This window comes from Veillonella intestinalis, from assembly GCF_943193155.1.
Lineage (GTDB): Bacteria > Bacillota > Negativicutes > Veillonellales > Veillonellaceae > Veillonella_A > Veillonella_A intestinalis.
Genome location: NZ_CALPDB010000002.1, coordinates 230,686 through 288,356, shown reverse-complemented (window position 1 = coordinate 288,356; position 57,671 = coordinate 230,686). Strand labels below are relative to the sequence as shown.

Annotated in this window: 55 protein-coding genes, 1 other RNA gene and 1 other annotated feature (2 of these 57 only partly in view); of the genes, 55 read left to right on the top strand and 1 reads right to left on the bottom strand. The window is 39.7% G+C overall.

Going from position 1 to position 57,671, the window contains the following annotated elements; all coding sequences use genetic code 11:
- The 25 genes from lon to pyrR all read left to right on the top strand — a co-directional run.
- Positions 1 to 553: the end of an endopeptidase La gene (gene lon, locus NFR44_RS03740; RefSeq protein WP_251441306.1), read on the top strand. Its footprint begins 1,760 nt before the window's first position; only the last 553 of its 2,313 coding nucleotides appear in the window; its start codon lies off the left edge, out of view; it ends in the stop codon at positions 551 to 553.
- Positions 553 to 1,245: a ribosome biogenesis GTP-binding protein YihA/YsxC gene (gene yihA, locus NFR44_RS03735; protein WP_251441374.1), complete on the top strand. Its 693-nt coding sequence runs from the start codon at positions 553 to 555 to the stop codon at positions 1,243 to 1,245. Before lon ends, yihA begins: the two co-directional genes overlap by 1 nt.
- Positions 1,242 to 2,213 (top strand): polyprenyl synthetase family protein, encoded by a 972-nt coding sequence (locus tag NFR44_RS03730; RefSeq protein WP_251441304.1) that lies wholly within the window; start codon positions 1,242 to 1,244, stop codon positions 2,211 to 2,213. The genes yihA and NFR44_RS03730 overlap by 4 nt, the downstream gene beginning before the upstream one ends.
- Before the next feature lie 3 nt (positions 2,214 to 2,216).
- Positions 2,217 to 3,122 carry a twin-arginine translocase subunit TatC gene (gene tatC / locus NFR44_RS03725; protein ID WP_251441302.1) on the top strand — a complete coding sequence of 302 codons (906 nt, stop codon included), beginning with the start codon at positions 2,217 to 2,219 and terminating at the stop codon, positions 3,120 to 3,122.
- Between the two features lie 122 nt (positions 3,123 to 3,244).
- Positions 3,245 to 3,512: a binding site (T-box leader), on the top strand.
- 42 nt (positions 3,513 to 3,554) lie between these two features.
- Positions 3,555 to 6,212, top strand: coding sequence for a valine--tRNA ligase (locus NFR44_RS03720; protein ID WP_251441300.1), 2,658 nt, complete (start codon positions 3,555 to 3,557; stop codon positions 6,210 to 6,212).
- A gap of 9 nt (positions 6,213 to 6,221) precedes the next feature.
- Positions 6,222 to 7,505, top strand: a complete 1,284-nt coding sequence (locus tag NFR44_RS03715) for a bifunctional folylpolyglutamate synthase/dihydrofolate synthase (RefSeq protein WP_251441298.1) — start codon at positions 6,222 to 6,224, stop codon at positions 7,503 to 7,505.
- Positions 7,506 to 7,517: 12 nt separating this feature from the next.
- Positions 7,518 to 8,750, top strand: a complete 1,233-nt coding sequence (locus tag NFR44_RS03710) for an O-antigen ligase family protein (protein WP_251441296.1) — start codon at positions 7,518 to 7,520, stop codon at positions 8,748 to 8,750.
- A gap of 384 nt (positions 8,751 to 9,134) precedes the next feature.
- Positions 9,135 to 10,637 (top strand): succinyl-CoA:acetate CoA-transferase ScpC, encoded by a 1,503-nt coding sequence (gene scpC, locus NFR44_RS03705; protein ID WP_251441295.1) that lies wholly within the window; start codon positions 9,135 to 9,137, stop codon positions 10,635 to 10,637.
- A 27-nt stretch (positions 10,638 to 10,664) separates the two neighbouring features.
- Positions 10,665 to 12,311, top strand: a complete 1,647-nt coding sequence (locus NFR44_RS03700; RefSeq protein WP_251441373.1) for an acyl-CoA mutase large subunit family protein — start codon at positions 10,665 to 10,667, stop codon at positions 12,309 to 12,311.
- 51 nt (positions 12,312 to 12,362) lie between these two features.
- A complete protein-coding gene (locus NFR44_RS03695; RefSeq protein ID WP_251441292.1) occupies positions 12,363 to 12,758 on the top strand; it encodes a cobalamin B12-binding domain-containing protein in 396 nt (131 codons plus the stop codon).
- A 71-nt stretch (positions 12,759 to 12,829) separates the two neighbouring features.
- Positions 12,830 to 13,771 (top strand): methylmalonyl Co-A mutase-associated GTPase MeaB, encoded by a 942-nt coding sequence (meaB, locus tag NFR44_RS03690; protein ID WP_251441290.1) that lies wholly within the window; start codon positions 12,830 to 12,832, stop codon positions 13,769 to 13,771.
- 50 nt (positions 13,772 to 13,821) lie between these two features.
- A complete protein-coding gene (gene mce / locus NFR44_RS03685; protein WP_251441288.1) occupies positions 13,822 to 14,244 on the top strand; it encodes a methylmalonyl-CoA epimerase in 423 nt (140 codons plus the stop codon).
- 48 nt (positions 14,245 to 14,292) lie between these two features.
- A complete protein-coding gene (mmdA, locus tag NFR44_RS03680) occupies positions 14,293 to 15,822 on the top strand; it encodes a methylmalonyl-CoA decarboxylase subunit alpha (protein WP_251441286.1) in 1,530 nt (509 codons plus the stop codon).
- An 81-nt stretch (positions 15,823 to 15,903) separates the two neighbouring features.
- Entirely contained in the window at positions 15,904 to 16,239 is a 336-nt protein-coding gene (gene mmdD, locus NFR44_RS03675) for a methylmalonyl-CoA decarboxylase subunit delta (RefSeq protein ID WP_251441284.1), read from the top strand.
- 21 nt (positions 16,240 to 16,260) lie between these two features.
- Entirely contained in the window at positions 16,261 to 16,434 is a 174-nt protein-coding gene (mmdE, locus tag NFR44_RS03670; protein ID WP_202922143.1) for a methylmalonyl-CoA decarboxylase subunit epsilon, read from the top strand.
- A 60-nt stretch (positions 16,435 to 16,494) separates the two neighbouring features.
- Positions 16,495 to 16,887 carry a methylmalonyl-CoA decarboxylase subunit gamma gene (gene mmdC / locus NFR44_RS03665; protein WP_251441282.1) on the top strand — a complete coding sequence of 131 codons (393 nt, stop codon included), beginning with the start codon at positions 16,495 to 16,497 and terminating at the stop codon, positions 16,885 to 16,887.
- Positions 16,888 to 16,953: 66 nt separating this feature from the next.
- A complete protein-coding gene (gene mmdB, locus NFR44_RS03660) occupies positions 16,954 to 18,075 on the top strand; it encodes a methylmalonyl-CoA decarboxylase subunit beta (protein WP_251441280.1) in 1,122 nt (373 codons plus the stop codon).
- A gap of 218 nt (positions 18,076 to 18,293) precedes the next feature.
- Positions 18,294 to 18,527, top strand: a complete 234-nt coding sequence (locus NFR44_RS03655) for a hypothetical protein (RefSeq protein WP_251441279.1) — start codon at positions 18,294 to 18,296, stop codon at positions 18,525 to 18,527.
- Positions 18,528 to 18,635: 108 nt separating this feature from the next.
- Positions 18,636 to 19,937 (top strand): SLC13 family permease, encoded by a 1,302-nt coding sequence (locus tag NFR44_RS03650; RefSeq protein ID WP_251441277.1) that lies wholly within the window; start codon positions 18,636 to 18,638, stop codon positions 19,935 to 19,937.
- A 182-nt stretch (positions 19,938 to 20,119) separates the two neighbouring features.
- The gene (locus tag NFR44_RS03645) at positions 20,120 to 20,737 is read left to right on the top strand and encodes a hypothetical protein (RefSeq protein ID WP_251441275.1); all 618 of its coding nucleotides are present in this window, start codon (positions 20,120 to 20,122) and stop codon (positions 20,735 to 20,737) included.
- A 2-nt stretch (positions 20,738 to 20,739) separates the two neighbouring features.
- Entirely contained in the window at positions 20,740 to 21,138 is a 399-nt protein-coding gene (locus tag NFR44_RS03640; protein WP_251441274.1) for a hypothetical protein, read from the top strand.
- Between the two features lie 379 nt (positions 21,139 to 21,517).
- Positions 21,518 to 21,685: a 4Fe-4S ferredoxin gene (gene fdxA, locus NFR44_RS03635; RefSeq protein WP_006555144.1), complete on the top strand. Its 168-nt coding sequence runs from the start codon at positions 21,518 to 21,520 to the stop codon at positions 21,683 to 21,685.
- Positions 21,686 to 21,803: 118 nt separating this feature from the next.
- A complete protein-coding gene (gene lspA / locus NFR44_RS03630; protein WP_251441372.1) occupies positions 21,804 to 22,253 on the top strand; it encodes a signal peptidase II in 450 nt (149 codons plus the stop codon).
- A complete protein-coding gene (locus NFR44_RS03625; protein ID WP_251441272.1) occupies positions 22,246 to 23,202 on the top strand; it encodes an RluA family pseudouridine synthase in 957 nt (318 codons plus the stop codon). The genes lspA and NFR44_RS03625 overlap by 8 nt, the downstream gene beginning before the upstream one ends.
- 10 nt (positions 23,203 to 23,212) lie before the next feature.
- Positions 23,213 to 23,731, top strand: coding sequence for a bifunctional pyr operon transcriptional regulator/uracil phosphoribosyltransferase PyrR (gene pyrR, locus NFR44_RS03620; protein ID WP_251441270.1), 519 nt, complete (start codon positions 23,213 to 23,215; stop codon positions 23,729 to 23,731).
- Between the two features lie 64 nt (positions 23,732 to 23,795).
- Here pyrR and NFR44_RS03615 read toward each other — a convergent pair whose 3' ends face one another.
- Positions 23,796 to 25,049, bottom strand: a complete 1,254-nt coding sequence (locus NFR44_RS03615; RefSeq protein ID WP_251441268.1) for a tRNA(Met) cytidine acetate ligase — start codon at positions 25,047 to 25,049, stop codon at positions 23,796 to 23,798.
- 272 nt (positions 25,050 to 25,321) lie between these two features.
- Between NFR44_RS03615 and NFR44_RS03610 the strand changes: the two genes are divergently transcribed.
- From NFR44_RS03610 to NFR44_RS03465, 30 genes are all read left to right on the top strand, one after another.
- A complete protein-coding gene (locus tag NFR44_RS03610; protein WP_251441266.1) occupies positions 25,322 to 25,882 on the top strand; it encodes a hypothetical protein in 561 nt (186 codons plus the stop codon).
- Positions 25,883 to 25,885: 3 nt separating this feature from the next.
- Positions 25,886 to 27,100: an acetate/propionate family kinase gene (locus NFR44_RS03605; RefSeq protein ID WP_251441264.1), complete on the top strand. Its 1,215-nt coding sequence runs from the start codon at positions 25,886 to 25,888 to the stop codon at positions 27,098 to 27,100.
- A gap of 95 nt (positions 27,101 to 27,195) precedes the next feature.
- Positions 27,196 to 27,780, top strand: a complete 585-nt coding sequence (locus NFR44_RS03600) for a Maf family protein (RefSeq protein WP_251441370.1) — start codon at positions 27,196 to 27,198, stop codon at positions 27,778 to 27,780.
- A 39-nt stretch (positions 27,781 to 27,819) separates the two neighbouring features.
- Positions 27,820 to 28,518: a RadC family protein gene (gene radC, locus NFR44_RS03595; protein ID WP_277612550.1), complete on the top strand. Its 699-nt coding sequence runs from the start codon at positions 27,820 to 27,822 to the stop codon at positions 28,516 to 28,518.
- A gap of 85 nt (positions 28,519 to 28,603) precedes the next feature.
- A complete protein-coding gene (locus tag NFR44_RS03590; RefSeq protein ID WP_251441262.1) occupies positions 28,604 to 29,641 on the top strand; it encodes a rod shape-determining protein in 1,038 nt (345 codons plus the stop codon).
- Positions 29,641 to 30,558 carry a rod shape-determining protein MreC gene (gene mreC / locus NFR44_RS03585; RefSeq protein WP_251441261.1) on the top strand — a complete coding sequence of 306 codons (918 nt, stop codon included), beginning with the start codon at positions 29,641 to 29,643 and terminating at the stop codon, positions 30,556 to 30,558. The genes NFR44_RS03590 and mreC overlap by 1 nt, the downstream gene beginning before the upstream one ends.
- Complete coding sequence (gene mreD, locus NFR44_RS03580) at positions 30,555 to 31,046, top strand: rod shape-determining protein MreD (protein WP_251441259.1); 492 nt, start codon at positions 30,555 to 30,557, stop codon at positions 31,044 to 31,046. Before mreC ends, mreD begins: the two co-directional genes overlap by 4 nt.
- A 36-nt stretch (positions 31,047 to 31,082) precedes the next feature.
- Entirely contained in the window at positions 31,083 to 33,053 is a 1,971-nt protein-coding gene (gene mrdA / locus NFR44_RS03575) for a penicillin-binding protein 2 (protein ID WP_251441257.1), read from the top strand.
- A gap of 33 nt (positions 33,054 to 33,086) precedes the next feature.
- The gene (locus NFR44_RS03570; protein WP_251441253.1) at positions 33,087 to 34,214 is read left to right on the top strand and encodes a P-loop NTPase; all 1,128 of its coding nucleotides are present in this window, start codon (positions 33,087 to 33,089) and stop codon (positions 34,212 to 34,214) included.
- Between the two features lie 9 nt (positions 34,215 to 34,223).
- Positions 34,224 to 35,327 (top strand): rod shape-determining protein RodA, encoded by a 1,104-nt coding sequence (gene rodA / locus NFR44_RS03565; protein WP_251441251.1) that lies wholly within the window; start codon positions 34,224 to 34,226, stop codon positions 35,325 to 35,327.
- A 105-nt stretch (positions 35,328 to 35,432) separates the two neighbouring features.
- Complete coding sequence (locus tag NFR44_RS03560) at positions 35,433 to 37,316, top strand: TIGR03960 family B12-binding radical SAM protein (protein WP_251441249.1); 1,884 nt, start codon at positions 35,433 to 35,435, stop codon at positions 37,314 to 37,316.
- Complete coding sequence (locus NFR44_RS03555) at positions 37,288 to 37,980, top strand: TIGR03936 family radical SAM-associated protein (protein WP_308795284.1); 693 nt, start codon at positions 37,288 to 37,290, stop codon at positions 37,978 to 37,980. The genes NFR44_RS03560 and NFR44_RS03555 overlap by 29 nt, the downstream gene beginning before the upstream one ends.
- A gap of 216 nt (positions 37,981 to 38,196) precedes the next feature.
- Complete coding sequence (locus tag NFR44_RS03550) at positions 38,197 to 39,627, top strand: Rne/Rng family ribonuclease (protein ID WP_251441245.1); 1,431 nt, start codon at positions 38,197 to 38,199, stop codon at positions 39,625 to 39,627.
- 196 nt (positions 39,628 to 39,823) lie between these two features.
- Entirely contained in the window at positions 39,824 to 40,396 is a 573-nt protein-coding gene (locus NFR44_RS03545) for a manganese efflux pump MntP (RefSeq protein WP_251441244.1), read from the top strand.
- A gap of 222 nt (positions 40,397 to 40,618) precedes the next feature.
- Complete coding sequence (rplU, locus tag NFR44_RS03540) at positions 40,619 to 40,930, top strand: 50S ribosomal protein L21 (RefSeq protein ID WP_115311015.1); 312 nt, start codon at positions 40,619 to 40,621, stop codon at positions 40,928 to 40,930.
- Positions 40,931 to 40,933: 3 nt separating this feature from the next.
- Positions 40,934 to 41,248, top strand: coding sequence for a ribosomal-processing cysteine protease Prp (locus tag NFR44_RS03535; protein ID WP_251441242.1), 315 nt, complete (start codon positions 40,934 to 40,936; stop codon positions 41,246 to 41,248).
- Positions 41,249 to 41,260: 12 nt separating this feature from the next.
- Positions 41,261 to 41,545: a 50S ribosomal protein L27 gene (gene rpmA / locus NFR44_RS03530; RefSeq protein WP_006555123.1), complete on the top strand. Its 285-nt coding sequence runs from the start codon at positions 41,261 to 41,263 to the stop codon at positions 41,543 to 41,545.
- Positions 41,546 to 41,995: 450 nt separating this feature from the next.
- The gene (hydG, locus tag NFR44_RS03525; RefSeq protein ID WP_251441240.1) at positions 41,996 to 43,414 is read left to right on the top strand and encodes a [FeFe] hydrogenase H-cluster radical SAM maturase HydG; all 1,419 of its coding nucleotides are present in this window, start codon (positions 41,996 to 41,998) and stop codon (positions 43,412 to 43,414) included.
- A 244-nt stretch (positions 43,415 to 43,658) separates the two neighbouring features.
- Positions 43,659 to 45,650 carry a single-stranded-DNA-specific exonuclease RecJ gene (recJ, locus tag NFR44_RS03520; protein ID WP_251441238.1) on the top strand — a complete coding sequence of 664 codons (1,992 nt, stop codon included), beginning with the start codon at positions 43,659 to 43,661 and terminating at the stop codon, positions 45,648 to 45,650.
- A 12-nt stretch (positions 45,651 to 45,662) separates the two neighbouring features.
- Positions 45,663 to 47,897 (top strand): RelA/SpoT family protein, encoded by a 2,235-nt coding sequence (locus NFR44_RS03515; protein WP_251441236.1) that lies wholly within the window; start codon positions 45,663 to 45,665, stop codon positions 47,895 to 47,897.
- On the top strand, positions 47,897 to 48,346 hold the full coding sequence (gene dtd, locus NFR44_RS03510) for a D-aminoacyl-tRNA deacylase (RefSeq protein WP_251441234.1): 450 nt from the start codon (positions 47,897 to 47,899) through the stop codon (positions 48,344 to 48,346). The genes NFR44_RS03515 and dtd overlap by 1 nt, the downstream gene beginning before the upstream one ends.
- A 69-nt stretch (positions 48,347 to 48,415) precedes the next feature.
- On the top strand, positions 48,416 to 49,036 hold the full coding sequence (locus tag NFR44_RS03505; RefSeq protein ID WP_251441232.1) for an MBL fold metallo-hydrolase: 621 nt from the start codon (positions 48,416 to 48,418) through the stop codon (positions 49,034 to 49,036).
- Between the two features lie 12 nt (positions 49,037 to 49,048).
- Positions 49,049 to 50,113: an AI-2E family transporter gene (locus tag NFR44_RS03500; RefSeq protein WP_251441230.1), complete on the top strand. Its 1,065-nt coding sequence runs from the start codon at positions 49,049 to 49,051 to the stop codon at positions 50,111 to 50,113.
- A complete protein-coding gene (locus NFR44_RS03495; RefSeq protein WP_115311026.1) occupies positions 50,110 to 50,592 on the top strand; it encodes a Fur family transcriptional regulator in 483 nt (160 codons plus the stop codon). The genes NFR44_RS03500 and NFR44_RS03495 overlap by 4 nt, the downstream gene beginning before the upstream one ends.
- Complete coding sequence (hemZ, locus tag NFR44_RS03490) at positions 50,585 to 52,036, top strand: coproporphyrinogen dehydrogenase HemZ (protein WP_251441228.1); 1,452 nt, start codon at positions 50,585 to 50,587, stop codon at positions 52,034 to 52,036. The genes NFR44_RS03495 and hemZ overlap by 8 nt, the downstream gene beginning before the upstream one ends.
- Before the next feature lie 2 nt (positions 52,037 to 52,038).
- Positions 52,039 to 53,310, top strand: a complete 1,272-nt coding sequence (hisS, locus tag NFR44_RS03485; protein ID WP_251441226.1) for a histidine--tRNA ligase — start codon at positions 52,039 to 52,041, stop codon at positions 53,308 to 53,310.
- Between the two features lie 5 nt (positions 53,311 to 53,315).
- Complete coding sequence (aspS, locus tag NFR44_RS03480) at positions 53,316 to 55,112, top strand: aspartate--tRNA ligase (protein WP_251441224.1); 1,797 nt, start codon at positions 53,316 to 53,318, stop codon at positions 55,110 to 55,112.
- Positions 55,113 to 55,273: 161 nt separating this feature from the next.
- A non-coding RNA gene (ssrS, locus tag NFR44_RS03475) (6S RNA) lies at positions 55,274 to 55,446 on the top strand.
- Positions 55,447 to 55,573: 127 nt separating this feature from the next.
- On the top strand, positions 55,574 to 56,890 hold the full coding sequence (locus NFR44_RS03470) for a replication-associated recombination protein A (RefSeq protein ID WP_251441222.1): 1,317 nt from the start codon (positions 55,574 to 55,576) through the stop codon (positions 56,888 to 56,890).
- Between the two features lie 77 nt (positions 56,891 to 56,967).
- A protein-coding gene (locus tag NFR44_RS03465; protein WP_251441219.1) for an FtsK/SpoIIIE family DNA translocase crosses the window boundary here: on the top strand, positions 56,968 to 57,671 show its 5' portion. The gene runs 1,981 nt beyond the window's last position; only the first 704 of its 2,685 coding nucleotides appear in the window; its start codon is at positions 56,968 to 56,970; its stop codon lies off the right edge, out of view.

Sequence of the window (57,671 nt, the reverse complement as noted above, 5' to 3'; positions counted from 1 at the left end):
AAAAACAGCACAAGTAGGTCTTGTATGTGGTCTTGCTTGGACGTCTGTGGGCGGGGTAGTATTGCCTTGTGAAGCGACGACTATGGTGGGAACAGGTAAATTATCCTTAACTGGTAGCTTAGGTAAAGTAATGCAAGAATCTGGTCAAGCGGCTTTATCGTACATTCGTCATAATGCTAAGGCGTTAAAAATTCCAGAAGACTTCCATAAAACAATGGATTTACATGTGCATTTACCAGAAGGGGCTACGCCTAAAGATGGCCCGTCAGCTGGTATTACCATGACTTTGGCTATTGTATCTGCATTAACAGGACGCAAAGTTCGTTCCGATTTGGCTATGACTGGTGAAATTACCTTGCGTGGCCGTGTGTTACCAATTGGTGGCTTGAAAGAAAAGTTGTTGGCAGCCTTGCGCTATGGTATTAAAGAAGTGTTAATTCCTCATGGTAATATTAAAGACCTTGAAGAAATGCCAACTTCTGTAATTGAAGGCTTAACAATTACCCCAGTTAAAACAATGGATGAAGTGTTAGCAAGAGCATTTGTGAAATGATGAAACAGAAGAAGAAATCGATTAAAAAACCACAACCTGTATATACACGCAAAGAAGCAAAAGGGCCTCGCATTATTGCCTCTAACTATGTGGCATCGGCTGTGCGCCCGGACCAATATCCTGAAGGGGATACTGTAGAAGTTGCTTTTTTGGGACGCTCTAATGTAGGGAAATCTTCTCTTATTAACTCCCTATGCAATCATCGTGGCTTGGCTTTAGTTAGTGGTCAACCAGGTAAAACTAAGACGATTAACTTTTTTACGATTACCTCGAAAGAGGATATTAGTGAAACCGAAGAACGTCGTTATGAATGGTTTTTAGTGGATTTACCAGGCTATGGTTATGCTAAAACGGATAAAAGTAATCGCAATATTTGGTCTTCCTTTATTGCTGATTATATTTTAAATTCAGAGCGTTTAATGTTGCTCTGCCTATTGGTAGATGGACGTCATCCGGAGCTACCGATTGACCAAGAAGCTTTTAATTGGTTGCGCCAAGCAGGTGTGCCATTGCAGATTGTAGTGACTAAAATTGATAAATTAAACAGTAAAGAACGGCAGCAGAATTTACGTTTTATTAAGGAGAATTTTCCTTGTGAAACGCCAGCTATTCCTTATAGCTCTTTAAAGCATACAGGGCGTGAGCTGTTGCTAAGCCGTATTAATCAAGTGATTGTAGGGGGCGAAGAATGAGTTTGATGAGAGAGATGGCGTTAATTGAACAAGTAAAAGCTGACCTCATTAAGGTAGAAGCGTATTTAGCTGATTCCTTACAAACGGGCTCAGAAGATTTTAATCAATTGATTCGCCCCATATCAGCCGCTGGTGGCAAGCGTTTGCGCGCTCGCTTATGTTTGCTTATTGCTGGTGCTGGCAATGCACCTGAAGCAAAGCGCATTCCTATTGCCGCTGCTGTGGAAATGTTGCATTTAGCAACTTTAATTCATGATGATGTATTGGATCAGGCCGCCGTGCGTCGCGGTGCGCCTGCCATTCACTGTACTAAAGGTAATAAAGTAGCTATTTTAAGCGGTGACTACTTATTTGCTAAAGCCTTTGATGTAGTCGCTCAAATTGAGTCTGTTGAATGTTTACGCGTGTTTTCCTTTATCATTTCAGCCCTTGTAGAAGGGGAATTTATGCAAATGGAAGATGTATGTTGCATTAATCAAGGCATTGAGCGGTATTTAACTAAAACTCAGAAGAAAACAGCTGATTTTATTGAAGCTTGTTTAGAGTTGGGTGGTATCTTAGGAGATTGGACCAAAGAGCAGACTGCTTTATTAAAGCAATATGGTCATGGTCTAGGTATGGCCTTCCAGATTACTGATGATATTATGGACTACAGCGCTACTTCTGAAACAACTGGAAAGCCAGTTGGTAAAGACTTGCGGGAAGGATTGATTACTTATCCTTTATTGTCTATCGTAACGAAAGAGAATGAACAATATATTACTGAAGCTGTACAAGCGATTGCGAAGGGGCAAAGTGTAGATGAACTTCTTGCGTATGTAACGACTCAAGGGGGCGTGACTAAAGCGGAAGAATTAGAAGCGTCTTATCGTGAGCAAGCTCATTCGGCCTTAGAGGCTCTACCAGACTTTGCTGGCAAATCAGTATTATATGAAGTATTAGATTCGTTGGCTCATAGAAAGGTGTAAATTATGGAATCGTTTCAGGTACGAGAATTTAATGACCCGAAACGAAAGCCTTCCTTGAATAGTGTGTTGGCGCAAAAGGAACGCCTAAAAGCAGCAGAGCGAATTCGTCGTGGTGAAATCGTGGAACCAACTGCAGCTAGTGAAGAGATAGCTAATGTAGATTTAGAAACGCTGGAGCCACAGTATACCCCTTTGGAAGCTCAGCTTATGGCCGAAAATAAAGATATGTCTTTAGTCGGACATTTAGGTGAACTTAGGAAGCGAATTATTATTTCTGCTATCGCTATTTTGGTGGGCTTTTGTGTAGCCTATTATTATGTAGACGATTTATTGAGCATTATTATTGCTCCGGCGGGGAAGCTCTATTATATGCGCCCTACGGAAGCCTTCTTTACCTATATGAAAGTAGCCTTCGTAGCGGGGATTATTGCGGCATCACCAATTTGGCTATACGAGGTATGGGCCTTTATTATTCCTGCCTTAACTAGACAGGAAAAACAATTAACGAATTGGTTTTTACCTTTTGCTATTATTTTATTTATTATAGGAATTTTATTTTCCTATGCCTTAGTATTGCCCGTAGCAATTCAGTTTTTTATCGGCTTTGCTACCGATGAGTTACAACCTTTGTTTTCGATTGGTCAATATATAGACTTTGTGATTGCCTTTGTATTGCCTTTTGGCTTGATTTTTGAATTGCCTATTGTCATGATTATTATGGCAAAGTTAAATTTGATTACCTCGGCCTTCTTGCGATCAAAGCGGAAGCTATTTATATTTTTGTCCTTTGTTATAGGTGGTTTGATTTCGCCGACACCGGACATGTTTTCACAGACCATGATTGCTATGCCAATGATTTTGTTGTATGAAATAAGTTTATGGCTGGTTGCTAAGGTGATGAAAAAATAAACAAAGTCTATGAAAAATAAATAATTGAACACTTCGTGAAAGTCTGTCTAGTTGCTTTTGAAAAGTAAATTGACAGACTTTCATTTTTTAGTTATTATGAGTAATAGATATACTCTTATAAAGAGCAAGCGTTGATGAGGAAAAATCTTCTCCTAGCGTAGCAGAGAGCGTTGGTAAGGTGCGAGCAACGTACGTGAATAGAAGAGGGTAGCCTTGGAGCTGACGAGATGAAGTTATTGAGCATATAGCAAGTATCTCTGTGGAGAAGCTAGTTGATTATATACTTAGTAATGGGTAGTTTTGTCCGGATAACCCCGTTAACGGTAATGAGTGATTGCTATGGCAATAATCTAGGTGGTACCGCGGAAGTTAAGCCCTTTCGTCCTAATGGACGAGAGGGCTTTTTTATATACGATGTAGGAGGAATTTGAGATGAGTGAGTTCAAAAATTTAACGACTTACAATCCTGGAGAGATTGAACACAATTGGTATGAATTCTGGGAAAAACAAGGGTACTTTCATGAAGAAGTAGATACAAGTAAAAAGCCTTATAGTATTGTATTGCCACCACCTAATGTAACGGGGCAATTACACATGGGTCATGCTCTTGATAATACCTTGCAAGATATTTTGATTCGCTTCAAACGCATGCAAGGTTACAATGTACTTTGGATGCCTGGTACTGACCATGCAGGGATTGCTACTCAAGTAAAAGTAGAACAGAACCTTATGAAAGAAGAAGGCAAAAGTCGTTATGACTTAGGCCGTGAAGAATTTGTAAAACGCGTATGGGATTGGAAAAAAGAATATGGTAGCACCATCGTTAAACAAATTCGTAGCTTAGGCGCATCCTGCGACTGGAGTCGTGAGCGCTTTACCTTAGACGAAGGCTATTATCGTGCGGTTCGTGAAGTATTTGTAAGTTTATATGAAAAAGGCTTAATCTACCAAGGGGAACGCATTACCAATTGGTGTCCAAGTTGTCATACAGCGCTTAGCGATATTGAAGTAGAACACAGTGATGAAGCTGGTCATTTCTGGTATGTAAACTGCCCAGTAGTAGGCGAAGAAGGCCGTTATGTAACTGTAGCAACTACTCGTCCTGAAACCATGTTTGGTGACGTGGCAGTGGCTGTTAATCCAGAAGATGATCGTTACAAAGATATTATTGGCAAAACTTTATTATTGCCATTTGTTAATCGTGAAATTCCAGTTATTGCTGATGATTATGTAGATCCTAGCTTTGGTACGGGCTGTGTAAAAATTACGCCAGCTCATGATCCTAATGACTTTGAAATGGGTCAACGTCATGATTTACAGACGATTATTGTTATGAACCTTGACGGCACTATGAACAGTGAAGCTGGTCATTTTGAAGGCTTAACTCGAGAAGCAGCTCGTAAGCAAGTGGTGGCAGAATTAAAAGAGTTAGGTTTATTAACTAAGATTGAAGAACATGATCATAGCGTAGGTCATTGTTCCCGTTGTAATACCATTGTAGAGCCATTAGTGTCTAAACAATGGTTTGTAAAAATGGGACCAATTGCAGAACCAGCACTTAAAGTAGTACAAGATAAAAACATTGAATTCGTCCCAGAACGTTTTACTAAGACATATACAAACTGGCTTGATGGTATTCGTGATTGGTGTATTTCTCGTCAATTATGGTGGGGTCATCGCATTCCTGCTTGGTATTGTGACGATTGTGGTGAAATCACTGTATCTCGTGAAGATATTGATGTATGTCCTAAATGTGGTGGCCATGTACATCAAGATGAAGATGTATTGGATACTTGGTTTAGTTCCGCTATGTGGCCATTTGCTACTATGGGCTGGCCTGAAGAAACTAAGGAATTGGAACATTGGTATCCAACTAGCGTATTAGTAACTGGTTACGATATTATCTTCTTCTGGGTAGCTCGTATGATTTTTATGGGCCTTGAATTTAAAAAAGAAATTCCATTTAAACATGTATTTATTCATGGTCTAGTGCGTGATAGCCAAGGGCGTAAAATGAGTAAATCTTTGGGCAATGGTATCAATCCATTAGATGTAATTAATGAATACGGTGCTGATGCGTTGCGTTTCACCTTGGTAACGGGTAATACGCCAGGCAATGATATGCGTTTCTATATGGAACGAGTAGAAGCCAATCGCAACTTCGCTAATAAGATTTGGAACGCGTCTAAATTTGTTCTTATGAATTTAGATAATTATGATCCTAACTTTGTGCCACAAGAAGAAGACTTGACTTTAGCCGATCGTTGGATTATTGATACCTATAATAAAGCGGTAGCATCTATTACAGCTAACCTTGATAAATTTGAATTAGGTGAAGCGGCTTCTGCTGTATATGATTTTATTTGGAATAGCTATTGTGACTGGTTCATCGAATTGGCAAAACCTCGTCTTTACAATAAAGAAGGCGGCCGTGACCGTGCCGTAGTACAATACTTATTGGTTACGATTTTACGTCATATGCTTGAATTGTTACATCCATTTATGCCATTCGTTACTGAGCATATTTGGCAGCACTTACCACATGAAGGTGAAAGCATTGTAGTAGCTCCATGGCCAAGTGCTTTACCATTTGGAGACCAAAGTACTAGCGCGGCGCAGATGAACGTTATGATGGATGCTATTAAAGGGATTCGTAATATGCGTGCTGAAATGAATGTGCCAATGGGTAAACGTAGTGCCGTAATTTTAGCGCTTACTGATGAAAGTTTACGGGATGTAGTAAATCATCACCAAGATTACTTTAAAACCCTTGGTTGGGCTGAAACAGTCACTGTATTAGGCGCTGATGAGGCAAAACCTGAAAATGCCACTGTTACAGTTGTTAATGGTCTTGAAGTATACTTGTTACTTAAAGATTTAATTGATGTAACGAAAGAACGTGAACGTTTAACGAAAGAAAAAGAAACCTTGAAAAAGGAAATTGCTCGTTTAGAAGGCAAATTAGGCAATCCTGGTTTCGTAGCCAAAGCGCCTGCTGATGTAGTAGCCAAAGAAGAAGCTAAATTAGCTGAATATAAACAAAAACAGCAAGCTGTAATGGAACGCGAAGAATTTCTTAAGACCTTATAGGAGGACAGCATGACATATGCAGAGGCAGTAGCCTATTTAGATAGTTGTGTACCCTTTGGAATTAAACCTGGCTTAGAGCGCATTAAAGCGCTCTTACAGGCCATGGACAATCCGGAAACCGCATATAAAACAATTCATATTACAGGAACTAATGGCAAGGGGTCAGTAACGGCTTTGGTAGACTCGGTATTAACTTATAGTGGTCGCCGTGTAGGTCGTTTTACGTCACCTCATTTGATTAGTTATACAGAACGGATTTGTGTTAATGGTCGCTCTATTACCGAAGCGGCATTTGGTGAATTAATTGCTAATGTTGCTAAGGTAGTTACGAAGTTGGTTGATGAGGGTTTAGAGCCTCCAACGCAATTTGAAGTGTTGACGGCAGCGGCTTTCTTATTCTTCCGTGAACAAGGGGTAGATTATGCTGTTATTGAAGTGGGCCTTGGCGGTCTATTAGACTCTACTAATGTGGTAGTACCAGAAGTATCGGTAATTACCAATGTTACGATTGATCATCAAGCATATTGTGGTAATACTGTAGAAGAAATTGCTACTCATAAAGCGGGTATTATTAAACCTAAAGTGCCTGTTGTTACCGCGGCTCAAAGTAGTGCTTTAGAAGTGATTCGTACAAAGGCTAAGGAATTAAAATCGCCAATATTTGTATTTAACGAAGACTTTTCAATTAAGAGCCGCAGTGCTATGCCAGAAGGTCAGATGATTACCTTAGAGGATACAGCGGGGCATAAAGATATGCTCTTTACCACATTAGCTGGGGTTCATCAGGCTGTTAATTTAGCCTGTGCTACGGCAGCTTTGCGCGTTCTTATGAAAAAAGACAAGTCTATTAGTGAAGAAACTTTGCGCGAAGGCTTAGCTCGGGCTAAATGGGCTGGTCGTTTTGAGATTGTAAAACGTTTGGACCGTATTTTTATCTTTGATGGAGCCCATAATGCGAATGGAGCTGAAGCGTTTCAGTTGACCTATAAAGAATTATTTAAAGATACACCAAAGACGATGGTATTAGCCGTTTTAGCAGATAAAGAAGTACAAGCCGTTGTGGATGAATTGGTGGCGCCAAAGGATACAGTAATTGCTGTGCCAGCCCCAACACCACGGTCTTGCACGCCAGAAGAATTAGCGAGTTATATTAGCAGTGCCGTTACAACGGCTAGCTCAGTGACAGCTGGGTTAGACCAAGCTATGAAAACTACAAAATCTGGGGATATTATTGTAGTAGCTGGTTCCTTGTATATTTTAGGGGAAGCTGAGCAATGGTTAGCCGCTCAGTAAGGGTGTTATAATATGCCTGAAGCGATTAGCCTCAGTAGAGGTCACGATTTAAAACAGTATATTACAAGGCTCTTATATGCCATTATTTTAGTAATGCCGTTACATCCGCTCTTAGGTGATATTTTAGTTGTCTTAGCGCTAGTGCTTAGCATTTGGGATACCGTAAAATATCGGCCTTTATCTAAACCGGCCTCTTGGTTACAGTGGTGCGTTTTGGGGTTTATGGGGTGGAGTTTACTCTCGTCCTTAGCCTCTAGTCGACCTGAGTTTACCTTTTATAGTTGGCTATATAATGTAGGGATGTATGGGGCCATTTATTTCCTTACTTATCGCTATTTGCGCGAGCCAGAGCAATGGCGGACGTTCTTGCGTATTTTTGTATGGTCAGCCTTTATTGTTTGCCTTGTGGCGGTATATCAGTATATGACCATGTCTATGGATTTGTTGCAAGAGTGGGTTGATGCCAAGCATTTTCCTCTTTTGAAACGTCGTATGTTTGGTACTTTGCAAAATCCAAATCTATTTGGTGAGTACCTATTAATCGTGTTATCCATAGCGGGAACTGGTATTTTTCAAGGTTTAAAAGAAAAACGGTGGCGCTTATTGGCTTGGATGGTGCCCTTAGCTTTATTTTTCCTCATATGTATGACTTTAACCTATTCGCGGGCTATTTGGATTAGTTTTGCCTGTGTTGTGGTATATTGGGGGATTGTAATAGATCGGCGATTATTATTGAGTTTATTGGCTATTCCTGCTATTTTGTTTTTCTATCATGGTGAAGTAGCTTCTAGGCTGTGGTCACTCTTTGATGGCAATGACACATCGGCTGTATTGCGTTGGGCTTTGTGGGATAGTACGACTTATATGATTGTAGAATATCCAATTCTTGGCATTGGTTGGGATGCTTTTTGGTTTGTATATCCTGATTACAACTATTATATACAGGCGCCTGACGTGATAATTTATCATGCCCATAACATGTTTTTAAATGTGTTAGCTGAAATAGGGATTCCGGGAGCGCTATTTTACTTTAGTGCTATATATGGTCATGCTGCCTATGCCCTACGCTTACCTAAAGCGACAATCAGTAATATTGTGAAATATGGCATGGGTGCCGTAGTAGTAGGGGTTACCATAAGTGGCTTATTTGATCATGATTTATTTAGTCACCAAGTATCCGTTATTTTTTGGCAACTTTTAGGTTGGGCATCGGCCGTATTATATACATATAAGAAAAATAGTTAGTCATATATTAAAATGTGATGAAGTAGATATTTGAAAACCTTTTACGAAACGTGAAAGTTAACAAATGAACATGAAAAAAGGTAGGTATCATGAGATTAATTCATGATACCTATTTTCTTTGCGTATGAAATACCGTTTATGCATATTGGTTGACAAAGGAATATAATTCTTCTAATATTAGCCATAGTTTGAAGTATAACTTTCTAGACAATATCTAAATATGTCGATAAAAGAGAAGTTTTTCGATACAGTAAATTGTTGGTAAAAATAAAAAAATATTCACAAAAAAAGAGGATATTTTAATCTTTTGTCGAATATATATAAGTGTTGGAATGCGGAAGTACAATTTAATGTCATTCAAACTTTAAAAAGGAGATGGTAGCGATGATTAACATCCTGGATCGAGTACAAGGTAGTGCTCTTCAAGCAAAGATTAAGACTGCAGAAGAAGCCGCTTTGTTGATCAACCCTGGTGACCATGTGGGTATCAGTGGATTTACCCCTTCTGGTTATCCAAAAGCAGTTCCTTTAGCTTTGGCAAAACGAATGGAAAGCGATCCATTCAAAATCGACTTATGGACAGGTGCTTCAGTAGGTGATGAAGCGGACGGTGCACTTGCTCGTGTCGATGGTATTGGCCGCCGATTCCCATATCAAACAAATGGGGATATGCGTAAAGCTCTTAACGCTGGTAAAGTTCGTTATAGCGATATGCATCTTAGCCAAACTGCTCAAAATGTTCGCTATGGATTCTATGGCGACTGTGATGTAGCAATTGTTGAAGCTGTATGCATCCGTGAAGATGGTGGTATTATTCCATCCACTTCCGTTGGTAATACACCAACATTTGTAAACAAAGCTAAAAAAGTTATCGTTGAAGTCAATGTATCTCAACCTATGAGCCTAGTAGGTATGCATGACATCTACGAACCTTTGGATCCACCATATCGCCAAGCATTACCAATTACTGGTGCTGGCAACCGTGTAGGGACTCCATACATCCCTTGTGATCCTGAAAAAATTGTAGCAATTGTTCCATGTGACATTACTGACAAAACTCGCCCATTAGCACCAATCGATGATGATGCTAAAGCAATGAGCCAACATTTAATTGAATTCTTCCAGAATGAAATTAAACATGGTCGTTTGCCTAAGAATTTATTACCATTACAATCTGGTGTAGGTTCTGTAGCAAATGCAGTAATCACTGGTCTAGCTCAAGGCCCATTCACTAATTTATCTATCTTTACTGAAGTAATTCAAGATGGTATGTTTGACCTTATTGATGCTGGTAAAGTAGAAGTTTGCTCAGGGACCGCTCTATCGCCTTCTCCTGATGGCTTAAAACGTTTTTATGACAACGTTGATTTGTACTCGAAGAAAATTATTCTTCGTCCGCAAGAAATTTCGAACAGTCCTGAATTAGCACGCCGTCTTGGTGTTATTGCTATGAATACAGCGATTGAATTTGATATCTTTGGTAATGTAAACTCCACTCACATTATGGGTACTAAGATGATGAATGGTATCGGTGGTTCTGGTGACTTCGCTAGAAACGCATATATCTCCATTTTCTGTACAAATTCTGTGGCCAAAGATGGTGCTATTAGCTCTGTTGTTCCAATGTGTTCTCACATTGACCATACAGAACATGATGTAATGATATTCTGTACTGAACAAGGCATTGCTGATTGCCGTGGTTTAGCTCCGGAAGAACGCGCACGTTTGATTATTAAAAACTGTGCTAATCCAGAATATAAACCAATGTTAGAAGACTACCTCGAAAGAGCCTTGGTGGCAACTAAGCACGCCCATACACCAATGTTGCTTGATGAAGCTCTTTCTTGGCATAAACGTTTCCTAGACACAGGAAGCATGAAGAAATAAGGTATTTTTAGGAGGATGATGAAAACTATGGCTAACGAAGCTCTAAAAGCTAATCTTGCCAAATATGAGGCAGAAGTTAATGAAAAAATTGCGAAATTCCCAGAACGCAAAAACTTACAGTACAACCGTTTATATACTCCAATCGATATTGAAGGTTTCGACTATGAAAGAGATTTAGGGTTCCCTGGTGAATTCCCTTATACTCGTGGTGTACAACCTACAATGTACCGTGGTCGTTTCTGGACAATGCGTATGTACGCTGGTTTCGCTACTGCTGAAGAATCCAACAAACGTTATCGTTACCTTATCGAATCTGGTGCAACTGGTCTTAGCTGTGCATTCGACTTACCAACTCAGATTGGTTATGACTCCGACGATGCTATGGCAGAAGGCGAAGTTGGTAAAGTAGGGGTAGCTATTGACTCCTTGAAAGATATGGAAATTCTTTTCGACGGCATCGACCTTGGTAAAGTTTCCACTTCCATGACAATCAATGCTCCTGCATCTGTACTTCTTGCTATGTACATTGCAGTTGCTGAAAAACAAGGCGTACCTGCTTCCGCATTGATGGGTACTATCCAGAACGATATTCTTAAAGAATATGCTGCTCGTGGGACTTACATTTTCCCTCCAAAACCATCCATGCGTTTGATCACTAATATTTTCGAATATTGCTCTCAGAACGTACCAAAATGGAATACAATCTCCATTTCCGGTTACCATATCCGTGAAGCTGGTTCCACAGCTGCTCAGGAAATCGCATTTACAATTGCTGACGGTATCGCATACGTAGAAGCTGCTTTAAAAGCTGGCTTAGACGTTGACGCATTCGCAGGTCGTTTATCCTTCTTCTGGAACGCTCACAACAACGTACTTGAAGAAGTTGCTAAATTCCGTGCATCCCGTCGTTTATGGGCTACTATCATGAAAGAACGCTTTGGTGCTAAAAAAGCTAAATCCATGATGCTTCGTGTACATACTCAAACAGCTGGTTCCATGCTTACTGCACAACAAGTTGACAACAACATCGTTCGTGTAGCATTGCAAACTGCTGCTGCTGTAATGGGTGGTACTCAGTCCTTACATACTAACTCCCGTGACGAAGCGTTAGCACTTCCTACAGAAGCTTCCGTACAGGTTGCTCTTCGTACACAACAAATCGTTGCTTACGAATCCGGTTTAGCTGACGTAATCGACCCATTGGGCGGTTCCTACTATGTAGAAGCTATGACTAATGCTATTTATGATGAAGCTGCTGAATACATTCGCAAAATCGACGAAATGGGCGGCGCTGTAGTAGCTATTGAAAAAGGTTACATTCAGAAAGAAATTCAAGAATCTGCATACAAATGGCAGATGGAAGTTGAATCTGGTCTCCGTACAATCGTAGGGGTTAACAAATTCCAGGTTGAAGAAAAACCAGTTGAAGGTCTTCTTCGTGTAGATGCTTCCGTAGGTGTTAACCAAGCTAAGAAAACTCAGAAAGTTCGCGAAGAACGCGATAACGCTGCAGTAGAAAAAGCATTGGCAGCACTTAAAGAAGGGGCACAAGATGAAAATGTTAACCTTATGCCATTAATTCTTGATGCAGTTCGTACTTATGCAACATTGGGTGAAATTTGTAACGTATTACGTGAAGTATTTGGTGAATACCAAGCTCATTCCACGTTATAATTTCTAGATAAAGATAAGATAGCGTAACGATTAGTTCGGAGGTAATATATCATGGCAGAAAAACGTATTCGTGTATTAGTAGCAAAACCAGGTCTTGATGGTCATGACCGTGGTGCCAAAGTAGTAGCTCGCGCACTTCGCGATGCAGGTTTTGAAGTAATTTATACTGGTCTTCGTCAGACTCCAGAACAAATTGTTGAAGCTGCTTTGTCTGAAGACGTTAATGTAGTTGCATTAAGCCTTCTCTCTGGCGCTCACAATACATTGTTCCCTAAAATTGTTAACATGTTAAAAGAAAAAGGTATGGGCGACGTACTTGTTGTTGGCGGCGGCGTAATTCCTGATGCTGATATCCCAGGCCTTAAAGAAGCTGGCGTAGCAGCTGTATTTACACCAGGCACTCCAACAGGCGATGTTGTAGAATTTATTAAAGCTAACGTAAAATAATAACTTTTAGGAGCAGGCTCGGATTATCTAAAGTCTGAGCCTGCCACTATACTAAGAAGGCGGTGAACCCCATGGATTTAGTCCAAGAACTTTTAAATGGTTCCCGACTGGCCTTGGCGCGAGCCATAACTGCAGTCGAAAGCGAATATGATAACGCAATTGACATTATGAGAGCGATTTATCCTAAAACGGGCCGAGCTCGTATTTTAGGGATTACTGGTGCCCCTGGTGCTGGTAAAAGTACCTTGACTGATAAAGTTGTTAAACAATATTTACAGCAAGGTAAAAAAATCGGTATCGTTGCGGTGGATCCGACCAGTCCGTTTTCAGGTGGTGCCATCTTGGGTGACCGTATTCGAATGAATGACTTAACTCTTAATGAAAATGTATTTATTCGTAGTATGGGTACTCGTGGCAGCTTAGGTGGTTTATCTAAGAAAACCTCTGATGTTGTCAAATTGATGGATGCATTTGGCATGGATTTAGTTATTATTGAGACTGTAGGGGTAGGGCAATCTGAAGTTGATATTGTAAAAAATGCAGATAGCACTTTAGTTGTACTCGTTCCTGGTCTTGGTGATGATATTCAGGCTATTAAGGCTGGTATTTTAGAAATTGGCGATGTATTCGCAATTAATAAAGCTGACCGTGATGGCTGCGATAAGTTAAACGTAGAAATTGAAATGATGCTAGATTTAGACTCTCGTGAGTTACAATGGCGTCCTCCAATTAAACGAACTATCGCAAGTAAAGACGTTGGTGTTGATGAATTAGTAGAAGCTTTAGATGAACATTTTGAGTTCCTTGAAGATAGCGAAGAATTAGCTGTTCGTCGTAAAGACAGAACTCGTGATGAAATTATAGCGATGATTAATGAACAAATCGGCCGACGTGTAGCTGATGTCGTTGTTGCTAGTGACGACTTTACAGCCCAAGTAAACGCTGTTAATCAGCGTGAAAATGATCCATATACAGTGGTGAATAAAGTATTGGGCGATGTATTAAAAATTTAATTGATTAAGAGCGTAATGGCCTATCAGTTGAAAAAAAGGAGATTTTTATTATGGCATTCAAAGTATTAAATGTTGATCACATCGGTATTGGTGTTACTGATTTAGCATCTACAAAAGAATTTTACAAAAATGCACTAGGTATGGAACATCTTCCTGAAGATGAAATTGTTGAAGAACAAAAAGTAAAAGTAAGCTTCTTCCCATGTGGCGATGCTGAATTAGAATTCTTAGAATCTACAACTCCAGATGGTCCTATCGGCAAATTCATTGAAAAAAATGGCGGCCGTAATGGTATTCAACACGTTGCACTTCGTGTAGATAACATTGAAAACGCAATTGCTGATTTAATGGCTAAAGGCATTCGCATGATCGACGAAAAACCTCGTTACGGTGCTGGCGGATCTGCTATTGCTTTCATTCATCCTAAAGCAACTGGCGGTGTTCTTCTTGAACTTTGTCAGAGAATGAAGTAATATAAGATATATAATTAATTTATATAAAAACTTTATGGAGGTGTAGTAATGGCAACAGTCCAAGAAAAGATTGAGTTGTTACACAAGAAGTTAGAAGTTGTAAAACTCGGCGGTGGCGAAAAACGTATTGCTTCGCAACATAGCAAAGGCAAAATGACAGCTCGCGAACGTATCGCTAAGTTATTTGACGAAAATAGTTTCGTTGAATTAGATCAATTTGTTAAACATCGTTGTGTAAACTTCGGCCAGGATAAAAAAGAACTTCCTGGTGAAGGTGTAGTAACTGGTTTTGGTACTATCGATGGCCGTTTAGTGTATGCATTCGCTCAGGACTTCACTGTAGAAGGTGGTTCCCTTGGTGAAATGCACGCTGCAAAAATCGTAAAAGTACAACGCCTAGCAATGAAAATGGGTGCTCCTATCATCGGTATCAATGATTCCGGCGGGGCTCGTATTCAGGAAGCTGTTGATGCATTAGCAGGCTATGGTAAAATCTTCTTTGAAAATACCAATGCTTCTGGTGTAATTCCTCAGATTTCTGTTATCATGGGACCTTGTGCTGGTGGTGCAGTTTATTCCCCTGCATTAACAGACTTTATCTACATGGTAAAAAATACTTCCCAGATGTTCATTACTGGTCCTGCAGTAATCAAATCTGTAACAGCAGAAGATGTTACAGCTGAAGCTCTTGGTGGTGCAATGGCTCACAACAGTGTATCTGGTGTAGCTCACTTTGCTGCTGAAGACGAAGATGATTGCTTGCAACAAATTCGTTACTTATTAAGCTTCTTACCAAGCAACAACATGGAAGATGTTCCTCTTGTTGACACTGGTGATGACCCTGCTCGTGAAGCAGATCAGCTTAATACTTTATTACCAGATAACAGCAACATGCCTTATGACATGTTAGAAGTTATCGCTGCTGTTGTAGATAATGGTGAATACTATGAAGTACAACCATTCTATGCAACAAACATCATCACTTGCTTCGCACGTTTTGATGGTCAAAGCGTTGGTATTATTGCTAACCAACCAAAAGTTATGGCTGGTTGTCTTGATATTAATGCATCCGATAAATCATCCCGTTTTATCCGTTTCTGTGATGCATTCAATATCCCAATCGTTAACTTTGTTGACGTTCCTGGCTTCTTGCCTGGTACTAACCAAGAATGGGGCGGCATCATTCGTCATGGTGCTAAAATGCTATATGCGTACTCTGAAGCAACAGTGCCTAAGATTACGGTTATTACTCGTAAAGCATACGGTGGTTCTTATCTCGCTATGTGTTCTCAAGACCTCGGTGCTGACCAAGTATATGCATGGCCAACTTCTGAAATCGCAGTAATGGGCCCAGCAGGGGCTGCTAACATCATCTTCAAAAAAGACGAAGATAAAGATGAAAAAACTGCAAAATATGTAGAAGAATTTGCTACACCATACAAAGCAGCAGAACGTGGTTTCGTTGATGCTGTTATCGAACCAAAAGCTACTCGCCCAGCAGTAATCAATGCACTCGCTATGCTTGCAAGCAAACGTGAAGCTCGGGCACCTAAAAAACATGGTAATATTCCATTATAATTGTTAGTAGGTAAAACTTAGTTTTTGATTTGGAGTATCACAATTCTTATTCTTTGTATTAATTAGAAAGAGGAATTTATTATGGGAGGAAACGAAGGTACTATTAGCCCTTGGCTATTTATGGCAATCAATATGACTGTTGTATTTGCTGTATTGGCTGCGTTAGGTTTATTGATGGTAATTATCCATAAATTAGACCCTACAAAAAAAAAGCCTAAAGAGCCAGTGAACGTAGCACCAGCCGCTGCTCCTGTGACTGCAGCAGCGCCAGTGGTAGCCAATGATGAACCTGTAGTAGCAGCTATTACAGGAGCCATCGTAGCTATGGGTTACTCATCAGATCAAATTGCATCAATTCGTCCAAGCGAAACAAGTCGCAATTGGAGACTAGATGGCAGACTAAGTGGTAGAATTTAGTCAAATCTAGGAGGTGTAAACATGAGCAAGGCAGAGAAGAACGCCGGTAACAGTAAACTAAATGATGAGTTAGTTGCTGTTATTGCCAGTGCCATTAGCGCTATGGGCTACTCGGTTGATCAGATCGCTAGTATTCGTCCAAGTATTAATAATCATAACTGGAAATTGGACGGTCGTTTGCGCATGAGTCGTTAATTGTAATATGCTAAGAAGAAGGAACATATTGCATTAAATTTTAGTTTGGAGGATTATAAAATGAAAAAATTTAACGTTACTGTAAATGGTACTGTATATGATGTTGAAGTTAATGAAGTAAAAGCAACTGGTGCAGCGGCAGCTCCAGCACCTGCAGCAGCTCCTGCTCCTAAAGCAGCTCCAGCTCCAGCACCTGCAGCAGCTCCAGCACCTAAAGCAGCAGCTCCAGTAGCAGCTGGCGCAATTACTGTTAAAGCTCCAATGCCAGGTAAAATCTTATCTGTAAACGTTTCTGCTGGTCAAGCAGTTAAAAAAGGCGAAACTTTATTAGTTCTTGAAGCTATGAAAATGCAGAACGAAATCGCTGCTCCACAAGATGGTACTATCGCTGAAGTACGTGTATCTGCTAACCAAACAGTATCCACTGGCGAAGACATGGTTGTATTTGGCTAATAGTTAATTTGTAGTGAAATATTGATTGAATCATTATTTTTGTTCTCGATATGAAAGGGGATCCACATGGATGCATTTATCGTAGCGGTCTCTTCGGTTTGGACAGATAGTGGGTTTGTAAACTTTAATACTGGTAATGCAATTATGATTTTAGTAGGCTTACTATTATTGTACATGGCATTTGTTAAAGAGTTCGAACCATTACTACTTTCTCCAATCGCATTTGGCTGTATTCTTGCTAATATCCCTCGCAATGGTTTTGAAGAAGGGGTTATGGCTCTTATCAGCGCCGGGGTTTCTCATGAAATCTTCCCTCCACTTATTTTCTTAGGTGTTGGTGCAATGACTGACTTCGGTCCATTGATTGCAAACCCTAAAACATTGTTCTTAGGGGCTGCAGCTCAAATTGGTGTATTTATTGCCTTAGCTGGTGCAATGATGATTGGCTTTACAGCTCCACAAGCAGCAGCAATTGGTATTATTGGTGGTGCCGATGGTCCTACATCAATTTACCTTGCGACTAAATTAGCGCCTGAATTATTAGGTGCTATTGCCGTAGCGGCCTATTCTTACATGTCCTTGGTACCATTGATTCAACCTCCAATTATGAAATTGTTCACGACTCAAAAAGAACGTGAAATCGTAATGGAACAGCTTCGTGAAGTAACACGTTTTGAAAAAATCGTGTTCCCAATTGTTGCAACTATTTTCATTTCTTTATTGTTACCATCCATCACTTCCTTATTAGGTATGTTAATGTTAGGTAACTTATTCCGTGAATCTGGTGTAACAGATCGTTTATCCGATACTTCTCAGAATGCATTGATCAATATCGTTACTATTTTCTTAGCAACTGGTACTGGTCTTACAATGAATGCTGAACACTTCTTAACTTTTGATACAATTAAAATTATTGCTCTCGGTTTAGTTGCGTTCATCGCAGGTACTGCTGGTGGCGTATTGTTCGGCAAACTTATGTCTAAACTTGATGGTGGTAAAACAAATCCACTTATCGGTTCCGCTGGTGTATCTGCCGTTCCAATGGCAGCGCGTGTATCTCAGGTTGTAGGGGCTAAAGCTAACCCTGCTAACTTCTTGTTGATGCATGCTATGGGTCCAAACGTTGCGGGCGTTATTGGTACAGCTGTAGCAGCTGGTACTATGCTTGCTATGATGGCAACTCGTTAAAATTTAATAATCTTTAGTAGCTATAGTGGGGGCTAGTAGCCCCCAGTTATAGCCTATACTTGTCGATTTACAGTAATTGTGAAGTATACTTTGACAATAAGGTTCTGCTCGAAGTATTCTTTGGGGATATAGCAAAACTTATATCGATAAATCGTATTGCATTTATATATTGTTAATGTAGAGGTGATTTTGATTTGTTCTCCATAGAATTGAAAATTTTGATTAGTTTCGTGTGGGCTCTTATTGTTTTTTTTGTTACTGCGTTGATTATAGGGAATGAACGTAAAGCTCGTTGGTTTCGTAGGCGAACAAAATATTCATTTTTTAATCGGCGTGGTTTTATCAGTGAACTTTTATTTTATGGGTATCCTTGTACTAAGGAAGGAATTTATGTAACAATTGCAATGGCAATTTCAATTTTAATTGTTATTGGTATTTTATATTATTTATGATGCGTTAGTGTAAGGGTATATTATATAGCTAGTATGCTATGTACATAAAATAAGAAATCCTATTAATTTCAATACTTTTTATTGAAGTATTAAAAGGAGATGACTAATATGGATGTTGCAGTACAAACTTTGATCGTGCTCGCTGTTATGGCGATTTTCTTTGTTACTGAAATTATTCCACTAGCAATCACCTCTATTGGTGGGGCCATTACATTATGTTTAATGGGGATTATTAGTAGTAAAGAAGCTTTTTCAGGTTTATCTGATAGTACCGTAGTATTATTTGCTGGTATGTTCGTAGTTGGTGGGGCCATGTTCTACACAGGGCTTGCTCAAAAAATTGGTGAAACAGTAGTATCTAAAGCAGGTACTAGTGAAAATGGTTTAATGTTTGCTATTATGACAGTAACTGCAGTTATGTCTGCATTCTTATCTAACACTGGTACAGCAGCTGCTTTATTGCCAGTAGTTGTTGGTATTTGTTCTGTTGCTAATATTCCTGCAAGCCGTCAGTTAATGCCATTAGCATTTGCTGCTGGTATCGGTGGTATCATCACAATGGTTGGTACACCTCCAAACATTATCGTTAATGGTGCTTTAGCTAAAGCGGGCATTCCTCAATTCGGCTTCTTTGAATTTGCTTGGATTGGTGTTCCTTTAACAGTTGCTACTATTGCTTTCATGATGTTTATTGGTAAATATTTCTTACCTAAACATGAAATTACTGGTGATGTTGAAGTAGAACAAGAAGTATCTGCTGATGAAGTATCTAATGATCCTAAGAAACAATTATACTCCGGTTTAATTCTTGGTGCAGTTATCTTGTTAATGATTTTAGGCGATCCTTTAAAAACATACTTTGGTATTAACTTACCATTGAGCTTAGTAGCTGTTATGGGTGCTATTGCTTGTGTATTAACTGGTTGCTTAAAAGAAAAACAAGCTTATACTTCTATTGACTGGGTAACAATCTTCTTATTCGCAGGTATGATGCCTGTAGCTGGTGCTATGGATAAATCCGGTGCTGGTCAATTAATTGCTAATGCCGTTCTTGGCGTTATGGGTTCTGACCCTAGCCCTTACTTTGCGACAGGTGTTTTATTCTTATTATCTTGTATTATGACTCAATTTATGTCTAACACTGCATCTTGTGCATTGTTAGCACCAATTGGTATCGCTATTGCAAGAGGTATGGGTGCTGACCCTCATGCCGTATTAATGGCTATCGGTGTTGCTGCATCTTGTGCATTCGGTACACCTGTAGGTACACCTCCAAATACATTAGTACTTGGTCCTGGTCAATACAAATTCATGGACTACGTAAAAGCTGGGGTACCATTGATTATTGTGTGTTTCATTGTAAGCCTTATTGTAATTCCAATGGTATGGCCTTTCTTCCCAGGTCAATAAGAATAAATTAAAATATTTAGTGAAGTCAATTTATTAAATATTTATGAATGAATATTGGGGTAGTGCAATAAGTACTGCTCCAATATTTTTTTAGTTTTATTTGATTTTTAATTTGTTTTACATTGTCTCTTATATGAGGGGAGAAAAAGTATCCTTATGTCAGTTTGACAGGAGTTTTTATAATGAAAGTAATTTATCAAGAAAGTTCAAAACGAAGTAATAAAGCAACATTTGTTGTCAGTTTATTTGTTATAGCTTTATTAGTTGCCATAGGATGGACAACTAGCCGCAGCATGGCTAAAGGAGTTATTATATTAGATGAATATTTTGTTGAGTTGGTAGCTTTATTTGTTATTTTAAAAACTGCAATAGCTCAATATACATATAAATTATTAGATGATAAACTCGTGATTATAGAGAAGTTTTTATTTAGTACAAAAAAAATGGAAATTCCATATACTATGATTGATGGTGTATTTTTACATAAAACAGAATTCATTAGTAAATTTAAATTAAGGTACAAATATCGTAAATGTTCAAGTTCAGATAATAGACCAGCATGGGCATTAATTTATTCTATTGTTAATGGAAAAAAAGTTAAAAATGGACGAGTTATTATGAAAGCAGACAAAGCTTTTTTTGATGCTTTAAGTCAATTTGTTCCTAATAGAATTTGTGTGCCACAAGAAGATGTTATATTGTATTCATACATACGGAGAGACGCTATTATGCATGGTGAATCAGTGGATGAGTACTTCCAAGAAATTATTAGTCAGACTGAGGAAAAGGAAAATGATTAGTTATGAATAAAAAAGATTTAATTAATCGAAGGAGCGAATTAATTGAACAGCGCGCCGTTTGTGTAAAAGAATGGCAGACGTTAGCTAAATTACCACAGAATCCGTCTACTACATCGCTCTTGAGCGCCTTTGTTTTAATTGGTGCCGCTACGGTTTTATCCTTTCTTACCGAAACACCTACTATTTACGACCCACAGTTTTTAATTGCTGTCGTATTAATGTTAGCTGGCGTAGGCGTATTCTTTAATAGTAAGGTTACAGTTGATAATCGCCGCAAAAAGATTAATAAATTACAAGATTTGGTATGGGAGATTAACGACGAACTAAAAGAAGTATCCCAAGAATTGGGCTTACCATTTCCTAAAATTAAATTACCTAAAGCGCCTAAAGGCAAAAAATAATCGCATAATAAACTATGATTACCGTAACCTTATCTTATAGATGTATGGTTGGCATACGAAAAACATTTATAAAAATGAGAATAAAATTCATTTGTTGTTTTATGCTATTTTGAACTTAAATGAGAATGCAAGTATTGAGTAGGTTTACTCTTTTATCAATAAAAAATGTATTGAAAATATTTATCAAATACTTAAAGAATAGCGTATTTACTATGTAAAATAGTCATTTAAACTTGCATAAAAATAATAAGAAATCATTATCCATAAGTTTGACAAGATGGAAAAATCGTGCCATAATGAGAATATAAAGTTAAGGTAAGTTCCTTAAGGAATTGATAATCAAGAAATTATCTAGTATATTTTGCGGAGGTGTCCAATAATGAGAGTTATCGGTGACGAATGTATTAAATGTGGTTCTTGTGCTTCTGTATGCCCAGTAGGCGCTATTAGCGAAGGCGAACTTAAATACGAAATTAACGAAACTTGCATCGACTGCGGTTCTTGCGAATCTGTATGCCCAGTAGGTACTATTCATCCAGCTGAATAATCAACGGATGCCAAAGCCCTCTAGTAGAGGGCTTTTTTTATTTGCCTTGTTTCCCTATTTAGCCGTATAATAAAGAGTAATAAACTATTAAAAAGGAAGAGAATAATCAATGGCAATTATATATGTAATTATTGGACTTGTTTGGTTAGTAATTGATCAAGTAACAAAAAGTTGGGTGCAAGAGAGTATGACATTGGGACAATCGATACCTTTGATTCCGAATGTATTTCATTTGACCTATATTTTAAATAAGGGCGCTGCATTTGGCATACTAGCTAATCAACGGCTGTTTTTTTTATGTATAGTTCTTATCTTGCTTGTTGTACTTTGGTATTTCAGACAATATATTCGTACTGGTGGTGTGTTGACACAATTAGGAACGGCCTTGTTAGTTAGTGGTGCTTTAGGCAATGCTTGGGATCGATATCATATAGGGGCTGTTGTGGATTTTTTTGATTTTAGAATTTGGCCGATTTTTAATGTAGCGGATATTGGTATTTGTGTTGGCGTTGCTTTATTGGCTATACATATTTGGCGTTCACCTCAGGGAGGAAATCATAATGGATAATGAATTAGTAACGAATGTTCACTTCGAACCAGGTAAGACTATTACTGTAGTAGTACCGGCGGATAAAGAAGGGGAACGATTAGATATATTTTTAACATCTCTCATGGAAGGCTCTCGTAGTTATGTACAACAATTAATTAAATCGGGGGCTGTTACGGTTAATAATAAAGTGGGCAAGAGTAATTTAAAATTAGCTAGTGAAGCTCTTATTACGGTTGTAGTACCGAAGCCTCAGTCTGTAGAAGTGAAACCAGAAGATATTCCGTTGGATATATTGTTTGAGGACCATGATATTATCATCGTAAATAAACCTCGTGGTATGGTGGTGCATCCTGCCGTAGGAAATTATACAGGCACTTTAGTTAATGCATTGCTATTTCATTGCAAGGACTTATCCGGCATTAATGGTGAAATTCGTCCTGGTATTGTCCATCGCTTAGATAAAGATACATCTGGTGTTATGATGGCGGCTAAAAATGACTTAGCTCATATTGGCTTAGCTGAACAGGTAAAAGCTCATTCAGCAACACGCACCTATTATGCCTTGGTACAAGGCAATATTGTAGAAGAGCGGGGGACCATTAAAGCACCTATTGGACGTCATCCAAAGGACCGTATGAAAATGGCCGTAGTATTTGAAAATAGTAAAGAAGCCATTACTCATTTCAAAGTATTAGAACGGTATGGGCAACATACTTTAGTGGAATGTGTTCTTGAAACAGGACGAACTCATCAGATTCGTGTGCATTTTGCTCACATTGGTCATCCTGTAGTTAATGATCCATTTTACGGGTATCGGAAAATGGATTTCCCTATTGAAGGGCAAGCCTTACATTCCTATAGTTTAGATGTGAAGCATCCTATTACTGGCAAGGAACTTCATTTTGAAGCCCCATTGCCTGAGGACTTTTTAGCTTGTCTTGAGTATGCCAAAACTCATAATGTATAAGGAGCTAGCTATGGAAGATAAACGAGTTCTTATGGATGAGCAGGCTATGATGCGTGCTGTTCGTCGAATTAGTCATGAAATTTTAGAACGCAATAAAGGCTTAGATAATGCTTTGATTTTAGGGATTGAGCGCCGTGGCATATATTTAGCGCAACGTTTACAAGCTCAGATTGAAGCGATTGAAGGCGTTCATATTGAAGTAGCCACTATTAATGTAGCGATGTATCGGGATGATCGCACTACAACGGGCAAAGAAGGGCCACCGTTTACCTTAGACACAACTGGTAAGTTAGTTATTTTGGTAGATGATGTGCTGTATACAGGGCGAACGATTCGGTCTGCCTTGAATGCACTTATGGAAGTGGGGCGGCCTCGAGCTATTCAATTAGCTGTATTAGTCGATAGAGGGCATAGAGAATTGCCAATTCGCGCTGATTATGTAGGGAAAAATATTCCTACCTCTCACATGGAAACGGTGCGAGTTAATGTAAAAGAACAAGATGGCGAGGACAGTGTAACAATTTCATAAAAAATAGGCTGAATCTACAGGATAATATAGATACTGTAGGTTCAGCCTTTTTTGTCATGGTTTGTCATGGAGTATTTATTATATACCAAGGGGTAAAGGTGTAATCAGTGCCACCCGACCGCTTGGCGGGGTGTTTAAAACAAAGGGCTTGTAGGTCTGTGGCCCGTTGATCTAGTTGGGCTAGCTGGGCAGTCAGCCCTTGCGCTTCCTTTAGGAAAGGGGCCCATTTTTGTACTACTGGAATAGTGAAGTTCTTGGCCTGTAACCAAGGGCGGGCTTCTTTGGTAAAGCCTAATAGACGAGCATAGGTAGGGCCTTGCTGATGAGCGTCATCTTGGAGCTGTTGGGCAATTTGCAGCATTGTATATGCCGACATTCGGTTTAAACGGGCATAGGAATAGCGTTTTGATTTTAAAAGCTCTCGAGCTGCGTTCCAAGTAGTGGCCTGACTTGCTTTTGGCCAACGATTTTCTAAGCCTTCTTTAAAATCACAAAGTTGTTGTAAGTCCTCAGCAGTGCGTTGGCGACTTTCATAGAGTAAGAAATCTTCATACCGTGAGAGATCGAGCAATTCGCCTTGTAATACTAATTCCGTATAGTCCTTTTGTATATTAGTGGGTACAAAGTCTGTTAGCTTATGTAAGAAATTCATATCTGTACCTTCATGGTTAGCTTCTCTTGTAGTCTGAGCGGTATATAAGTGGTGTCGTAAGGCAGAACCTGAAGGCCAAGGGGACGTTAGACTGGCATTATGATGGGCACCTTCTCGTTGCACTAGATAGACGTCTAAGTCTAATTGATAGGTTTTTAAGGCCTTTAAATATTCAATGCCTAATAGAGCATTGGGGTGTTGTAAGATTGGTTCTGCTTTAGGGGCTACTGTAGCGATAGCATCGCGTAAGGCGGCCCCATAGAAATAGCCTTCTTGCAGGCGTTGCTGGCAATGTGCTTGCACTTCAGGGGTGTGACTGAGGTTGGCAATTTGTTGTAATGCAGTTAAATCAGTCGTTTCAGAACCAAAGGATAAAGCAGTGGCTCCGACTGATGCAAGTAACCGAACTGCACCAGCCGCAAAGCGTTCGGCATTGGCCGTTGCATAAATAGTTGGCAGTTCTAGTACTGCATTAGCGCCATTTAATAAGGCCCAACGAGCGCGTATAAATTTATTGAAAATAGCAGGTTCACCACGTTGTACAAAGGAGCCACTCATAGCTATGATGATTAGGGCATCTGGATGTGCTTGGCGTAGTTGTTGTAATTGATGGGCATGGCCGATGTGAAACGGATTATATTCCGCTACAATGCCAATACATTTCATAGGTGTCTCCTTTCGCGTTTCACTTGCAAAGTATTGTGTAGTTGGTTACTATGGTATGCTTATTATAGCATAGAATGCTATGCTTATGGGCTTTTATAGGAATAGATACTATAATTGTTAGGGACTATAACTAAACGTTATGAATAACAGTGTTTGTATGTAAAAAACTAATAGTGAATATGTGTAAAAAGAGAGGTGCAAGGATTAAGAAAGAATGGTATAATTTAACCGTACGTGATTATTTGTACAGACAAACTGAATCGAGGGATAATATGAAGAAATGGTTCACTGTATGTCTTATGGCTCTTATGGTCCTCGTTATGAGTGGCTGTGGCAGTGATAATGCATTAGATTCCTATAGTTTTGGTCACAAAGTGATTAAGGCGGGGGCTTCAGAAATTACCGTTGCCTTACCTTATGATATTGGCGTACAACCTAATACTTCGCAGAATGCATTAGGGTATCCAGTGACTACGTATTTAGGAGCGGATAAGAATTTTCTAGTATCCATTGAGGCTATTACGCCAAAAGTGGGGCAACCATTACCAACAGCGCAAGCTTATGGTATGGAAGCAAAGCAATTTTATGATAAAAGTTTTGGCAAAAACTTAACTTGGTCAGAGGCTATGAAGTCTGTTGATGGTGTAACGGCGTTTACTGCTGATGCGACTTTGAAGTCTGACAAAGCAAAAATTCGTTTCTTTCAATACACGTTTGTAGATAAGGGTGTATTGTGGAATATAACCTATCAGTACCCAATTGATAGCACGATGGGTGCTCAGATTTCTGATTTTGTGGTAGGCAAAATTCAAATTACTAAGAAAGAGGGATAAGTAATGAATGTTTTAGTAGTAAACTGTGGTAGTTCTTCCTTAAAATACCAGCTTATTGACATGGACAAAGAAGCGGTATTAGCTAAAGGACAATTTGAAAAGATTGGTGCTGATGATGCAATCTTTACTCACAAACGTCCAGACGCTGAAAAGTTAGAACGCGTAGAACCTATTTTGGACCACAAACAAGCACTTAAAATTTTGCTTGATATTTTAATTGATGCAGAATACGGCGTAATCGCATCTATGGATGAAATTGATGCTGTTGGCCATCGTGTGGTTCATGGTGCTGAAAAGTTTGCTGACTCCGTGTTAATTACACCTGCTGTTATGGAAGCATTACAGGAATGTGCTAAAATTGCACCTCTTCATAACCCACCAAATATTCAAGGTATCGAAGCATGCGAAGCAATTATGCCAAGCGTGCCACAAGTTGCTGTTTTTGATACAGCATTCCATCAGACAATGCCTGCAGAAGCATTCCTTTATGGTTTGCCTTATGAAGCATACACTGAATTAGGTGTTCGTCGTTATGGTTTCCATGGTACTAGCCATAAATATGTATCCCAACGTGTAGCTGAATTAATGGGTAAACACATGAGTGATTTACGTATTATTTCTTGTCACCTTGGCAATGGTTCCAGTGTGGCGGCCATCAAAGCTGGTCGTTCTATCGACACTTCCATGGGCTTCACTCCATTATCTGGTTTAATCATGGGTACTCGTTGTGGTGATATTGACCCAGCTATCGTACCATTCTTGATGGATAAATGGGATATGACATACCATGAAATCGACGCTATTATGAATAAAAAATCTGGCGTATTCGGTATTTCTGGTGTATCCAATGACTTCCGTGTTATTGAAGAAGCTGCTGAAGAAGGCAACAAACGTGCTCAATTAGCTCTTGATATGTTCCATTACAAAGTTCGTTCCACTATTGGTGCGTACGCAGCTGTTATGGGCGGTGTAGATGCTATCGTATTTACTGCTGGTATCGGTGAAAATGGTATCGGTAACCGCGATGCTATCTGTAATGGTCTTGAATACCTTGGCACTCGTCTTGACCGTGAACGCAACAATGTTCGTGGTAAAGAAACTGAAATTAGCGTAGAAGGCTCCAAAGTAAAAATCTTCGTAGTACCTACTAACGAAGAAATTATGATTGCTCGTGATACAAAACGTATTACAGCTAGCCTTGTAATGAAAAACTGGTAATTACATATTCGTGTGAACGAAATATAACACAGGCGCGCAGTACCTTTGTAGGTACTGCGCGTTGTAGTTTACAAGCTAATAGGGGGTAAAGATAACTGATGAAATTATATTTAGCATCTGGCTCACCACGGCGCCGTGAATTATTAGACCAAGTAGGGATTCCCTTTACGGTCGTTAAGAGTACTTATGAAGAGCATAATGAACAATATGAGTCGCCCTATGAATTAGTGGAACAACAGGCTCTAGGGAAGGCATTAGCTGCTGTTATACCAGCAGTTACTAGTAATGAAGGTTATGTTGTATTAGGGGCAGATACGATTGTGGTTCATAAGCAACATAAATTGGGGAAGCCCGTTGATTCTGCTGAGGCCACCGCTATGTTAGAAGAATTGTCTGGTGATTTTCATGAGGTGGTTACGGGCGTTGCTCTTTGCAAGTATGATCATGTTGGGCAGTTGGTGTCACAAGCAATCTTTCATGTGCGAACGAAGGTGTATTTCTTTGAATTAACCAAGTCAGAGATTGCAGCTTATGTTGCTACTGGAGAACCCCTTGATAAAGCGGGGGCGTATGGTATTCAAGGTCAAGGGGCATACTTGGTAAAAAGTATTGAAGGATCATATACGAATGTGGTAGGCTTGCCTGTTGAAGTGGTGGCTAGAAAGTTAAACGAATTATAGGCATAGGGATTAAATCGTTTATTAGGGAGATGGTATACGGTGAGTGGCGTAATAACTGGTTGTGTACGGGAGTGGCAACCTTGGCAACAACCGAGAGAAAAGTTTTTAAAAATGGGGCCTCATAATGTAAGTATAGAGGAATTATTGGCTATTTTATTGCGTACAGGACGACGGGGGACTTCGGTGCTTGAATTAGCCAAAGAGGTTTTGAATACAGTTCAGCATGGTGCTTACGGCCTTAATGAAATTACTGTAGAAGGGCTTCAAACGATTAAAGGCATAGGTTGTGATAAGGCCGTTACAGTGTGTGCCGCTATTGAATTGGGACGGCGTTTAGGACAATTAAAAGTAAAACAAACGTATGAAGATTTTAGTAATCCTAAAGCGGTAGCTATGTATGTAATGGAACGCTTGCGTTACGAAAAAGAAGAGCATGTGTGTGCGGCGTTTTTGAATTGTAAAAATAAGTTAATTACGCTTGCTACCATTTCTATAGGTGGTTTAACTGGGAGTTTGGCGGAGCAGCGCACGGTGTTTCGCCAAGCTTTGCAGGCTAATGCGGCAAGTTTGATATTAATTCACAATCATCCGTCAGGAGAGGCAACACCTAGTGCGGATGATGTAGCGATTACCAAAGTATTTATTGAAGCCGGTTTAGTAATGGGAATTCCTGTATTGGATCATATAATTATTGGTGATGGCATCTATACAAGCTTGTGTGAAAAAGAACTATTATAAGGGAAGAACTCCGTGGTCGTCGGTTGATTTATCCTTACGGGCAATAGTATAATTAAGAGATGAGTTAAGTAAGGAGACTAAGCAGATGATTCGTATATTTTCGTCATTAGGACGAGACTTAGGTATAGATATAGGCACAGTGAATACGCATATCCATGTACAGGGGCGTGGTGTCGTTTTATCGGAGCCATCCTTAGTGGCTACCGATACTAAGCAAGAAGGTATTGTAGCCGTAGGGGCTGATGCAGAACGCTTGTTATTGCGCACCCCTGATATGCTTGATGAAATGAGACCTTTGCGAGATGGCTTCATCGTTGACTATCGTGTTATGTTGACTATGTTGCGTCATTTTATGAATAAAGCATCTCGTACTGTAGGGCGGACGCGCGTTATTATGGCCGTTCCCTGTGGTATTACCGATGTGGAAAAACGGGCTATGACGGATGCTATTATTCAAGCAGGAGCTCGTGAAGCATATTTGTTAGAAGCGCCTGTGGCCGCTGCTTTGGGCTGTCATTTGCCTGTGTTTGAGGCTTGTGGTAGTATGGCTGTTGATATTGGTGGGGGTACGACGGATATTGGCGTTATGGCCTTGGGTGGTAAGGTAATTGCTCATTCTGCCCGTATTGGTGGTCATGATTTTAATGAAAGTATTTTACAATATATTAAAAATACCTTTTCTGTTATGGTGGCTGTGGAAACGGTAGAAGAAATTAAATTAGAGTTAGGTACAGCCTTGCCACCACAGGAAGAGGCTGAGCTGTCCTTTTTAGGACGAGATATTGCTAATGGTCTTATGAAGCGGATTATAATTCGCAAGTCAGAAGTATATCAAGTGATGCAGGAAACGTTACAACGTATTGTAGATGAGATTAAGTCTGTAGTGGAACAAACGCCTCCAGAATTGGCGGCAGATATTATGGAACGAGGTATGATTTTAACTGGTGCTACAGCCCTTATGGAAGGGCTGGGGCAACGCTTGAGTGAAGAATTGGGCATTCCCGTGCAAGTGCCAGCAGAACCAGGGTTTGCTGTAGCTGTAGGGCTAGGCGAAGCCTCTAAAGAATTTGCTCGTATGGAACGCTTTATTATTGCCTCTAAAAATCGGAAAGGAAGGGCCTAATGTTTTCATCAGAACGACGGTTAATCGTTATGGTAGGGCTTTGCTGTTTGTTTTTAGCCCTCTTAGGGTATGCTTGGAAACAACGGACGAGCATTCCCTATGTAACCGTGACGTTTGAACGAATTACAACGCCATTTACTTATGGCGCTTCACGTTTTTTAGGATCTATTCACACCGGCATTGCTGTGATTGATACAGCAATTAATGGTACGAAGGAAATGGATACAATTCGTGAAGAAAATGCACAATTACAGCAAAAAGTGACAAATTATGATGAAGTAGTGGCTGAAAATATGCGCCTTCGTCAGTTGTTGTCATTTCAAAATAGCCATCCCCAATTTGATATGGTAGCAGCTGCCGTAGTAACTCGTGATGTTGGTACTTGGACGAATACCTTTACCATTGATCGAGGCAGTGAAGATGGTCTTACGCCAAATATGGCGGTAGTCATTCCTGGTGGGGTTGTGGGTTTTATCAGTGATGTATATACCCATTCTGCTCGTGTACAGACGGTTCTTGACCCTCGTACAGCTATTGGGGTTATTGTACAACGACCTGAATCTCGAGTAGCGTCTATTGTTAAAGGCAATGGTAGTAATCCTGATGAGCCGTTATTGGTTAATGTAGCTCGTGATGGCGACGTATTAAATGGCGATACTTTGATTACTTCAGGCTATGGTGGCATTTATCCAAAAGGTCTTTTAGTAGGTCATGTAGCACGAATTGACAATGACTCCGAAGGTTTTGTTAAGAATGCAGTCGTACAATTGTCGGCAGATTTACGAAATGTAGAAGAAGTCTTTGTTATTCTTCGTTCTCGAGAAGGTGAGCTAGATAAGCCTAGTTTAACGCCTAAATTGGTACCGCAAACACAGCGTGACCAAGTAGAAGGTGTCAAAGGAGCGACGAAACAATGAGAACTATGATTTATATACTCATGGGGATTTTTACGTTTCTCATCCAAGCGAGTGTATTGCCTGTCCTATTTAGACAAGGGTGGATACCTAATTTAATTTTAGTATGGGTCATTGTCTTGGCCTTACTTAGAGGGCGCCGTATTGGTTTGATGGCGGCTATTGTAGGGGGCTTAGTGCATGATATATTAATATCCAATGCGTTTGGTCTTCACTTTTTCCCGTATATTGCGGTGGCCTATTTTATCAGTATCTGGTCACATAGTGTATATGAGGAACAATGGTATGTGACCTTTGCTTGGGTTTCAGTAGCTACTGTTGTTGATATGTTAGTGCGTATTGGTATGCTCTGGTTAGGGCGTGAAGATATTTTGATAGGCACATATATTTGGCATCACATCTGGCCTGTATGGTGGCTTAATGGCTTAATAGGCATTATGGTGCATGAAATTCTCTGGTATATGGAAGAGAAGGACGAATATATTTGGTAGTACATCAGTGTAAAATATTAGTGAGGAGGCATCGGCGTGCTTGAAGCATTATATAAAAAGAATAAAAAAGGCCGTTTTGATGCCTTAGTATATATAGTAATGGCAATTTTTGTCATTTTAGTAATTCGCTTGTTTTATCTTCAGATTATGGATGGTGAATACTATCATACGAAGGCAGAAGGGAATCGCTTGCGCATGGTTTCCGTTACTGCGGCGCGTGGGGTTATGTATGATCGAAATGGGCAAATTGTAGCGGGCTCTCGTCCGGCATATACTGTGTCTATTGTGCCAACTGGCAAAGATATTGACCCTGCGGAATTACAGCGTTTGGCTACGATACTAAATATTAAGCCAGAAACCATTCAAAATAAGATTGCCACTCATAAAGGGGGCTACGAACCAATTCGTTTAGCTACGGATATTACGATGGACCGTGTGACCATGATTGAAGAACATCGTCATGAGTTACCTGGTGTGTCTATTGAAGTAGAACCGTTGCGCTATTATCCTTATGATTCTTTGGCTTCACAACTTTTTGGCTATGTAGGGGAAGTAAGTGAAGAAGAATTAAATGAGATTAAGGCAGAAAATCCTGAAACATCAGTCGGTCCTGGTACGATTTTGGGCCGTTCTGGTTTGGAAAAAATGTATGACGATGTATTACGTGGTACCGATGGGGGCAAGCAAGTTGAAGTTGATGCCACTGGTCGTCCTGTAGCTGAAGTGGGTCGTAAAGATACAATTCCTGGTCGTGATATTCATTTAACAATAGACTTAGCCTTACAAAAGGCAGCTGAAAAAGCAGTTACGGATCAATTAAATTCGTTACGAGCGCAAGGCATTCCAGCTCGCGGGGCTGCTGTAGTTGCTATGGACCCTAATACGGGCGCTGTATTGGCTATGGTGAGTGCACCAGGTTTTAATCCCAACTGGTTTGCTAGAGGGATTACATCGGCTCAATGGAATCAGTTAAATACAGATCCTAATCATCCCTTTGATAATAAGGTAATTTCTGGCGAATATCCCCCTGGATCACCTTTTAAAATTGTTACGGGGGCAGCTGCCTTAGAGTTAAAAAAGGTTACGCCTGATGAGATGATCTTTGACAGTGGTCGCCATTGGTTGATTGATAAACGCAATGCAGAAGGAGAAGCCTTAGGCTGGCTTGACTTTAATACAGCTTTAGCTAAATCAGATAATGTGTATTTCTATGAAATGGGTAATCGTGTAGGCATTGAAGAATTAGACCGCTTTGCTAAGTTATTTGGTCTAGGTGAAAAAACCGGTATTAAATTATATGGTGAGTCTAGCGGTAACTTAGCAAGTCCTGAATATAAACGAAAAGTATTTGATCAAGATTGGTATTTAGGGGAAACCTTTGATGCGGCTATTGGCCAGTCCTTTACATTGGTAACGCCTATTCAGATGGCTGTATTAATGTCAGAAGTGGCTAATGGCGGCATTCGCTATCAACCGTATGTGGTGAGTCGTGTTGATAATAGTGATGGTACGCCAGCAGAAATTTTTGGCCCTAAGAAAATTGGGGTGTTACAAGTTTCAAAAACAGTCATGGATTTAATTCGCAATGGCTTACGTGACGTTACGGCTGAAGGTGGTACGGCGGGGTCTTTATTTAAAGGTTGGCCGATTGAAATCGCTGGTAAAACAGGGACTGCGGAAAACTCGACAGGCCGAGATCATGGTTGGTTCGTGGCGTATGCGCCATATGATAAACCTCGCATTGTAGTCGTAGCTTTGGTAGAACAAGGGAGCTTCGGTGCTGGTTCAGCTGGTCCGATTGTAAAAGATATTTTAGCAGAATATTTCCACATTAATACGGGCAAAGAAGGGGCCAATGGAAATGCTACGACAACGAATGGAGCGACTGCGGGTAGTACGACCACTGGTAGCCAGAATAGTGCTATAAATACGAGTGGTAATGTCGTAAATAGTGGCAATACGACTACGAATATTGATGATACTGTTACAGGTCCTAAAGGGCCGTAACCCATTTTAGAAACATAAGAGAAAGGAGTAGCTATGGGAAAAATTATAGCCATTATGTCAGGTAAGGGCGGTGTAGGTAAAACTACGCTGACTGCTTATATTGGGGCCGCTTTAAATCGTCGTGGCCACCGCGTACTTATTACTGATGCGGATTTTGGCATGCGTGATCTTGACTTAGTGTTAGGTAAGGAAAATGATATTTTCTTTGATGCTATTGATATTTGGAAAGAGTATTGTAATAAGGATAATGCGATTGTGCCATTGCGAGATGGATTTGATTTTTTACCAGCTACTCAAAGTCGTCGCTGGGAAGATGTGGGGCGTAAAGGGTATGGCAAGCTTATTAAGCGAATAGCTAAAGGCTATGACTATGTTATTATTGACGCTCCAGCAGGCATTGGCCGTGGTAATGAAGCTATTTTTAGAGTGGCTGAACAACTACTTTTAGTAGCGGAACCAATGTGGGTATCTTTGCGAGCCGTACAGCGCGTTATGCAATTATGTCATGAAGAACGTCTATTTAACTATGGCTTAGTGTTAAATAATGTTGGGCGTAGTGATGCGGCTGTGTCAGTGGATGAAGCGTTACAAAACTTGCAGGTTGAAAATTTAGCCACAATCTTACCACATAGCGCTAATATTTTGGCATGGTCTCAAGCAGGCGTACTTCATGAGGAATGTGATGAAGCTATGGATGTAATGATGGATCCTTTGGTAGCGTATATCGAGACTGATACAGCTTGGGAAGAGGCTGATGTATTAGCTCATTGGCAATCCTTAACATCTGACGTAGTAGATACCACTACTGCTGAAGCTAGCAAGAAAGGTACAGAGAAAGTAACAAAGAAAGAAAACGAGTTACTGGCAACGGCAGAGTCTGTTTCTGACGAAACTAATAATAAAACAGCCGTTGTTGAGCCAATAGCAGCTATTTCTCATGTAACAGCGGATGATGACCTTGATACAGCTAAGGAACCAGCGGTAGATACTCAAGTTATAGATATTCAAGTTATAGATGATAAAAACTTAGATACGCAGCCTGTGGAGAGTGCTGTTGTGGAGCAAGAACAAACAGAAGAGGTGCCTAAGAAAATGAGTTTTGGCTCTCTTTTAAAACGTCGTTTTACGAGTTTTTGGACTCGTGGCGGGCGTTTGCGCTAGGAGGTAATTATGTGGCATAAAATCTGGCGCGAATGGGATTGGACTATCGTCATTTGCACAGTGCTACTCATTGGTGTAGGCTTAGTCATTATTGGCAGTGCTACCCATGTGAATCGCGAAGGTTTAAATTTTACAGATTTAGTAAGTAAGCAAATTTTATTTTTCTTTATTAATGCAGTAGTTGTTGTATTAATGCAGTGGTTTGATTATCGTCGTTTGCGTTCTTGGGGGCGACCTTTATATTTTATTACTATCGTATTGCTGTTAGCCGTTATGTTTATTGGTACGTCTGCCTTAGGGGCACAGCGGTGGATTCAAATTGGGCCGATTACCATTCAGCCTTCAGAGTTTACAAAGCTACTTATGATTATTAGTATGGCTAAAATGATGGAAAGTCGTGTCAATCAGTTGAATACATTTCGTTCATTAGTGCCCATTGTATTATTTGTTGGTATTCCGGCTTTACTTGTATTTAAACAGCCTGACTTAGGAACGTCTTTGGTATATTTGGCTATTCTTTGTGGCATGCTCTTTGTGGGTGGCGTACGCATGCGATTAGTGCAAATTATTGTAGGCGTAGCCGTTATATTAGCGCCTTTAGGATGGTTTGTTTTAAAAGAATATCAGCAACAACGTATTCTCGTATTTTTAAATCCAAATATCGATCCTTTCGGCGCAGGGTATCACATTATTCAGTCTAAAATTGCCATTGGTTCTGGTATGATTTTAGGGAAGGGTCTATTTGAAGGAACTCAAAGTCAGTTAAACTTCTTGCCGGAAAATCATACAGACTTTATTTTCTCTGTTATTGGTGAAGAATTAGGTTTTGTAGGCTGTGTTATTGTGTTGATTTTACTATTTACTCTGATTTATCGGAGTATTGTTATAGCGCGGAGTGCTAATGATACCTTTGGTATGTTGTTAGCTACGGGTATTGGCTCTATGCTAGTGTTTCAGGTATTAGTTAATATTGGTATGACTACGGGGATTATGCCGGTTACAGGGATTCCATTACCTTTCATTAGTTATGGTGTTAGTGCCCTTACAACAAATATGATTAGTGTTGGTTTGCTATTAAATATTGCTATGCATCGTAAGAAATTGATGTTCTAACCTAAATATTTGGCGAACCTAAAATTTATATTGTATAATAAAAATCTGTAACATAAATATATCGAATGTTCTAGATGTTAAAATAGAGTTTGAATCGGAGGTCCTATGGTACAATTAGATGCTAGCTGGTTGCAGCATGTGCAGAAACCAGCCCGCTATACTGGCGGTGAATGGAATAGTGTTGTGAAAGATCACAAAGACATGGACGTTACTATGTGCTTTGGTTTTCCAGATGTGTACGAAGTGGCCATGAGTCACTTGGGAATTAAAATTTTATATTCCTTGCTTAATGAATTGCCTTATGTGGCAGCTGAGCGTGTATGTGCTCCTTGGCATGACATGGAAGAAGAAATGCGTAAGCGCGAAATTCCTTTGTTTTCCTTAGAAACGAAAACACCAGTTAAGGATTTTGATTTTCTAGCCTTTACATTGCAATATGAGATGAGTTATACCAATATCTTGAATATGTTGGATTTAGGTGGCATTCCGTTCTACAGTAAGGATCGAGATTTATCTTTCCCTTTAATTACGGCGGGTGGTCCTTGTGCTTATAATGTAGAACCTATTGCTGATTTTGTCGATATTGTAAACTTAGGCGAATCAGAAGAACATATTGTAGAAATGGTGGAATTATATCGTCAAGAAAAAGCGGCTGGTTTCCCAGGCGGTAAAGAAGGGCTACTTCGTAAAATGGCGCAAATTCCTGGCAACTATGTGCCATCCTTATATGAGCCACAATATACAGCTAAAGGCGACTTCAAAGGTATGAAAGTATTAGCTGAAGAAGCGCCAGCAGTGGTACAAAAACGCATTATTGAAGATATGGATAATTGCCATTATCCGACTAAACCAGTGGTGCCATATATTGATGTAGTTCATGATCGAGCTGTTTTGGAATTATTCCGTGGCTGTACGCGTGGCTGTCGTTTCTGTCAGGCTGGTATGTTATACCGTCCTGTTCGTGAGCGTTCACCTGAAAAATTAGTACAATTAGCCAAAGAAATTATTGCCAATACAGGCTATAATGAGATTTCCTTAATGTCGTTAAGTTCCGCTGACTATTCAAAATTACCTGAATTAGTAGACATGTTAATGGAAGAATTTAAAGATAAGCAAGTAAGTGTAAGTTTACCGTCATTGCGCATAGATGCCTTTTCCATTGATATTGCTAAGAAGGTACAACAAGTGCGTAAAAGTGGTTTGACCTTTGCCCCAGAAGCAGGTTCACAGCGTATGCGTGACGTGATTAATAAAGGGGTTAGTGAAGAGGACTTGATAGCGGCTTGTACAAATGCGTTTAAATCAGGGTGGAATACGGTTAAATTGTATTTCATGATGGGCTTGCCGACTGAAAAGGACGAAGATGTGGCAGGTATTGCTGATTTGGCGTATAAAGTATTGGATTTACATCGTGAAATTACTGGTAAACGCAATGGTAAAGTAACTGTGAGTGTGTCTTTCTTTGTACCAAAAAGTCATTCCCCATATCAATGGTATGGTCAGCAATCGGTGGAAGAAATTCATCGCAAACAGCAATATTTAAAGACTTTGATTAATAACCGCAATATTTCCTATCATTATCATGATGGGGCAACTGGCTATATGGAAGCTGTTTTTGCTCGTGGTGATCGTCGTTTGAGTAAAACCTTAATCGAAGCGTGGAAATTAGGTTGTAAATTTGATGGCTGGACAGAGTTTTTCTCTATTGATAAATGGATGGAAGCCTTCAAAAATACAGGTATCGATCCTGATTATTATGCCCGCCGTGACCGTGACTTTGATGAGCCATTACCTTGGGATCATCTAGATGATACGGTATCTAAGAAATATCTTAAATTGGAATGGGACCGTGCTGTGGAAGCTTCTTTAACTCGAGATTGCCGTCGTTTACCATGCAATGGCTGTAATGTATGTCCGGAGTTAAATACGGCAATTGTTGATTATCAGGAGGGTGGACGCGTTGAAAAAGTTACGTTTGGCCTTAAGTAAGGGCGAAGATATGCGATTTTTATCGCATTTAGATTATGCGCAAGCTGTGGAACGTATGATTCGACGTGCGGCTATTAAAATGGCTTACTCGGAAGGGTTTAACCCTCATATGAAAATCAGTTTTTCATCAGCTTTAGCGCTTGGAATCACAGCAGATGTTGAATACTTAGATATGGATATCATTGAGGATTTGACTGTAGCTGACGTTAAGGAACGCTTAAATCAGGTGGCGCCACCAGGTTTGCAAGTCCTTGATGGTCGTGAAATGCCAGATAGAGTAAAAAAACTAATGGCTATTTGTAATTATGCGGTATATGAAGTATCTGGGCCGGTAACAGCTGAAGCTGATTGGGCTAGTTTATTACAACCGTTTAATGAAGCTACTGAAATTGCTTATGAAAAGGTAACTCCTAAAAAGACACGGACAATTGATGTAAAACATTTTGTAAAAGAGCCAATAACCGCTCGTGTTGAAGGAGACCGTGTTATTTTAACAATGGGGATTGGCATTTATCCTGAAGGTACTATGAAACCAGGGGATGTGTGGCAATTGGGGCGTGAAAAATATGGTTGGCCAGTTACGGATGGTTATTCCATTCATCGGCAGACTATTATGGTTGAACGAGACGGACAATTAATTTCGCCTTTAGAGGTAACTGTATAGTTATCGTAACCTTAAGTTACTAAGGTATCGGCCTATAATTTTAAGTATCTAAGTTATAGGCCTAGATTACTAAGCATATAAGTTGTAGACTTAGATCACTAAGCATATAAGTTGTAGATTTAGCTCACTAAGCATCTAAGTTGTAGACCTAGTTCACTAAGCATATAAGTTGTAAAACTAATAGATGTCCTAAGTATATAAAGAAAGGAGTTTGTCATGAAACGAATTGTAGCCAATGTTATGGCTGAAGAAATTCGTATGGTTTTGTTAGATGAAGCTAATCAGCTCGTCGATACAGCGTTTCACAGACCCAGTCGTGAAGAAACGATTAACCATATCTACAAAGGGGTAGTGCGCAATGTATTACCTGGCATGTCGGCTGCATTCGTTGACATTGGACTTAAACAGAATGCGTACTTAAATTTAAAACAAGGGAAGCAGACTAAATCCATGGGCAAACTCCATGTAGGACAGACTGTGTTAGTGCAAGTTGTCAAAGAGGAAATGCTTGGTAAAGGAGCACGCGTTAGTGCTGATGTTAGTTTAGCAGGGCGATTCATGGTTTTGTTGCCTTATTCAGATGGGCTACATATTTCAAAACGTATTACTGATGATGAGCTTCGCGCTAAGTTAGCAGAGTTGGCAGCGCCATATTTAGCTCGTGGCTGTGGCTTTATTTTGCGTACGGCAGCAGCCACAGCATCGTCTGACGCCTTGCAAGGGGATATGGAATTTTTGTGGAGTACGTGGACTCAATTACAAAATCGCTATAAAGTAGCTAAAGGTGGCACTGAATTATATAGTGATGCGGACTTTTGGTTTCGCTTAATTCGTGAATATTTGAGTCGTGATGTGGGCGAAATCATCGTGGATGATGTAGGGGCGTATGAGCATTTACGTGATTTGTTGCAAGTTACTAATATGTTATCTACAGTGAATTTAAAACTTCATGAAGGGGCAGAGCCTGTATTTAAAGAGTGGCAAATTGAAAGTCAATTGGATACGTTACTGAATTCACGTATTGATTTGCCATCAGGTGGCTTTTTAAAAATTGATACGACGGAAGCTTTAACGGTTATTGATGTAAACTCTGGACATTATACGGGGCGTTCGGGAACGGCTAGTGAGGTTGCGTTGGAAGTGAATCGGGAAGCGGCTCAAATGATTGCCCGTCAGTTACGTCTGCGTGATATTGGTGGCATTATTGTTTGTGATTTTATTGATTTACCAAAAAAAGCGCAGCGTGAAGAGTTAGTAGCATATTTGACTGAATTAGTTCGCAAGGATCCTATTAAAACAGTAGTGTGTGGCATTACATCACTAGGTTTAGTTGAATTAACACGCAAACGTGAGCGACAAGGTTTACAGTCTATTTTATTTGATGGTTGTTCACAATGTGGCGGTACAGGGCAATTACTATCGGCTGAAACGGTGTATTTGCAGATTATTCGTCGTTTACGAGAATTATATCGAAGTGGGCGTTTAAAATCTGATTTGCTAATTGAAGTGAATGAAGAAGTAGGACGCTATTTTACAAAGGCTGTACTTACGCAGTTAGAAGTTGAATGCAAGCGTTCCATTCGCTTAGAGGTGCAAGCGTCTATGAATCGAGAAGCCTATTCCTTATTGGCGGTAGGTGAAAATTAGAAAGACTTAAGTTGCTAAGTCTTTCTTTTTTTTATATAATATATAGGTTATTAATTTTACTAGAAGCTTTGAACGAATACAGTGCTATAGTATTATCGTATTATTGCGTTATAGTATTGCCGTATTGTATTTTTAGTGACGTTTGTCGGTACTGCCATAAATAAAACTGCCCTACCATTAGAGAGGATGTTCGTGTATGTCGATTTGGGAACTGTCTTTAATTGCTATAAGTTTAGCAATGGATGCTTTTGCAGTAGCTGTTGCTAAAGGCCCTTGTATGTCTGATCGGGAAATAGTTAAAAAAATAGGAATGCCCTTTTTATTTGGTGTATTCCAAATGCTTATGCCCATTATAGGTTGGTTCATTGGGGCCCAATTGGCGAGTAAAATCGATGCTTACGATCATTGGATTATATTTGGACTCTTAGCATATTTGGGGATTAATATGATACGCAATAGTAAAAAGGTTGAATATGGTGAAGATGAATTAATTATTTGCCAACTCTTAACTTGGCGTGAAGTCTTTGTATTAGCCATAGCTACGAGTATTGACGCTTTAGCGATTGGTTTGACGCTAGCTTTTTTTGATATTAATATATTGGCCGCTACGGGGCTGATTGGTATTGTAGCTTTTATTTTATCCTTGGCTGGCGTATACTTAGGGCAACAGTTGAAAAAGATTTTTGCTGGTAAGGCTGAAGTTGTAGGTGGGGTTGTATTAGTTCTTATTGGCTTGAAAATTTTATTACAGCATTTACAAATTATTTAGGCTATGAATAATAGTCTCTAAAAGGGGCTATATCGTATATAACTTGTTAAATACTCGCAGTAAGTAGTTGACTTACTGCGTTTTTTCATGTAAAATAAATTAGTCGTAGTTTGGGTACGCCCAACTATTGCAGCCGCATGGAGAGGTTTGTAAATGTCCCTCATTCCATCAGGCATGAGAGAATACCGTATTCAGCGAGTTCGAAAACAAGGAGGTGTCACAATGTACGCAATCATTAAAACTGGTGGTAAACAATATCGCGTTGCTGAAGGCGATGTAATTACTATCGAAAAATTGGAAGCAGCTGCTGAAGAAACTGTAACGTTTGACGAAGTATTAACTGTAGTTAACGACAGTGATGTTAAAGTAGGCGCTCCACTTGTGGACGGTGCAAAAGTAACAGGTACAGTACTTGAACATGGTAAAGCGAAGAAGATTTTAGTTTTCAAATATAAAGCAAAATCCAACTATCGTCGTCGCCAAGGTCATCGTCAACCATTTACAAAAGTTCGCATTGAATCCATTCAGGCATAAGCTATGATTCGGATTCAAATCAATCGCAATAAGGCACAGCAAATTGTTAAGTGTCATATTAGCGGACATGCTGAGTACGATGAGCATGGCTATGATATTGTTTGTGCTGCTGTATCCGTTTTATCTTGTACGGCTATTTTAGGTTTGCAAGATATTGCGCAACAGGCAGGAACATATAACAATCGTTCCGGTGAATGTACCATTTCTTTAGAAGGGGACATCACTGAAAACGGACAGGCTATATTGGCTACTATGGTTCTTGGACTTCAAGAAATTGCTAGACAGTATAGTGATTTTGTATCACTGAGTGAAACATAGGAGGTGAACGGAATGTTTACTTTTGATTTGCAATTATTTGCACATAAGAAAGGTGTATCCAGTACACGTAATGGTCGCGATAGCGAATCCAAACGTCTTGGCGTTAAATGCCATGATGGTTCCGTTGTAAAAAGCGGTAACATCATCGTTCGTCAACGTGGTACTCATTTCCATCCTGGCACTAATGTAGGTATTGGCAAAGACGATACTTTATTCGCATTAGTTCCTGGTAAAGTTGCTTTCGAACGTGCTGGTCGTTATAACCGTAAAGTTAGCGTATACCCAGTAGAAGCGTAAGTAATTAAAAATCCCTATTAGTTGAGATATCAGCTAATAGGGATTTTTTTATCTCAATCCCAAATTATGCCACCCTTTCTCCACTTTTAATGAAAGGCTGTGGATAAGGGCATTATTTTTTCTTGATGAAATAAGTGGGAGAAGTGTGGTCATACTGTTTGCAACGACCTTTAGAGCTTGTCTCGTAGGAAGTAAAAACAGTATGACCACACTTATTCTTATGTTTATATATGTAAAAATAATGCAGTATCTTGTAGCCTTGCTGTTTTCAAAAGTGGAGAAAAGGTGTATAATTAATACATATTCAAGAGATTCAATATAGTAGAAGCAAAGTGCATAGGTAATATGCTAAACCTGAATAGACTATCGAAATGTAGGTAGTTACTGTAGCTCATATTAGGGAAAGGCGAGCGCACAGGGCTTCGCTATGGTAGAGTAAAGGAGATCAATATGTATGATGTAAAATCCTCCAAGGCGGAAGAGTTTATTAATCACGAAGAGATTTTAGATACCTTAGCATATGCTGAGGCCAATAAGGAAAACCGAGAATTGTTAGATCAAATCTTGGCTAAGGCAGCGACTTACAATGGCCTAAATCATCGTGAAGCGGCAGTTTTATTGGAATGTCCATTGCCTGAGTATAAAGAAAAACTATTTGCGCTGGCAAAAGAAATTAAACAAAAAATTTATGGGGATCGTATCGTTCTATTTGCCCCTTTATATTTATCTAACTATTGCGTAAATGGTTGTGTATACTGCCCATATCATGCTAAAAATCGCAACATTTCACGTAAGAAATTGACACAAGAACAAGTGCGTGAAGAAGTATTGGCGTTAGAAGCTATGGGGCATAAACGCATTGTTATCGAGTCTGGGGAAGACCCAATTAATAATCCATTAGAATACATTTTAGAATGTATTAAGACGATTTACAGCATTAAGAACAAAAATGGTGAAATTCGTCGTGTTAATGTAAATATTGCCGCTTGTGAAGTGGAAGATTATAAGAAGCTTCACGAAGCTGGTATCGGTACTTACACATTATTCCAAGAAACATATAATAAGGAAAACTATGAAGCTCTTCATCCACATGGGCCAAAGAGCAATTATGCGTACCATACGGAAGCCATGGACCGTGCTATGAAAGGCGGTATTGATGATGTGGGGATTGGTGTATTATATGGGCTTGAACATTATCGTTATGACTTTGTTGGCCTTTTAATGCATGCAGAGCATTTGGAAGCTGTATTTGGCGTAGGGCCACATACAATCAGTGTGCCACGTATTTGCCCAGCTGATGATATTGATGTAGATGATTTCAGCAATGCTGTACCAGATGATATTTTTGAAAAAATTGTTGCTTTAATTCGTGTATCTACACCATATACAGGCATGATTATGTCTACGCGTGAAAGCCAACGCATGCGTGAACGTGGCTTAGCCCTTGGTATTTCTCAAATCAGTGGCGGTTCTCGTACGAGCGTTGGGGGCTATAAAGAAGAAGAATTACCAGAAGATAATTCAGCCCAATTTGATACGAGTGATCGTCGTAGTTTAGATGAAATTGTAGATTGGTTGTTAGAACTTGGCTATGTACCAAGTTTCTGCACGGCTTGTTATCGTGCAGGCCGTACGGGTGACCGTTTTATGGCCTTGGCGAAGAGTGGCCAGATTCATAACTGCTGTCAGCCAAATGCGTTGATGACGCTTAATGAATATTTACTAGATTATGCTACTGATGAAACGCGCGCTACAGGTGAAGCTGTTATTGCCGAACAGATTCATAAAATTAAAAATGAAAAAGTAAAAGAAGCCTCTGCTAAGTATATTAAGCAAATGGAACATGGAGAACGTGATTTCCGCTTCTAATAAGTTAGGCTCTTTTCATAGGTAATGGATTAGAATGAGTGATTATAAAATGATAATCACTCATTCTTTTTTTACATTAAAGAATGTTTCTTATTGAGAAAAAGAATAGAAAAGAGTTTAACTTAATTAGTAAATGATGTATAATAAAATATATTGAGAATGATAATACACTATTTTAAACATAGAATTTTTAATATTGAGATTGAAATTCGATACCTGAATATATGAGTGAGACGAGATAGATATGAGACAGAGCAAAGCAAAACGATGGCGCTTAGCTTCAGGTGATGAACAAGTTGAACGAGAGTTAGTTCGTCACTTAGGGGTATACCCTGTAGTGGCTAAGCTATTAGTGAATCGGGGCATCGATACAGTCACTGCTGGACAAGATTTTTTATATGGTACAGTTAATGATTTATTAAATCCATATGATTTAAAAGGCATGGCAGAAGCAGTGCCCTTAATTCAAAAAGCAATTGATGAACAACAACGGATTGTTGTATACGGCGATTATGATGTGGATGGTATTACGGCCACATCTTTAATGTATCGCTTTTTAACACGTTGTGGAGCGAATGTAAGTTATTATATACCGGAGCGACAAAGTGAAGGCTATGGCTTAAATGCAGAAGCGTTAGAGCATATTATCGAGCAAGGCACAGAACTTGTGATTACGGTTGACTGTGGGATTAGCTCTTACGATATTGTTGAAGCCGTTCGTAATCGGTTGACGATGATTATTACAGATCATCATACGGCGCCGCCTGAGATACCTAGAGCGGCGGCTGTTATTAACCATAAGCAACCAGGCTGTTCCTATGGTGATAAAAACTTATCAGGGGTAGGGGTTGCGTTTAAATTGTGCCAAGCTATTTGGCGCGAACGCACCGGTGAAGCCTATTTGGATGATTTAGATATTGTAGCCTTAGGTACGGTTGCCGATGTAGTGCCTTTAGTGGGTGAGAATAGAATTATTGTGCGTGAAGGGCTTAAGAAAATGACTGAGTTGCCTAATTTAGGCATTGCTGCTTTAGTTGAAGTGGCAGGTCTGGGGGGGCGCAAGTTAACCACGGGTCATATTGGTTTTACGTTGGCACCACGATTAAATGCGGCTGGTCGAGTGACGCATGCAACGCGAGCCGTTGAATTATTAGTAACCACTGACCAGACTACGGCTAATTGCATTGCGGAAGAGCTGCAAGCGACTAATCAGGAGCGACAACTCATCGAGCGAGGCATTCATGAGGAAGCTCGTCTTGATGTAATTAATCAAGGTGAGGACGCTCATAAGGTCATTGTTGTAGCTGGTGAAGGGTGGCACCCTGGCGTAATTGGAATTGTAGCCTCTCGGTTAGTAGAGGAGTTTTATCGCCCTACCTTGGTAATTAGTATTCATGATGGCATAGGTAAGGGTTCGTGTCGTAGTATTGACAATTGTAATATTTATGAAGCCTTGAAATCAGCAGAAGATTTATTATTACAATTTGGTGGTCATAAACAAGCGGCCGGCTTTAGTATTGCGGCTGAAAATATTCCTGCTTTACGGCAGCGGTTGTCCGCCTATTGTGAAGCGAATTTAACGAATGAAGATTATGTGCCGATTATCGATATTGATACGCCTTTAGACCCTGCAGAAGTAACAGTGGAATTGGTGGATCAAATTGAAACCCTTGAACCGTATGGTATGGGTAATAGTACACCTGTATTTTCTATTAATCCTATAGCGGTACAAGATGTATTTTTATTAGGTCAACAGAAGAATCATTGTAAGATTATTTTGCAATCTCAAGTAGGCCCTTTAGATGCGATTATCTGGCATGGGGCTGATTATCATAGAGAAGTTTTTCCTGATGAAAAGATAAAAGTGGCTTTTGCTTTACAAAAGAATGAATGGCAAGGTCGTATTTCACCACAATTAATGGTGCAAGATTTAGCTCTTTTAGGGGAACAACGAGCTCATTTAACGGCAGAAGGGTTGCGTGAAATGTATGTTATTGTGCGCAGTGTTTTCCGCAGTGCTACAGCACCCCGTTATATAGTGGAATCAGAAGTGTTGCATCGCCATCCACAGAATCAAACTGAAAAAGAGGCGATGTTAGCGTTAGATGTATTTAAAGAATTAGGAATTTTGCAAGAAGAAACGACAGAGGAAGGCATGGCATTATATCGTTGGTGTCATGTAAAGGAAAAACTAGAACTTATTACTTCCCTGACGTTCTTAAAATATAGTGCTTAAGGAGGTGGGAATATGATTGAAAATGAAGAAGGCAAAGCGCTGGTGGACATGCCAACGTTTAATAAAGAAGTTGAATTAGCCCACCTTATGGAGATTGTTAGGGTTTATTTAGATGAGGCTGAATGTGACCAAATTATGCAGGCTTTTGAGCTGGCTGATAAGGCGCATGCGCCGCAAAAACGAGCGTCTGGCGAGCCGTATATTTTGCATCCTCTAGCAGTCGCTACGATTTTAGCTAATTTACAAATTGATGCGACGACCGTGATTGCAGCTTTGCTTCATGATGTAGTAGAAGATACAGAGGTTACGTTAGAACAAATCGAAGAAGCCTTTGGCAAGGATGTAGCTTTTTTAGTAGATGGAGTTACTAAATTAAATCAATTTCAGTACCATACAAAGGAAGATCAACAGCTAGAAAATTATCGCAAGATGATTTTAGCTATGGCTAAAGATGTGCGTGTAGTGGTTATTAAATTGGGCGATAGACTGCATAATATGCGTACCTTAAAGCATATGCGTAGTGACAAGCAAAAACGAATTGCTCAAGAAACGTTAGAGATTTTTGCACCCTTAGCACATCGTTTAGGTATTTTTAATATTAAATGGGAACTAGAGGATTTATCCTTCCGCTATTTAGAACCTGATAAATACTATGATTTAGTGGAACAGATGCAAGAAAAGCGTCATGTGCGGGAAGAAATCGTTAATGATACGATGGAGCAACTTAAAAAATCCTTAGGTGACGCGAATATTAAAGCGGATGTAAAAGGGCGACCAAAGCATTTTTATAGTATTTATAAAAAGATGAAAAAAGATAATCGCGATTTATCACAAATCTATGATTTGTATGCTGTTCGGGTTATCGTTGATACTATTCCTGATTGTTATGCTGTATTAGGGATTGTTCATAATTTATGGAAACCATTGCCCTATCGTTTCAAAGATTATATTGCCATGCCTAAGTCTAATATGTATCAATCGTTGCATACTACCATTATTGGTACGATGGGCCATTCTGTAGAAATACAGATTCGTACTTGGGATATGCACCGCGTTTCAGAATACGGGGTAGCCGCTCATTGGCGCTATAAAGAAGGTGCCAAGAATGGCGATAAGGACTTTGACCAGAAGGTTGGTTGGTTACGGCAAGTGCTAGAATGGCAAGATGCTAGTAATCCAAAGGAATTAGTAAATGCCTTAAAATTAGATGTATTTTCAGGCGAAGTTTTCGTCTTTACCCCTCGTGGTGATGTTTTAAAATTGCCAAAAGGGGCTGTGCCGTTAGACTTTGCGTATCGTATTCATACAGATGTGGGCCATCGCTGTGTAGGGGCAAAAGTAAATGGCAAAATTGTTTCATTAGATTACACCTTACAAAATGGCGATATTGTTGATATTATTACTTCTAAAAATGGTAAACCTAGTTTAGACTGGCTTAACATTGTAGGCTCTACGGAAAGTAAGAGTAAGATTCGCAATTGGTTTAAGAAAGAAAATAAAGAAGAAAACGTCATTAAAGGTCGTGAGTTACTCGAAAAAGAAGCACGCCGGTTAAATTACGATTGGAAAGAATTAAATAAGCCAGGTCGTCTCGATCAAATTGCGAAAGCTTTAAATGCTGGGAGCGATACTGAACTATTGTCGGCCGTTGGTTATGGCGGAATTCCTGTTAATTCTGTATTGCTACGTTTTGTTGATTTATATAAACGAGAATTAGCCAAAGAAGATAATCGTCGTGATACGATGGCTTTGTTAGAAAAGCTGCGAACTCATGAACCAGTGCGCCGTAAGAGTAGTACGGGTATTCTCGTCAATGGTGAACCAGATGTTATGGTGCGTATGGCACGTTGTTGTAATCCTGTACCAGGCGATGAAGTGGTAGGTTATATTACTCGTGGTCGTGGTGTGTCCGTGCATCGAGCGGATTGTCCGAATATTGGTCATACCCCAGAAGATGTGGACCGCATGATTGAAGTGGCTTGGGACGTAGGTACTCGAGAAACTTTCCATGTAGCTATTGAAATTACGGCTTATGACCGTGGGGGCATGCTTATGGAAATTATGGCCTGCTTGTCGGAGATGAAAATCAACATTGTAAATATCAATGCTAAAGTAGATGATACGAAGAATGCGAATATTAGCTTAGTTATTGAAATTCGTGACGTTTCAGAATTGGATTTTGTTATGACAAAGATTCGTCGTATTCGTGATGTATATTCGGTGCAACGTGCCAATGGAGGTAGCTAATGAGAGCAGTCGTACAACGAGTTAGTGAGGCTGCGGTTACTGTAGCTAATAGAGAAGTAGGCGCTATATCGATGGGTGTGCTCGTCTTATTAGGGGTTGGCAAGGGCGATACAGAAGCAGATGCTAAATATTTGGCTGAAAAGATTGTTAAGCTTCGCATTTTTGAAGATGAGGCGGATAAGATGAATTTATCCCTATTAGATGTGGGGGGCCAATTATTAGCTGTATCACAATTTACTTTGTATGGTGATGTTCGCAAAGGGCGTCGACCTGGTTTTGATCAAGCCGCGCCGCCTGATCAAGCGGAGGCTTTATATGAAGTCTTTATCAACTGCTGTAGAGATTTGGGGGTAACTGTGGGAACCGGTCAATTTCAGACACATATGATGGTGTCCTTAGTGAATGATGGGCCTGTTACCATTTTATTAGATAGTCAAAAACAGTTTTAAAATATTTTTATATGAATAGGTAAGAAAGCCTGTAATGGTATTTCTTAGAGATTTTGGAGAGTGATGCCCATGAAATTATATCGGATGCCTTTAGGGCCTCTAGGGACAAATTGCTATATTTTAGAAGATGAAACTAATCATCATTGTTTTGTTGCCGATCCTGGTGGTGATGGGGAACAATTAGTAGCTGTGCTTAATGAAAAAGGCTTAATTCCTGAAGCAGTACTACTTACCCATGGTCATGGTGATCATATTGGTGGAGTACAAGCTGTAGTTGATGCGTTTCAGGCACCTGTTTATATTCATAAGGGAGACGAAGATTTCCTTACTAATAGTGATTTGAATTTGAGCAGTGCTATGGGCCTTAATGTACAGGTTCACGGGGATATTAAGTTAGTTAAGGAAGATGATGTTATTTTCTTAGGCGACCATAAGTTTACCGTTATTGAAACGCCAGGCCACACCCCAGGTGGGGTATGCTATTATGGCGAAGGGCTTTTATTAGCAGGTGATACTTTGTTTCAGGAGTCCATTGGTCGTACTGACTTCCCACGTAGTAGTTATGATGATTTGATTGAGGCGATTAAAATTAAGCTCTATGCCTTGCCTGATGAAACTGTAGTATATCCAGGTCATGGGCCTGAAACGACTATAGGTCATGAAAAGACCTACAATCCGTTTGTTCGTTAGGCGGTGAAGGGTATGTTTAAAAAATCAACCCAGTATTGGTTACGCGTGGTGTTGATTGTACTGGCGGCCATATTTTTATGGGCCATCATTCCTGTGCTTTGGCCCTTAATTGTATCGTTTATTTTTGCCTTACTATTATTGCCGATTGTGAATGGTATTCAAGATTATATGCGTCATCGTTTAGGTTATACCTGGTTTCCACGATGGCTTGCTATTTTACCAGCCTTTCTATTGGTGGTATTAATTACAGCATTGGTTATTCAATTTATTATTCTACCGTTTATTGTAGAATTTACTCGTTTATTGAATAACTTACCATATTTAATATCGCAATTGATTGTATTATGGCAAAATCTAACCTCCGTCCAGTGGGTGACTTTGCCACCACAAGTTGATGCTATCGTAATGAATACATTAGCTCGTATCAGCGCTTATGGTGTGGAATTAGCTCAACGTGGTATATTTGCAATTTTTTCTATTGCGACCACTATGTTGGAATTCTTATTGGTACCGATTATGACATTTTATTTATTAAAGGATGGGCGCCGTTTAAAAAACAAGGTATTATCTATTTTTGCACCGCCCCATAATCGATATTTATTAGATGTAGTTAACCAGATTCACCGCACTATGGGTGGCTATTTACGAGGTCAGCTTGTATTAGCAACTAATATGTTTTGTATTACTTTAATTGTTACTTATATTTATGATTTGCCATATCCCTTGGTGCTCGCACTATTAGCTGCTATAGCAGAATGGATTCCCATTATTGGGCCGATTGTGAGTGCAGTGCCAGCTATTGTATTGGCATCTTTGGTAGGACCTGCTTTAGTTGTTAAAGTGGTGATTACCTATGCAATTATTCAGTTAATTGACGGACAGATTGTCATGCCTAAAATTATGGGCCATGTTATCAAATTACATCCGTTAGTTATATTAACCGTCATTTTTGTAGGTGGTTATTTTTATGGCATCATCGGTATGATGACGGCTGTGCCACTTACAGCAATGCTACAAATTGTGCTAACAAAGCTTTGGTATTTTAATTCGTTTTACAAAAAGGATGGGACTGTATGAACACGACATTAGAAAAATTAAAAGAACGTATCAAAGACAAAAAGTATAAATTGACAACCCAGCGTCAAACAATTCTTCAAGCTTTTATTGATGCGGAAGAAAAGCATCTCTGTGCTGAAGATGTGTATGTGTTGGTAAAGGCTGTAGCGCCTGATATTGGCTTAGCTACTATTTATCGCACCTTAGATTTATTTACCGAGCTTGATTTATTAAAACGCTTAGATTTTGGCGATGGCCGTAATCGTTATGAATTAAATGATGAAGAATTTGCTCATTTCCACCATCATTTGATTTGTGTAAAATGTGGTTGCGTTAAAGAATTTGAAGATGATATGTTAGAAACATTAGAATCGATTATTGCTAAAAAGCTTAACTTTAAAACCATTGACCATCAGTTGAAAGTGTATGGGTACTGTGGTGATTGCCAAGAAAAAATGAAAGCAGAAGAGGAAGCTGAGGCTGCTCAAAAAGGTGAATAAGTTAACCTATACCTATAGTGGCCCTTTACCGTTAGGTAGTGTAGTCGCCCATTATTGTGGGGCAGCGGGCTTAACTACTTGTAAAGAAGGGCCTGCTTGGATTTTAAAAGGCGATGAAACGGCCAATCAGTATACCTTAGCTGTTTATTATGATGGCGAGTTACAAACGACCTTTAGTGGCTCTCATACAAATGAAGGACGCCTACAAATTGGTGGTCAGTTATTGCGTCTATTACGGACTCATCAAGGCTTAGCACCTTTAGGTGATTGGGGTACTTTAGTGGGCGTTAGACCGACTAAGTTATTTCATAAGCTTTGGGATCAATTGGGAAGCGCGGAAGCTGCCGTAAATCGCTTGCGTAAGCAATATGAGGTGACGGAAGCAAAGATTGCCTTATTAGAACAAGTGGCTACCTTGCAACGACCTTATGTGGCACCAACGGACAGGGCGGATCGATTAATTAGTGTATATGGTGGTATTCCGTTTTGCCAGACTCATTGTACGTATTGTTCATTTCCTTATGGTCTGATTCAAGATTATAAACGAGTGTCACAATTTGTAGAGGCCTTTGCAACCGATAGTGAACATTTGCAAACGGTACTACAGGACTATGACTTACAGTTAGGAACGATTTATTTAGGGGGCGGTACGCCCACTAGTTTAAATGAAGCTGATTTTGAAACTGTCGTTGCGGCATTAGCTAAATTACGAGAGTATGGGCAATCGGGGGCGGACTTAGAATTTACCGTAGAAGCAGGACGTCCTGATTCAGTAACGCCTTATAAATTACAAACTATGGCGCGATGGGGTGTTAATCGCATTAGCATTAATCCACAAAGTATGCAAGACTCTATTTTAAAAGCTATTGGCCGTGGACATACAGCGCAAGCGATTAAAGAATTGTATGACTATGTTCGTAAACATACATCCTTTCAGGTGAATATGGACTTTATTGCGGGCTTACCGTATCAAAACGAAACGCATATGATAGAAAATATGGATTATGTTTGTCAGGTCATGCCTGAAAATGTTACAATTCATACATTGGCGTTAAAGCGGGGCAGTCCTTTGTATGAAGGGGTAGGGCGTGAAGCTATGCCTGAGGAAAAGGCCGTACAAGCTATGGTGGCATATTGTAAAGAACGCTTAGAAGCCGCTGGTTATGTACCGTATTATGTATATCGTCAACAATATATGACGAGTCAAACTGAAAATATTGGCTATACCTTACCTGGAAAAGTCTGTGAATATAATATACGGATTATGGAAGAACGGCAGAGTATATTGTCAGTAGGACCTGGGAGCTCCTCTAAATGGATGCGAGCCCCTGAATATCGACAATTACAACAGCATATGCCAAAAGATGTATCTGTATATATTGATACATTATCTACTTTACTAGACAAGCGAAGTCAATTATGTAAACAATTTTGGGAGGGATAATCATGGGAATTCAAAAGCCAAGAGGCACACAGGATTTATTGCCTAATGTGATTGGTAATTGGCGCTATGTGGAAGATCGAATTCGTCGCATTTGTAAAGCCTATGGCTTTGATGAAGTGCGTACACCGATTTTCGAAGAAACTGGTCTCTTTTTACGAGGCATTGGTGAAACCACTGACGTAGTACAAAAGGAAATGTATTCCTTCCCTACAGGGGATAAAAAAGAACAGACCTATACCTTGCGTCCAGAAAATACAGCATCAGCTGTACGTGCTTATTTAGAAAATAAAGTATATGGTCAAGAGAATCTAACAAAATGGTTCTATATTGGACCTATGTTCCGCCACGATAAACCACAAGCTGGTCGTTATCGTCAATTCCATCAATTTGGGGTGGAAGTGTTGGGTACGCAAGCACCATCAACAGATGCTGAAGTTATTTTAATGGTGTTACAACTATTTAAAGATTTTGGCTTACAAGATTTAAGTGTACAAGTAAACTCTGTAGGTTGTCCGAATTGCCGTCCAGCCTATCGTGACAAATTAATTGCTTTCTTTGAACCAAAGAAAGAAGAATTATGTGAAGATTGTCAATCTCGCTTATATAAAAATCCATTGCGCATTTTAGATTGCAAGGAAGAAACTTGTAAAGCCTTATCCGTAGGGGCTCCTGAAATCCATGAAAATCTTTGCGATGAGTGTGCTGATCATTTCACACAATTACAGAAATTCTTGACTGCCGCTGAGGTAAATTATGTAGTAAATCCTCGCTTAGTACGTGGTTTAGATTACTATACTAAAACAGCATTTGAAGTGCAGTACGCTCCATTAGGATCTCAAAGTGCTGTAGCTGGTGGTGGCCGTTATGATGGCTTAGTAGAAGAATTAGATGGGCCACATACGCCAGCAGTAGGGTTTGCCATGGGCATTGAACGTTTACTATTAGCCCTTGAAAAGCAAGGTTTATTGCCAGCGGAAACAGTGGATCCATCTGTATTTGTAGTGGCTTTAGGTGAAGCGGCTCAAGTAGAAGGGTTTAAAATGGTAAATGCCTTACATCAAGCCTATATTACGGCGGCTATGGATGGCGAAGGAAAAAGCATGAAAAGTCAGTTAAAACATGCTAACAAAATTAATGCAAAATATGTTATTATAGTGGGTGATGATGAATTAGCTCGTGGTGAAGCCATTATCCGTGATATGGAAAGCAGCGAGCAAGAAACCGTGTCGTTATCAGATGTAGTGGCACGAGTAACTTCACTAGTGAAAGGATGACAATAATGGAAACAATGAAGGGATTGCACCGTACCCATGGTTGCGGTACTATCAGCGAAGAACAAGTAGGCAAGGAGGTTGTTCTTTGCGGTTGGGTAGAACGCCGTCGTGACCATGGTGGGTTAATCTTTATTGATTTGCGTGACCGCTCTGGCGTAGTTCAGATCGTAGCGTCTCCAGATCATAATTTAGAATCATTCCACAAAGCAGAGGATGTACGTAGTGAATATGTACTTTGCGTACGTGGTAAAATTACTGAGCGTGATGCAGAAGCTATCAATCCAAATTTAGCAACTGGTCGTTATGAAATGTATTGCGAAGAACTTCGCGTATTAAATGCATCGAAAACACCACCATTCTATATTCAAGACAACATTGATGTAGATGAAAATATTCGCTTAAAATATCGCTATTTGGATCTTCGTCGTCCAGAAATGCAACGCAATTTAATTTTGCGTCACCGTGTAACAAAAGCAATGCGTGATTTCCTTGATTCTCGTGATTTTCTTGAAATTGAAACACCAATGCTTACTAAGAGTACACCAGAAGGGGCTCGTGACTATTTAGTACCTTCCCGTGTAAATGCAGGTACTTTCTATGCCTTGCCACAGTCTCCACAGATTTTTAAGCAAATCTTGATGGTAGCTGGTTATGAAAAATATTTCCAAATTGCTCGTTGTTTCCGTGATGAAGATTTACGTGCAGACCGTCAGCCTGAATTTACTCAGCTCGACTTAGAAATGAGCTTCATTGATCAAGAACAGATTTTAGCTACCTTAGAAGGTTTAATTCAACATGTATTTAAAGTAGCTATGGATATTGATGTGCCAGTGCCAATGCCTCGCATTACTTGGGACGAAGCCATGGACAAATATGGCTCTGATAAGCCAGATTTACGTTTTGGCATGGAATTCACTGATGTAACTGATTTAGTACGGACTACTGAATTCAAAGTATTCCGTTCTGTTATCGATAATGGTGGTGTTGTTAAAGGTATTGTAGTACCTGGTGATGCTGGCATTCCTCGTCGTGAGTTAGATGATTTAGTGACCTATGTAAACCAATATGGTGCTAAAGGTCTTGCTTGGGCTTGCTTCAATGAAGATGGCACTATTAAATCCCAGATTATGAAGTTCTTAGGGGAAGATACTATTCGTGCTATTGGTGAAAAAATGCAAGCTAAGCCTGGTGATTTAGTGCTTATGATTGCTGATAAACCAGCAGTAGTAGCTAAAGCATTAGGGGAGCTTCGCCTTGAAATGGGTCGTCGTATGAACCTTATTGATGAAGATCAATTAGCATTCACGTGGGTAACTGATTTCCCAATGTTTGAATATGATGAAGAAGAAAAACGCTATGTAGCTATGCACCATCCATTCACATCGCCACGCGAACAAGATATGGATAAATTAGAAACTGATCCAGCATCTGTTAAAGCGATTGCTTATGATATGGTATTAAATGGCGTTGAAATTGGTGGCGGTAGTCTTCGTATTTACCAATCCGATGTACAAGCAAAAGTATTTAAAGCGATTGGCCTTACTGAAGAAGAAAGCCGTAGCAAATTCGGCTTCATGTTGGATGCTTTCCAATTTGGGGCACCTCCACATGGCGGTTGCGCTTTTGGTCTTGACCGTTTGGTAATGCTTATGGCTAAACGTCAATCAATTCGTGACGTAATTGCGTTCCCTAAAACGCAGAGTGCGGCTGACCTTATGAGTCAGGCTCCATCCACGGTTGCACCAAAACAACTTCGTGAGCTTCATATTAAAACAAATACAGAAAAAGAAAAATTAGTATAATTTTCATTGGTAGTAAAACTTAGTGATTTACAGGCTTTAATGGATGAAATGAGCTAGTACTTTTAGGTCTACTGTCCTTTGATATATGCTAAATAAATATCAGTCGTTTGTTTCAAGACCTTGAAATAAACGGCTGATTTTGTTAATATAATAGTAAAGAAACACCCCTGCTGTGTGCGTGTGGTATCGCAGTTTTGAGCCAACACTATTACATTGGGAGCCTGGACTCTTGTAGTGGCGCTACGCCTGCAAAGGACAGTAAGATTACGAGGAGGGCACCCACCTGCTATCGCAGGATCAAAACACGGTACATATACGGCATGGTGGGGCTCTTTTTAGCCGCCTTAGGGCGGTTTATTTTTTTATCCAAATTTAGAGTATAATAGAATTGAAATGCTATTGAAATATTATTGAAATACTACATTAAAATATATTTTGCATCATATAAGGAGTGTTTAGTTATGGATAGTTTGTTTGCTGAATATGAACCTAAGCGCTTTGAACCGTTGGCGGTCCGTCTCAGACCAACCTCATTAGATCATTTCTATGGTCAAGAAAAGGCCGTAGGCAAGGGCAGTTTTTTACGGGCCATGATTGAAAAGGATACAATTCCATCTTTGCTATTTTATGGGCCTTCTGGCACGGGCAAAACAACCTTGGCTGGCATTATTGCTGCCATGACTCATAGTCAATTTGTTGTTCTCAATGCTACTAATGCAGGGATTGGTGAGCTTAGAACGATTATTGACAAGGCGCGTAAGACAATTCAGAACCTACAGCAACGGACAATTTTATTTTTAGATGAAATTCATCGTTTTAACAAAAGTCAACAAGATGTGTTACTACCTTGTGTAGAGGATGGCACGATTATTTTAATCGGTGCTACTACGGAGAATCCTTTTTTTGAAGTAAATCGCCCTTTGCTATCTAGATTGCGTTTGATTACTTTGGAAAGCTTAACGCCTGAAGCAATTGTTAAGGTGCTAGAGCGAGCCTTAACTGATGAGGAAAAAGGCTTAGGCAAGCAACAATATACCGCTACGCCAGACGTGCTTCGAGAAGTGGGGCTCTTTGTAAATGGTGATGCTCGTATGGCATTAAATATATTAGAACAAGCTAGTGCTATGATTGAGCCTGGTGGCGAAATAACTTTAGACATTTTAGAAGGTGTAGTAGGTCGTCGTATTTATAGCTATGATAAAAAAGGGGATAATCACTATGATACGATTTCTGCCTTTATTAAAAGCATGCGTGGCTCTGATCCGCAGGCTGCCGTGTATTATTTGGCACGCATGATTGAAGCAGGCGAAGATCCCAATTTTATAGCACGGCGTATTGTAATTTGTGCCGCCGAAGATGTAGGGTTGGCTGATCCTCAAGCATTAGTCGTAGCGAATGCAGCGGCTCAAGCGGCCCATTTGGTAGGCTTTCCAGAAGCACAGATTATTTTGTCGGAAGCTGTATTGTATGTAGCTTTAGCGCCTAAAAGTAATAGTGCATATATGGCGATTGCGGCGGCTATTAATGATGTACGTCATTATGAGCATGGGGAAGTGCCAGCCCATTTACGAGATGCTCATTATAGTGGTGCTGGTAAATTAGGGCATGGTGTGACATATAAATATGCTCATGATTATCCTAATGGATATGTGCAGCAACAGTATTTGCCAACTGCGCTAAAAGATCGTATATACTACCAAGGAATTGAGCGAGGCCGTGAAAAAGAATTATTGACTCATTGGAGCGAACGTACAAGCGGTAAAACTTCTAAAAAGTAGTCAAAGTGTGATATAATAAAATGCTAAGGTATATAGTTTTAACATTTGATTACAAGGTTGAGGTGTACACATAGATTATGGCAGAACAAAAGGAGCGGGCGAAGGCTACGCCACGTAAAACTACGAAGCGTAAAGCTACCAGTGCTTCACGCACAACAAATAAAGAAGCCGTAAATAAAGGGCTTAAAATTCGTAAAGAAGTAAGAGGGCTTTTTATTATGCTCTTTGCTTTTGTAGCATTTTTAGGGATGTTCAATATTACGTCAGGATCCGTCGTTGATGTAGTAGCTGGTATTTTTAAATATGGCTTTGGTTTTGGTGGCGTTATCCCATGTCTTTATGTGGGCTATGTAGGATGGCGTATTCTATACGCTGATGAAGGTTTTTCGTTTACTAAACGGGGGATTTTATTATCCTTAGTTTATATATTTGGCATTACTGTTATTACTTTATTATCCGCAGATCCAGGGCAGGAGTTGTTAACGACCAAAATTGCCACCCAAGGAGGCGTAGTTGGTGGACTTATTGCGGTGTTACTACGTACTTTACTAGGCAATGTAGGGGCTATTGTAGTAGCTGTTGTAGTTATTTTGGGCCTGTTATTGTTAATTTATCAAATTTCCTTGCGAACAGGTTTACATAAGGCGAAAGAAAAAACCGATGTAGGCTTGGAGTTTGCCCGTAATATTACTGAAGAAACAGTGCATCAAGCGAAAGAACGTTATACGGAATGGAAAGAGCAACAAGCAAAAAGACGGCGTGCCTATAATCAGGAAAAAGA

Coding starts and splice junctions, on each gene's coding strand:
- yihA (WP_251441374.1), top strand. CDS start 553: ATGAAACAGAAGAAGAAATCGATTAAAAAACCACAACCTGTATATACA.
- NFR44_RS03730 (WP_251441304.1), top strand. CDS start 1,242: ATGAGTTTGATGAGAGAGATGGCGTTAATTGAACAAGTAAAAGCTGAC.
- tatC (WP_251441302.1), top strand. CDS start 2,217: ATGGAATCGTTTCAGGTACGAGAATTTAATGACCCGAAACGAAAGCCT.
- NFR44_RS03720 (WP_251441300.1), top strand. CDS start 3,555: ATGAGTGAGTTCAAAAATTTAACGACTTACAATCCTGGAGAGATTGAA.
- NFR44_RS03715 (WP_251441298.1), top strand. CDS start 6,222: ATGACATATGCAGAGGCAGTAGCCTATTTAGATAGTTGTGTACCCTTT.
- NFR44_RS03710 (WP_251441296.1), top strand. CDS start 7,518: ATGCCTGAAGCGATTAGCCTCAGTAGAGGTCACGATTTAAAACAGTAT.
- scpC (WP_251441295.1), top strand. CDS start 9,135: ATGATTAACATCCTGGATCGAGTACAAGGTAGTGCTCTTCAAGCAAAG.
- NFR44_RS03700 (WP_251441373.1), top strand. CDS start 10,665: ATGGCTAACGAAGCTCTAAAAGCTAATCTTGCCAAATATGAGGCAGAA.
- NFR44_RS03695 (WP_251441292.1), top strand. CDS start 12,363: ATGGCAGAAAAACGTATTCGTGTATTAGTAGCAAAACCAGGTCTTGAT.
- meaB (WP_251441290.1), top strand. CDS start 12,830: ATGGATTTAGTCCAAGAACTTTTAAATGGTTCCCGACTGGCCTTGGCG.
- mce (WP_251441288.1), top strand. CDS start 13,822: ATGGCATTCAAAGTATTAAATGTTGATCACATCGGTATTGGTGTTACT.
- mmdA (WP_251441286.1), top strand. CDS start 14,293: ATGGCAACAGTCCAAGAAAAGATTGAGTTGTTACACAAGAAGTTAGAA.
- mmdD (WP_251441284.1), top strand. CDS start 15,904: ATGGGAGGAAACGAAGGTACTATTAGCCCTTGGCTATTTATGGCAATC.
- mmdE (WP_202922143.1), top strand. CDS start 16,261: ATGAGCAAGGCAGAGAAGAACGCCGGTAACAGTAAACTAAATGATGAG.
- mmdC (WP_251441282.1), top strand. CDS start 16,495: ATGAAAAAATTTAACGTTACTGTAAATGGTACTGTATATGATGTTGAA.
- mmdB (WP_251441280.1), top strand. CDS start 16,954: ATGGATGCATTTATCGTAGCGGTCTCTTCGGTTTGGACAGATAGTGGG.
- NFR44_RS03650 (WP_251441277.1), top strand. CDS start 18,636: ATGGATGTTGCAGTACAAACTTTGATCGTGCTCGCTGTTATGGCGATT.
- NFR44_RS03645 (WP_251441275.1), top strand. CDS start 20,120: ATGAAAGTAATTTATCAAGAAAGTTCAAAACGAAGTAATAAAGCAACA.
- NFR44_RS03640 (WP_251441274.1), top strand. CDS start 20,740: ATGAATAAAAAAGATTTAATTAATCGAAGGAGCGAATTAATTGAACAG.
- fdxA (WP_006555144.1), top strand. CDS start 21,518: ATGAGAGTTATCGGTGACGAATGTATTAAATGTGGTTCTTGTGCTTCT.
- NFR44_RS03625 (WP_251441272.1), top strand. CDS start 22,246: ATGGATAATGAATTAGTAACGAATGTTCACTTCGAACCAGGTAAGACT.
- pyrR (WP_251441270.1), top strand. CDS start 23,213: ATGGAAGATAAACGAGTTCTTATGGATGAGCAGGCTATGATGCGTGCT.
- NFR44_RS03615 (WP_251441268.1), bottom strand. CDS start 25,049: ATGAAATGTATTGGCATTGTAGCGGAATATAATCCGTTTCACATCGGC.
- NFR44_RS03610 (WP_251441266.1), top strand. CDS start 25,322: ATGAAGAAATGGTTCACTGTATGTCTTATGGCTCTTATGGTCCTCGTT.
- NFR44_RS03605 (WP_251441264.1), top strand. CDS start 25,886: ATGAATGTTTTAGTAGTAAACTGTGGTAGTTCTTCCTTAAAATACCAG.
- NFR44_RS03590 (WP_251441262.1), top strand. CDS start 28,604: ATGATTCGTATATTTTCGTCATTAGGACGAGACTTAGGTATAGATATA.
- mreC (WP_251441261.1), top strand. CDS start 29,641: ATGTTTTCATCAGAACGACGGTTAATCGTTATGGTAGGGCTTTGCTGT.
- mreD (WP_251441259.1), top strand. CDS start 30,555: ATGAGAACTATGATTTATATACTCATGGGGATTTTTACGTTTCTCATC.
- NFR44_RS03570 (WP_251441253.1), top strand. CDS start 33,087: ATGGGAAAAATTATAGCCATTATGTCAGGTAAGGGCGGTGTAGGTAAA.
- rodA (WP_251441251.1), top strand. CDS start 34,224: ATGTGGCATAAAATCTGGCGCGAATGGGATTGGACTATCGTCATTTGC.
- NFR44_RS03560 (WP_251441249.1), top strand. CDS start 35,433: ATGGTACAATTAGATGCTAGCTGGTTGCAGCATGTGCAGAAACCAGCC.
- NFR44_RS03550 (WP_251441245.1), top strand. CDS start 38,197: ATGAAACGAATTGTAGCCAATGTTATGGCTGAAGAAATTCGTATGGTT.
- NFR44_RS03545 (WP_251441244.1), top strand. CDS start 39,824: ATGTCGATTTGGGAACTGTCTTTAATTGCTATAAGTTTAGCAATGGAT.
- rplU (WP_115311015.1), top strand. CDS start 40,619: ATGTACGCAATCATTAAAACTGGTGGTAAACAATATCGCGTTGCTGAA.
- NFR44_RS03535 (WP_251441242.1), top strand. CDS start 40,934: ATGATTCGGATTCAAATCAATCGCAATAAGGCACAGCAAATTGTTAAG.
- rpmA (WP_006555123.1), top strand. CDS start 41,261: ATGTTTACTTTTGATTTGCAATTATTTGCACATAAGAAAGGTGTATCC.
- hydG (WP_251441240.1), top strand. CDS start 41,996: ATGTATGATGTAAAATCCTCCAAGGCGGAAGAGTTTATTAATCACGAA.
- recJ (WP_251441238.1), top strand. CDS start 43,659: ATGAGACAGAGCAAAGCAAAACGATGGCGCTTAGCTTCAGGTGATGAA.
- NFR44_RS03515 (WP_251441236.1), top strand. CDS start 45,663: ATGATTGAAAATGAAGAAGGCAAAGCGCTGGTGGACATGCCAACGTTT.
- dtd (WP_251441234.1), top strand. CDS start 47,897: ATGAGAGCAGTCGTACAACGAGTTAGTGAGGCTGCGGTTACTGTAGCT.
- NFR44_RS03505 (WP_251441232.1), top strand. CDS start 48,416: ATGAAATTATATCGGATGCCTTTAGGGCCTCTAGGGACAAATTGCTAT.
- NFR44_RS03500 (WP_251441230.1), top strand. CDS start 49,049: ATGTTTAAAAAATCAACCCAGTATTGGTTACGCGTGGTGTTGATTGTA.
- NFR44_RS03495 (WP_115311026.1), top strand. CDS start 50,110: ATGAACACGACATTAGAAAAATTAAAAGAACGTATCAAAGACAAAAAG.
- hisS (WP_251441226.1), top strand. CDS start 52,039: ATGGGAATTCAAAAGCCAAGAGGCACACAGGATTTATTGCCTAATGTG.
- aspS (WP_251441224.1), top strand. CDS start 53,316: ATGGAAACAATGAAGGGATTGCACCGTACCCATGGTTGCGGTACTATC.
- NFR44_RS03470 (WP_251441222.1), top strand. CDS start 55,574: ATGGATAGTTTGTTTGCTGAATATGAACCTAAGCGCTTTGAACCGTTG.